Below are 57,671 nucleotides of genomic sequence, written 5' to 3' on the forward strand. Positions count from 1 at the left end.
TGTCATGAACAACAAGGGGGGAAGTCATGCCGGACCCGAAGGCCGGGGCCCCATTGCGGAGCCAGGAAAAAGGTAACGGGGGGGGAGTGGAGCCCACCGGATGGACGCCACCGAGGGGGGAGTGGAGTCCACTCGGTGGACGCCACCCGGTGGGGGAGTGCGGTACACCGTGGACAACTCATCGCGCGGTGCGCGCGCCTCTGCGCACCCACGCGCCGCCCGCCACAGCCAGCCGGTGCGCGTGGCGCGCGCCGCGTGCCGGACGCCGGGTTCTACGATCCGCGCGTGGGACAGACCCCGGCACAGAAGGCCGCGAAGGCGGCACGCGGGCAGCAGCCGAAGAAGTGGCCCGGCAAGGCCCAGCGCGAGGCGTCTCTGCGGGCGCAGGCAGCGACGGCGCCGCTTCCGCGCGGGTCGGTGCGGGCCGCGTACGGCGGCAGCTGCCCGGCCTGCTTCAAGGACTACGGCAAGGGCGAGGTCATCACGAAGGTGACCGAGGACGGGGGACACCCCGGCTGCGCGCCCCGGAAGTTGAGGCAGCCGAGCGGGAGTTCGCCCGGATCGAGGCCGGTGAGACGTTCCGAGGCCACAAGCCCTCGGACTGGCGGCTCGGCTCCTCGCCCTCCAGCACTCGCCCCGCTCGCTGAGCTCCGGCCGGACGGATGTGGGCCACGGACAACCCGCCCGGTCAAGGGGCAGTCAAGGCGAAAACGGACATCCGTCGGCGGGGGCCGTCAGACCGCGGTCAAGGGGTGGCTTCTCAGGGTGGCTCCGGCCCGTGCGCAGATCCGCGCGCGGGCCGGACGACTGCCGACCCGGCCCGCAGGCCGGAGGAAGCCAAGGACCACCGTGCCCGCCGACATCACGCCCGACCCCGCCCACGGGCACCGCGCCGCCCGCGACCGCCGGCCCTCAGACGACGTGGACCAAGTCCCGCAGGCCCCCTCCACGGGCCCCTCCATCGCCCCCTTCGCCCGCCCGGCGTGTTCGTGCAGGGCCCCGGCGGGCAAGGTCCCGCGACGCGTTCGACAACCCTCCTAGCCAGGAACCAAGGTCTGGAGGCCGACTGGAGTGCGAAGGAAGGAAGTGCTCAGGGCCCTGGGGATCTTCCACGGGGCTACCGCTGATCAGCTGTGGCGGATGCTGCGCCCCGGCGACCGACACGACCGGATCACCAGGGACACCCTGAACGCGTTGAAGGACTCGGGGCGTGTCCGGGTGGAGACGCGACTGGAGTTGGGCCACCAGCTGTGGGTGCTCACCGAGAAGGGCCACAAGGAAGCCAAACTGCTGCTGCCGAAGGACGTACGGAATTCCGCGCTGCGCCAGCTCGAGTACGACGACGAAGGCCGGCCGGTGGAAGCCGACGGCTACGACGAACTCGCCACCGCCGTCACCTCGACCGCCGCCGTGCTCACCGATGCCGGGTACGGCACCCCGCTGTCCTGGCAGACCGAGATCGCCCACAAGCTCCCCTACGGCTACACCCAATACACCGACCTGACGATGCGCGCCCCGGACGCCGGAGTGCCCGCGATGCTCCTGGAAGTCGACCGCGTCACCGAGCCCGTCGACGAGCTGCGCCGGTACACCGAGTGGTTCGAGCTCCTGGCGCCGAAGGCGGATGCGACCAAGGTGAAGGCGGCCCGGGGAGCGGCGGTGCACGACTTCCGGCTCTGGTCGCGGATCTATCCAGCGACCGGCCGGGAGGGCTACGTACCGGTGGCGTTCGTGTTCACCGGGAAGACGGCGGCGCAGCGTGAGAGCCGGATGCGGCGCCTGGAGCAGGCCGCCCGCGCGTACTCCGGCGGCACTCCGTACGCGGGCAGGAGCGCGGGCATCACGGCCGTCGATTACCACCAGGCGGTGCCCGTGGTCGTCACCGAGCTGGAGGGGATCACCGCCGACCCGGCCGGGGCCGCGGGCGCGGTGTGGCGGCGGCTGGGGCGGGATGAGTGGCAGACGCTGGGCGAGGCCCTGGACAACCCGGACGGCGACCGCCTGTACGCGGTGCAGTGGAGGGAAGCCAACCGCCGCCAAGCGGAGCGCGAGGCCGCCGAGTGGGAGGCACAGCGACCGGTGTGCACTGGCTGCGGGGAGAAGTTCACCGAAGACCGCTGGGCGCAGGTGCAAGGGCACCGGTCCTGGGGCAGCGAAAGCGACGGCCTGTGCGGGCCGTGCGCGGACGCGGCGAGCGCTCGGGCCGAAGTCGAACGGGTTGCGCGCCGCCAGGCGGAAGAGGCCGCTGCCCGCGCGCTGGCGGCCGACCCCCCGGCGGCCAGGAGCCGCGGCGTGTTCGGGCGGCGTCGGTAGCCGCTGGGCAAGCCCAAGGGGAGCCTGGGCAAGCCGTCCCCGGACGGCGGCTTGCCCACCGTCCTCAGGCGCGCTGGGGTGAACCACGTCGGCCGGACGCCCCGGCCGGGTAGGCGAGAGAGGGCGCGATGTGCACCTTCGAGACGGGCCAGACGGTCGTACGGCGCGACGTGCACCGTACGGGCCGGGTGTGGAGTGAGCACGCGCTGCGCGTCGTTGCCGACACGAGCGAGGCCATGGTGGCCGCCTGCTCGCCGGGAGCCGAGACCGGCTGGCCGGCCCTGTACGTCAGGGCCCGCGACGACGGCGACCGGTCGGTGCGCATAGAGGCGTTCGATGCGATGGCGACCGGCGTGTGGGAGCTCGCGGACGCGGTGTGGCAGGAGACCGAGCTGCTGCTGTGGAAGCCGCCGGCCGCGTGGTTCAGCGTCAACGCCTTCTACACGAGCGCCGGGCTGCGCAACTGGTAAGTGAACTTCGAGCACCCCACGCGGCGTACGACGGAGGGGTTCGACACCTTCGACCTCGCCGTGGACCTGGTCGTCGACCCCGACCTCACCCGCTGGGAGTGGAAGGACGAAGACGAGTACGCACGTACGGCGGCTCGGCATCGTCACCGACACCGAGCACCAGGCCGTGGACGCCGCCCTCGACGAGGTCCTCGCGAGCCGAGCGCACCGGGGTCTTCGCGCACTCGGAGCGGTGGGCGGCCTGGCGCTGGGAGCCGGTGTGGCCTACGCCGCGCCTGCCCCGGCCCCGAGCGGCCGCGAACAGGGTTGCACCGGAGTGAGGCTGAACCGTTGTCTGGACGGTTGCATGCGGCGGGGGACCGGAGGTATTGCCGGAGGTGGGAGCCTGGCAGATCGGACACCGTCTGTTGTTCCTGGCCAACCTGGGTGGGCAAGCCTCCCCGCGACGAGGACACCTCTAATTCGTTAGTAATTAGAGGTTCTGGATCTCTGATGGGCCCGGGGCGGCGTTGTCCAGCCCGGGGCAGGACGTGTGTGGTCCGGTCGGTGCCGTGGTGACCCCTACGACCCCTCCGACCGTGCGAGGTCTTTGAAAAGACTGGTGGCGCTGGGCGCCGGCCGGTCCTCGCACGTTCTGCCCCCACGGGCCCGTCTGGTTCGGGATCCTCGAAGGATGAGCTGCCGCACGGTGACGCGTTTCTCCTCACGAGCTCCGAGCTCTGGACACGGCGCGCGCCCGTGCGGCCTTGCGGCGCCGCGCACGGCTGATGAGGTGGCGGACCACAGAGTCCTGGAATTAGTGCGCCGTGCGGCCCCGCGTGCTCGCGTTCGAGAACAGCAGCGGAGAAGGGGCGGGATCCATGGACGTGTTCTGCGGGATCGACTGGGCGGAGGGACACCACGACGTCGCGCTCGTCGACGACACCGGCAAGCTGCTGGCCAAGTGCCGGATCAACGACGACCTGGACGGCTACCGGCTGCTGCTGGACCTGCTGGCGGAACACGGCGATTCCGCGGAGACGCCGATCCCAGTGGCGATCGAGACCAGTCGCGGCCTGCTGGTCGCCACGCTGCCGCAGGGCCCTCGGAAGATCTACGCGGTCAACCCGATGGCTGCCTCCCGCTACCGTGACCGCCACGGAGTCAGCCGCAAGAAGTCGGACCCGGGCGACGCCCTGGTGCTGGCGAACATCATCCGCACTGACGCGCCGATGCACCGGTCGCTGCCCACCGACACGGACCTGGCCCAGGCCGTCGCCGTCCTGGCCCGCGCACAGCAGGACGCGGTCTGGAACCGGCAGCAGGTCGCCAATCAGCTGCGGTCGCTGTTGCGGGAGTACTTCCCGGCGATGGTCGAGGCGTTCAGGGACAAGCCGGGAACCCTGACCCGGCCCGATGCCCGCCGCATCCTGGCCGTGGCGCCCACACCTGCCCTGGCCGCCAAGCTGCAAATGTGGAAGCTCACGGCCATGCTCCGGCGGGCCGGCCGCCGCCGGGGCATCGAAACGGACGCCGAACGAATCCAGCAGCTTTTCCGCCAGGATGCCCCTCGACAGCTGCCTCTCGTCGAGGACGCCATGGGCAAGCAGGCACTGGCCCTGCTGCTTCAACTGGACGCGGCCTGCGAGGCGGTCGGTGACCTGGCGCGGGCCACCGAGCAGGCGTTCCGCGCACACCCGGACGCGGCGATCATGCTGAGCTTCCCAGGGATCGGCCCCCAGGTCGGTGCCCGCATTCTGGGCGAGATCGGCGACGACAGGAGCCGGTTCGCCACGGCTGGAGGACTGAAGGCGTACGCCGGCTCCGCCCCGATCACGCGGGCCTCCGGCAAACGCCGCTACGTCGGACGCCGGTTCGTCAAGAACAACCGGCTTAACCACGTCGGCCACCTATGGGCCTTCGCCTCCCTCAGCGGTTCAACCGGCGCGGACGCCCACTACCGCCGCCGCCGGGCAGGAGGGGACTGGCACATGCAGGCTCTCCGGCACCTGTTCAACCGCATGATCGGCCAACTCCACCACTGCCTCCTGGCGCGCATTCCGTTCGATGAATCGATCGCCTTCCCCGCAGAGCCGCTACCAGCAGGAACAGCCGCTACGTGAACGGAACGGGACGGCTTGTCCAGGGGCGACAGGAGCGACGATCAGTCGGCCATGAGACCCGAAGTGCAGTCGATCGCTGCTCGTTCCATCACCCCGGGCCTCCGAGTGAGCGCGGTCCAGCCCACATGATGAGGCGATACCGAAAGGTGCGACCATCGTCGGATGCGAGGGATCGATGAGCTGGTCAATGTGGACGACCCGGCGTGGCCGGAGCTTCAGGGGATTCTCAAGGCGAGCTCCGTGCCGGTTCAAGTGCTGTCTGGAGACATCAACGAGGGCCGCCGGTGCCTTCTGCAGATGCAGGTCAGCGCGCGATCGGTGCTGGGTGCACTGGCGTTGAACACCGGCGGATTCCTCGTGGACAACGGGTGGGTGCGAGTGTTCGGCGGGGGTTCGGTGGCGGATGGGCGACTCCCAAGCCTGGCGCAGGTCAACCGTTTCCCCACGGACTTCGACCCTGGCTGGCATCCCGCGACAGGTCTTGTCGTCGGCCACGACATTGTCGGAGGGGTATTTGCGTTGAACGGTGGCGATCCCGCAGCTGCGGGCCGCCCTGGGGCACCTGGCCAGATGACGTACTTCGCTCCCGACACTCTGGCGTGGGAGGCGATGGAGATGGGCCACTCGGGGTGGGTCTCCTGGCTGCTCTCGGGCAGGCTGGAGACGTTCTATGACGGAATGCGCTGGCCTGGTTGGCGTGAGGAGACCGCGGCCCTGGCTTGTGGGCTGGTCTATCCGTGTATCCGTTCCTGTGGTCCGAGGAAGCTCACGCCGATCTCGCGGCCACGAGTCGGCGGCCTGTGCCGATGCGCGAGGTGCTCGGAGTCGCAGCGGACTTCGCCCGGCAGATGGGGCCGTCCGATCCTGGGTTCCTGGGCGACGTGTGACTGGCTTAGCTGTCGGTCCTGGTGTGTCAGTGAAGGTCCGGAGTCGGGGGACTGGGCCGAGGTTCTGCGGGCGCGATGGGGCGGCGAACACCCACGGCTTGACGGCTTAACCGCATGAGGTGTCTTCTCCACGCGATAGCCGTGGGAAAGAGGACAATGTCGAGCTCCTGACGGCCGGGTCGCCGAGAGAAACCCCTGGCCGCCGGTTGATCGGGATGGCAGGCTCTGCCTCCACCGGAACGAGGAGCTCCGCGATGACCGACAAGCCGGAGACGGAACGCATCGACTGCACCGACTGCTTCGCCCTGCCGGGCCCTGACAACACCCGCATCTCGTACGTGAAGACCGCAGCGGGATCAGCAAGACCTGGCACATCCCGGAGTGCCCCGCCCTCAGCATCATGTAGATCAACTGGGAGGAAGGAAGCAAGCGGGTCGAGGAACAGGAGGAGTGGGCGGAGGGCGTCTTCCCCGCCGCGCACGAGCGGCTCAAGCAGGCTGCCGCCGCGATACCCGCGGACACCGCAGCACATCCCTTCGTCGCCGCCCTGACCAAGCTGGTCCAGCCACAGGCCGACACCACCGGCTTCGTCGTCCTGCGCCGCTGGGCCGAAATCCTTGAGCGGCACTTCCCCCCCGGAGCTCCCTGACCCCGACCACACCACCGAGTAGATGCGCCCCCTTACCTCGGGGTGGAGGGGCGTCGGATGTCCGCGTACACCCGCGCCCGCACTCCGGGTTCGCCGGGGACGTGCCATACCGGGGTGATCCCAGAGGTCGCCCACTGCTGCTGGAGGCGGTGCATCACGGTGCGGACCGTGCTCTTGTCGGCGGCGGTGATGTCCAGGACCATGAGGCCGGGCTCGGCGATGTGCTGTTCATCAATGTGCATGTCCCAACCGACGGCTCTGCCCTGCCGGCCGGTTCGCCAGCCGCCGGGGAAGCATCCGTATGAGGGAGCCCGGTCACCGACTCGCCCGGCCCGGTCGCGCGGACCGTGCCTGGGCCGTAGACATGAAGGGGCAGCCGCGTTCCGCTGACAGGACCGGAGCGGGCTGCGACCCCCTTTGTCGGGAGCGAGGACCTGGTGGTGTTGCGTCCGCCTGTGGAGCCAATGCTCGCCCAGGCCCGGGAGCCCCTCCCCGGCCCAGGCGTCCTGTCCGGTGGCCTCGCGTTCGAGGCCAAGTTCGACGGCTACAGGTGCCTGCTGTTCTCCCCGGCCCAGCCGGGCGGTCCGGTGTTCCTGCAGTTCCGACGCGGCAGCCTGATCCAGAGACACTTCCCCGACCTCGTCCGCGCCGCCGCGCGCCTTCCGCCCGGCCTGGTCCTCGACGGCGAGCTCGTCGTATGGCACGAAGGCCGGTTCAGCTTCGAGGCACTGCAGCGCCGTGCGGTCTCGGGCGGTCGCACCGTCGACCGGCTCGCTGCCACCTACCCCGCGCACTACATCGCTTTCGATGTCCTCCAGACGGGTGGCGAGGAACTGCTGGCCGAGCCGTACGAGCGGCGACGCGCGCTCTTGGAGGCGCTGTTCGCCGACCACGGCCTGACGGCGCCATGGACCCTCTGCCCGATGACCACCGACCCCGCCATCGCTCAGGAGTGGCTGACCTCCTGGACCGAGATCCAAGGCGTTGAGGGCCTCGTAATCAAGGGGCGTTCACAGCGCTACCTGCCGGGCGCGAGGGGCTGGTGTGTTAACTGCACCTTCTCTGGCTCGTTGGACAGGGCGATCCCGAGTGCGCGTTGCGCCGCAGGAGGAGGTCGAGTGGTGGGGGCGGCCCGTGTTCTGCACAGGCGTTGATCACGGCTGCTGCGGGGTGCTCGTTGCTTCCCCTCGCGGGTGTCCCCCGTCGGCTGCCGTCCGGGCTGGGCATCCTCTGGCAGCCCTCGCCTCGTTCAGTAGAATCCGAACTTGGCGGTGCCGACGGGGCTGATGCCGAAGGATCCGTTGGAGGCGGTGTAGTGGTCGTCGCCGTGGAAGACGGCGTAGCCGCCGGCCAGGATGTTGCTGACCGCTTGCGTGCCGATGTTCGCGGGGGCGGTGGTGTACACCTTGCCGTCCGCGTTGGTGCGGGCCATGGCCAGCAGGGTGCCGTCCTGGGCGTAGAACTGGATCAGTCGGCCGACGACGGGGTTGCCGTTGGCGTCATTGAGGCTGGCGTACAGACCGGAGATCTGCATCCCGCCGAGCGGGTCGATGTGGGCTTGACCCGTGTACAGGACGGTCGCCTCCCGGTGGTGCTGATGGGCTGGCGGATGCGCGACGGCGGCTGCTGCCGCGCTGGGTGCCGCAACACCGGCGAGCACGGCGGCCGCCGCACACAGTGCCGGCCCCTGAAGCCGGACCATAAGTCGTTTCATCATGTGCCTTCTTTCTTCTCTCGCTCATTTGCGGCGAGTCGGGCAATAGATTCCTTTCTGACCCAACGACCCATCGACCGCTAAGTCACAGGCAATGAGCCACCTCCGCACCGCCTGCAGCGACCAGACCCGGTCGTGTTTCCTCGAAAGCGCTGGCATGCCGACCCCGAGGCCATCCTGGACGACCCGCGGTGAGCGGTGGTCCGAGGGTGACCTGGCGGCGCCCGAACTCAGCAATGTGGCGGCCGGGTAGTGCAGAGAAGGTTCAAGATCCGGCGCCGCCACACCACCGAAGCGATCATCGGCGGCATCACCGGCACCCTCAGACGACCGCAGATCCTCGTCCTCGGCCGCTACGACGAAGACGACCGGCTGCGCCCCGTCGGCCGGACCGTGCCGCTGGGGCCGAACGTCGCCCGCCAGCTCGCCGGTCACCTTCAGCCACCAGGCCCGGACCATCCATGGACCGGCGCCCACTTCTCCTCCACCTGGGGTAGCCGCGAACCCTTGGACGTCACCCTGGTCGTCCCCGAGGTGGTCGCGGAAGTCGACGCCGACACCGCTATCGACCGCGGGGCCTGGCGCCACCCCACGCGATTCGTCCGGCCGCGCCTGGACGTCACGGTGGCCGACGTGCCCCATTTGGCGTGGGCACCGCCCCTGCGGCCGGCTGAAGCCGAACATGGCGAGGGCCGGCTGGCTGCTGTGTCGCTCGTCCGGGGTCGGAGCTTCCGAATACGCCCCGGCCTTGGAGCGGACCCTGGTGTGGCTGGCCAGGAGCGGACAAGGCGTGAGGGGGCCGAAATGGCCGTGGGAAGCGTGCAGGCGAAGGAATGGGAGGACTTCGACTGGGTCGTGTGGCAGGTCACTGTCGACGACCCGGAAAACCGCCTCGTGTCCTCGTGGGAACAGTACGATCAGCGGCCGGACCTGGCTGAACGCACCCGGCAGCCGATGACCGAGCTCGCCGCCTCGCTCGGCTGCGTCTACGAGGACTGCTGCGACGACGACACCTACGGCCGCGACGATGACCCGTACTACGCCTGGTGGATCCGCGCCCCCCAGGCCGAGCACAGTCGGCGCGGCAAGGATTGCTGCGCTTTGCTCGGGCCCTTTGCCGTACCAGGGGCCGCCTGGGCGGGAGCGGGCGCCTCAGCGGGCTGCACGCCCAGCTTGGACAGCCGTGCCTGCTGCTCGGTCGACAGCAGCTTCCACGTGGCTGGCTGGGCCTGCCGCTGGAGCCACCGTCCGATGTCGTCGCCGTCGAACTGCACGCCGGGCTGGATGTCGGGCAGGTGGCCGTCGGCGTCGACGAGGTCGGTGAGGACGCGGTAGTGGCGTTGCCAGTCCAGTGGCCATGGGCAGTTCCAGTCCGGGGCGATCGCGGTCAACTGCGCCGCGCGCTCTGCGGCCCGTCCCGGGTCCTTGCCCAGACCGTTCTTCTCTTCTGTCCCTTCCGCCGGAGGTTCGCCAGGTGCTGCCCGATGGGCACCGTCGCCTCGCCCTCGCCCCAGACCGCGTCCTGCCGGGGCGCGAGGTGCCCGGTGGCTCGCCGGTAGGAAGCGCAGCGCGGCGAGTTTGTTCTCCCAGGCTTCGTCGCCGGGTTCCCATACCATCCCGGTCTCGTCGAGGAGCTCTTTGCGGTGGGGGTCGAGTTCACCTGCGCGGTGCGCGCGGCGCTGCTGGTGCACCCACCTGCCCAGCGGGTAGTTCTTCGTCACGCCGACTGCGGTCTCGGTGTCGTACGGCGCGGCGTACTGATGATCTGCGGGTTTTTGTCGGTGGTGGTTCGGCATCGTGATGTCAGTGCAGTGAGTATCGGGCTTCTGCTGCTCAGCCCGTTGTGGGCGGGGAGTCGAGTGGTGACACAGACGCCGATCTGGGGCTGACGTTTTTGGTGATGGTGCGGGTCGGTTGGTTGCCGGTCGGTACAGCATGGGTGTGTTGTTGCTGGTCAAGGCCGTGCGAGTGCTCCAAGGAGAGTCGCGTGTTGAGGGTGGACAGCACCGCCCTTTTTACGGTGTGGGTTTCAGGTTGTCGCGGATGCTTGTTGCGGTGAGGCGGAGTTGTTCGCCGTTCTGGACGGTGATGAGCGGGAAGAGCGGGCTGTCCGGGGCACGGTCTTTGAGCTGGCCATGGATGCCTGCTGAAGTTGCCCCGTGATCTTGGACACTCGATCTCTATGCCGCGAGGGCGTGCTGGTGGCGTTGCCTGGTCTCGGCCGGGGTGAGGTAGCCGAAGGTCTTGTGTTTGCGCAGGCGGCGCCGGTTGTAGAACGTGTCGATGAAGGCGAAGACCTCGGCGCGGGCGGTGGCCCGGTCGGGCCGGGTGCGGGTACCGATCTCTTCCTTCAGCAGGGCCCAGAAGCTCTCCGCGGCCGCGTTATCGAAGCATGACCCAGTGCGGCCGCAGCTTTGTCGCAGGCCCAACTCGTCTATTTCGCGGCGGAATTCGGCTGACGTGTATTCGCTGCCGCGGTCCGAGTGTGTGATGCATCCAGGCTGCAGGCCGCCGCGGCCGTGGGCCATCTTCAGGGCGTCGACGACGAGGGAGGCGCGGTGGTGGTCGGCCATGGCGTATCCGACGACCTCGCGGGTGGCCAGGTCAAGCCAGCAGCCGAAGTAGAGCCAGCCCTCGGCTGTGGGGAGGAAGGTGATGTCCCCGACGAGCTTCGTGCCCGGCCGCTCGGCGTGAAGTCGCGGCCGATCAGGTCCGGGGCCGGTCTCGCCTTCTTGTCCGGCCGGGTCAGCGAGCGCCGTCGGCGGCGGTGCACGCCCTGGATACCGTGTTCGCGCATGACGCGGGCGACGCGTTTGCGGTTCACGGCCCGGCCCAGGCGGCGCAGTTCGGCGTGGATGCGTGGGACGCCGTATGTGTGGCGGGATGCGACGTGGATGACGGTGATTTCGTGGGCCAGGGCCTCGTCGGCCGCCTTCCGTGCGGCGCGGCTCTTCGCCGCCGCCTGCCAGGCGTAGAAGGATGAGCGGGCCATGTTCAGCAGCCGGCACAGGAAAGCGACGCCGTGGGTGGTCTTCTCCGCCTCGATGAACGCGTACGTCTCGTTCATCGATCGCTCTCCTTCGCAAAGAAGACCGCGGCTTTTCGCAGCACCTCGATCGTCTTGGCCTGCTCGGCATTCTGCTTCCGCAGTCGCTTGAGCTCCTCACGCTCGGCACTGGTCAGCTCGCCGGGACGCCCTTCGCCTCGGTCCACCTTCGCCTGGCGGTACCAGCTGCGCAAGGACTCCGGGCTCACCACGAGCTCCCGGGCGACTTCGGTGACCGTCCGGCCTGTGGAGTCGACAAGCGCGATCGCGTCCCGTTTCAACTCCGCCGTGTACCGCTTCGTGTACTTGCCTCCCACCTGGTGCTACTTCCTCTGGAACCTCATGTCCCAGTCTCCAGGCGTCCACGATCAAGGGGAAGCTTCAGAAAGTGCCGACGGCGGGCTGGCATCCGCTCGCACGGGCGACTGCTGGGGCGGATGATCCCCCTGAGGTGACCGGCCCGCCAGCCGGGGGCCTGGGGTCGGCGCCGCCCGGGTCCGATTTCACCCGTTCGGCCTACCATCATCCCCTTCGTCGCGGGTCGAAAGCCTTTACTCGAAACCAGGGCTCGGGCCTGTACGGACCCTGGCCCGAGGGGCGGTACGCGTCGCACGCCGACGCGGAGCAGGAACCACCTTATGTCTTTTGGTGAAGGAGCCGTACATGATCAGGAACCTCAGGCTGGCCCTTACCGCCGCGGTGAGCGGTGCTGCGCTGGTCGCCCAAGCCTTGACCGGCGCCGTCGCCGTCACGGCCGCTCCCAGTCCGAGCCCCTCGCCGGTGTTCAAGATCGGTGAAGGCATTCCGCCGTCGAGCCGGGCTCTTCCCGCGTGCGGTTCAGGGGTTGCCGGCACCTACGTCCTGCTGTCCCAGGGACGCGCGATCGTCGTCGCCGGCACCGGTCACTTCGTCCAGGCGATCCTGAACCCGGGCCAGTCCTACGAAATGGGCGAGGTGCAGGTGCGCTACAACCAGGACAAGAAGAGCGTCACATACAGCCCGCCGGACAAGGGGGGATACGTCACCGAGGTCTGCAAGCCCCACACGTGACAGGACAAACGGGCACAGGCCGCTGTCCCGATATCCAACCGCACTGAGAAGACACCCACGCGCCTGGAGGCCGAACATGGTGCACATCCACGCACGCTCGGCGGCCCTCGTCTCCGCCGGCATCCTGACACTCACGGCGACCCCCGCCTCGGCCGCCACTCAGCCCTCGGCTGTACAGCCGGCTCCCTGCCAAACCAGCAACCTGGCCCTGGACTGGACCGATTCCGGAACGGCCCAACCAGGCGGCAGGGACACCGCAGGACGCCAGGTGGACACCATTGTGTCGATGAAGAACACCGGATCACGTGCCTGCACGCTGCAGGGCTATCCGGGAGTGACCCTGAAGATGGGCACCGAAACCCAGGGCGTGATAACCGAGACGTTCTTCCCACAGAAGTCGGAAAAGCCAAAGGTCGTCAAGCTCAACCCGGGGGCCACCGCACGGTTCACAGTGACCTTCCTGTCCGGCAAGGAGACCGACGACAACATCATCGACCCCCCGATCGTGGCCATCACCCCGCCCGGTAACACCAAGGCCAAGGAGCTGCGCTGGTGGTGGGGACCGGTCCAACAGCAGGAAGCAGCCACCCATCCGGGCAACTACGTCAGCCCCGTCGTCCGCTGAGACATCCCGCAGGCTTCGTTCCAGGGAAGGGACGTCGCCGGAAGCGCTGTTCGGTGCGCAAGCGGCACCGCCGTACGCGGTCGCGTACGGCGGTGCCGGCGTCCTTGGCGCAGCCGCAGCGCGAGTGCCGGTCAGTGGAAGGGGGTGGTGTCGCCGTCGGCGCAGAGCACCTCGCCGGACGGCGTCTGGCCGTGCAGCAGATAGGCCTCACTTTTCGAGATGCTGCACTGGGTGGGCTCGCCGTGCCCGTGGCCGTGGATGACGACCAGGCCACGCTGCCCCATCGCCTCGCGCATGGTGCGTGCCCAGTTCAGAGGTGTGGCGTGGTCGAATCGCTGGTTGGTCAGCAGGATCGGCACCTGGGCACGGTTCCAGGGGCCGGTGTAGCGGGGGGCGGCGGCACGGAAGTCATCCGGCCAATCCCGGCAGTACTTGTTGTTGAGCGCTTCCCTCGGGCCGAAGAGAGGCGCTTGGGCACGGGCTCGGTGGAACCACTCCAGCCAGGGCCCGTTGTCCTTCGGAAGCGGAGGGGTGTCCAGGCAGTCCGTGGTCTTCAGCACGTCCACCTCGTTGTCCTTCGACGCTTGGGCGGTGCGCACGGTCGACTGCGAGGAGGCGAAGGTCTCCTCGTAGAGTTCCTGCAGCTCCCGCGCAACCTTCTGGGCCTCGCTCTCGTCCTCCGCTCGTCCGCCGAAACGCCAGGCAAGGTCGACGAAGCGATCCCACTCCTCCCGGGGTGCGGGGTCAGGTCGGCGGGTGTCGCGGAGGTGGGCCGCCAGCCTGTCGAACTTCGCGTTGGCGTCGCCGGCGAACGCGCAGTGCTGCGGATCCCTGTCACAGGCGTACAGGTGGGCCCTGAGGGCGTATTCCTGGCCCTTGGCGTCGCTGATGCTGTACGTCTCCGTGTCCCTCGCCTGGGTCTTGGCGTCGACGACGCCGTGCAGGATCATCGAGCGGACTCGGGCGGGGTAGAGGTTGGCGTAGACGGCGCCGATCGTGGTGCCGTAGGACACCCCGAGGTAGCTCAGCTTGCGGTCCCCCACCGCCTGGCGGAGCCGGTCGAGGTCACGGACGTTGTCGACCGTGGACATGTGGGGCACCAGCCAGCCCGCGTACTTCACACAATTGGCGCCGGACTGATCCTTTTCCTTCAGCTCCTCGAGCATCTCCCGGTGGTTGCGCGGGCTGGGATTGAAGCCGTCATCGTCGTCCTGTTGAGCACGAGGCGTGGTCGCCGAACAGTTCAGCGCGGGACGGCTGTGCGCCACACCCCTCGGGTCGTAGGCCACCAGGTCGAAGCGCTGCCTCACGGCTTCGGTGGCATGGCGTTCCCAGTAGCCGACGGCAGCTGCCTCGATGCCGGAGCCCCCAGGGCCGCCGGGGTTGGTCAGCAGGGAGCCGATACGCTCCTGGGCGTTCTTGGCCGGCAGTTTCGCCACCGCCAGCTCAAGCGTTTCCTTGCCCGGACGAGCGTGGTCCAGCGGGGTGACCATCGTGCCGCACTGCCAGCCCGGTCGCATCTTCCAGTCCTTGGGGCAGGCGTGCCAGCGAATACGCGGCGCCGGCCCTCCAGCGCCGCCGGCGAGGCCGGTCTGCTGCGCGCTCGTGCCGCTCCGCTTTTGCGGGGCGTCGTGCTGCGCCGCCGTGGCCGGTGCCGTCAGCGCCGCAGCGCACGACGCCGACACGGCAAGCGCCGCCGTCCACCACCATCCCCTACGAAGACGCGGTCTTCCCGCTCCCGTACGCGTCCCTACTCGTTGCTCCACGTGTCTCCTCGGCTCGCCGCTGATGTGACCGCGTACCACCCTGAGTGATCAGCCACTAGAGGAATCCCATGACACGACCGGCCAAGGACAAGACCACCCGGACAGGCCCGAGCGCCACCCCCCGACGCGACCACATCGTGCCGTCACGAACCCGCGCTCGCAGTCAACAGCGAGAATGATCGCCGCAGCGGCCATCCCGGCCGAGACAGCCCCGCAGAAAGCAAACGCGGTAGTCATCTGGCCCAGCCGAACCAGCCACGAAACGCCCGTCGTCAGGTCCGACGAGGATCCTGGCCCCGCAGCGCCGCTTCGCCACTCCAGGTGAAACGAGCAGGCACCGAAGCAGTTGACCGGTGTGGGAGCCGACCAGCCGCCCGCTCCCGTCCCGGCCAGACCAGCAGCGTTTGACGCATTACCGCATTCATGGCGGGCAGACACGAGTGGGGCCGCGGTGCCTGCCGCCGGTCCTCCTCGAGTTCATCGGCCTCGGTCGGCCAGATCTCGGCGCTCACGGCGGATACCCCCCAGCTTCGCCCCACGGCGCGCACGGCCCTGAACGCCACGCTCGCCCCCTGCTGGTTGGGGAGGAGGCCGGTGTGGCGCGGGGCACTGACATCGCATCAGGCCGCGGCGGGTCGGCTCGGGCTCCGGGCCCGTGCGGGGCGGGGGCGGCGAGCTGGAGGCGGCTGCCCTTGTTCAGCCGCACCTCGCCGTAGGCTGGATGTGCATCCAGAGCGGCGGGGCAGTCGTGCGATTCCACGGGCTTGAAGTCGTCGCTCACGATCGCCGACGGACAGCGCCGCACTTGCCGCTTTCGCCCGGCAGAAACTGAACTGGCATCCGTGCGACAAGGGCAAGGCCGGCGGGGAGAGGTCAGGGGCGAACCTGCCGCCGGGGTGGTAGATGTACTCCTGCTTCTTGTTCACATCTCCGGGGCGGCCGGCGGCTTAGCCGAGGGGTTCCCCGGACTATCCATGCTCGCCGTTGAGCTGGACGCCATCGGCTTCGAGGTAGGAGAGGGGTTCCTCTGCGTTGGTGACGTGGGGGATGGCGGTGCGGATGCGGTCTTCGAGTCGATCCTGGGCGGGCTGTTCCCCAGCCGAGGCGTTCGGCCTTGTGTATCTCGGTGGCACCCCGGATGTTCGGGGTGCCACCTCGTCGTGTCCGGTTGGTCCGGCCGCAGTAGTCCGAATGGCGGGGGTGGCGCGGGCGGGGTGAGGCTGAGGGGACCGACAAGGGGGGCGACCTCAGGGGACAGCCCATGTTTCGGAAACGCCATGCGGCCGTAGCGGCCGCGCTCGCCGTCACTCTCGTCTCCGCCGGGTGCTCCGCCTCGCAGGAACGTCAGCTGCAGCAGCGTGGCGTGGCCGCCCGGCGGCAGGGCGACTACACGTTCGTGCCCAGATACACCGAGCCCAGGAAGAACAGGGACCGGCCGGCCGAGCAGCTGCTGCGCGAGAATGGCGTGCTCGAGGAGCTGAGCGAGTACGGGACCAGCCTGCTGAAGCTGCCGAAGAACATTCCGGTGCTCGGGCAGAGCTGCGGCCAGGTCAACCTCTCCTGGGATGCCGACGGTCAGCGGATCGTGATGTGCTACGAGATGGTCACGTTCCTGGCGCAGATGTTCGAGGCCGCTGACAAGAAGCTCGACAAGCCCCAGGGCGTCACCCCGAAGCCGGAGCAGTACGAGAAGCAGGTCATCGGCGCGCTGAACGGCATGTTCTTCCACGAGATGGGCCATGGCGTGATCGACATCTACGACCTGCCCTCGACGGGCCGCGAAGAGGATGCGGTCGACCAGCTCGCAGCGGTGATCCTGATCGCTGACGGGGACACGGGGCAGGATTACCTGCGGGACATGGCGGCGGCCTTCGCCCTGCTGGGTGGCGTGGAAGAGGTGTCCATCCCCGCCGATGCGCGCTACTCGGACGAGCACTCCCTCAGCGAGCAGCGCTTCTACAACCTGCTCTGCTACCAGTACGGCGCCCACCCCGAGAAGTACAGCGACCTGGTTCCCGAGCCGCTCCCGAAGGAGCGCGCCGAGCAATGCCCGGAGGAGTACGACAAGGCGGCGTCCGCCTGGAGTCGGCTGCTGCAGCCGCACCTGAAGGGTTAGCCCGGTACACCAGCGCGACCGTGGCCGAGCAGACCACAAGCCCGGCCGCGGTCTGCGCCGTGAAGGGCTCGCCGAACCGCAGGGCAGACCGCTGGCCTTGTGCTGTTCAGGTGGTGTTTTGTGGTGCGCCGCGGGGGATGCCACGTCGCTGTGCCAGGAGGGGGACGACGATTGCGGCCACGGCCGGGATGGCGAGGTTGCGGATGGCGTCGACGACGTCCGGGGCGTCGGTGAACCATACGGCTGCGACCGAGTTCGACCAGTTCCACGCGCCGTGGAAGGCGCACGCCCCCCACAGGTTGCCCGCCATCAGGACGTAGCCGACCAGGAACAGCGCCACGAGGAAGTCGCTGATCAGCGCGATGGGGTCTTGCTGGACCAGGAAGTGGGCAGCAGAGAATGTCACGGCCTGGATGACGACCGCAGCACTCAGGCCCCAGCGCAGGCCGATGGACTGGGAGAGAAACCCGCGGAAGACGACCTCTTCGGAGCCGCCCTGCAGCGTCCACCCGAGGACCATCACCGCCAGCCCGCCGATGATGGAGGGCCAGGTGGCCGGAAGGTCTTCGGCCGTCGTGGCCCCCCAGCCGCAGATGCGGGCGACGGCGAGCGGAGCGAGGTTGAGCACCACGGCCAGCAGGAACCCAGCCGCGAACGTACGCACCGGCCGGGGCCCGAAGAACCCCACCGTCCACAAGGCACGCTGTTCGTATCGGCGCAGCCACAGCCACAGCAGCCCGACGATGCCAGCGACGATGACGCCCAGGTACAGGGCATGACGAGGGGCGCTGCTCAGTGTGGACACGCCGTCCCAGTCGAGCGGCGCCAGGGCATCGCCGACCGGGTCGCTGAGGACAACAAACGGCACGAGCCCGACCGACATCGCGACCACGATCGCCAACAGCGGATGTGTGATCCGCCTGCCGCGAGTGGCTGGCTCCCATGCCGTCGGCACCCTCGCTTCCGAAGGGCCACCCGCGCCGGCGTCACTCCCGTCCCGTTCCGTCATGGAGGGCATGCTAGCGATTCCGACCGCTCAGCGAGCTCCTGGACTCTGAGGTTCCCCCGCTGCGCGGGAGTGGCTGACTAGCTGGTCAGGGCGGGTTGGCGTGGTTTCAGGTTCACTGGTTCGGTGGCTGCCTGGCTGGCGTAGTGCTTCTCTTCGAACTCGATGGGGCTGAGGTGGCCGAGGCGCTTCTGGATACGGCGGGGGTTGTAGAAGCCGTCGATGTACTCGAAGAGCGCGAGGTTGGCCTCGGCTCTGGTGTCGAAGGTCCTTCCGCGGATGCACTCCGCCTTGATCAGCATCCACAGGTTCTCCGCCAGGGCATTGTCATAGGAGTCGCCGACCGAGCCCATGGACGCCTGGATACCCGCTCTGAGCAGGCGTGTTGTGAGCTTGATAGACGTGTATTGCGTGCCGTGGTCGGCGTGGTGGACGAGTTCGCCGGGGGCGACCTCGGGGCTGGCCAGCGCGCACTCCAGCGAGGTGAGGACCAGGTCGGCGTCCGCGCGGGCAGAGGTCTCCCAGGCCACGACTCTGCGGGAGAAGGCATCGCGGATCGCCGACAGCCACAGTGGTCCCTCCAGAGTGGGGATCATGGTCAGGTCGGTAACCCACAGCCGGTTCGGCGCGCGTGCCGTGAAGTCGCGTTGCACCAGGTCAGGGGCGAGTTCGGCGTCTGGATCGCGGCGGGTGAAGCCCTTGCTCCTACGGGGGCTGATCCCAGCGAGGCCGGCCTGGCGCATGAGCCGTTCGACCCGTTTGCGGCCGACGTGGACGCCCTCGCGTTTCAGGACGGCATGGATCCTGGGCGATCCGTAGATGCCGCCGGAGTCCTGGTGGATCTGCCGGATCTGTCCTGTCAGTTCGGTGTCCTGGCGGATCCGTTCGCAGGGGGCCTTCTCGGCCTGGCGCCAGCGGTAGTAGGTGGAGGACGGGATGTGCAGTTCCCGCAGGACGGGCTCGACCCCCAGGTGCGGGTGTTCGTCGAGGAGCGCGGTCACCTGGGCCGGGTCGGGTCGAGCTGCGCGGCGAAAAAAGCCGAGGCCGTCCGCAGGGCCTCGTTCGCCCGGCGCAGTTCCCGCACCTCGCGCCGCAGCTGGGCGAGCTCTTCCTTCTCCTCGGTGGTGAGCAGGTCATCACGCTCGCCGGCGTCGGCCTCGGCCTGCCGGATCCAGTTGCGCAGGGCTTCGTGATGCACGCCGAGATCCTCGGCCATGCGACGGATCACGGGCTTCGGCTCGGCAGTCCGGTACATCCGCACCGCACGCTCACGCAACTCCAGCGGGTACTTCCTCGGGGCAGGCATCGTCTGGGCTCCTCTCATGAGACCCATCTGTCCTGCTGTCACCTTTCCCCGCATCTCGGGGGAACCTCATTCGGCGGTCACGGGATGTCCCATGCGGACGTGTTCGTGAAGGCCGCAGCGTCGGGAAGCTCCGCGGTCCTCAGCGGCCGGACGAACCATGACCGTTCGATCGTCACGCTCATCACGCGTTCTGCCAGCAGGAATAGCCACAAGCCCCAGGATTCGGCAGGGTCGGTGACATCGATCAGATCTCCGCACCAGGCGGGATCCCAGCGGGCGTCGCCCTCCCTCAACGGTACACCCGGGTGCCGCCGCTGATCCCGAACTTGAGCCCGAAGCACCAGCTTCCACGAGACAGATCACGCAGAACCCCGGGCACCGCTCCGGTCGACCCGCCGAATTCCACCGCGAAGACCACGCCGCCGACAGTCCCGACACCCACGTGGCCGTGGCAACCGGAGCAGGGCTGGAGATAGTAGATCTCGCCAGCCCCGAGATCAGCATCGAGTGCGTCACCGGCCACGGCATCACCGCCCCCGTCGCCGTCACCCGGAAGATACTTGGCGACGAGCCGCGGTTCGACGAGATCGGCCACACCGTCCGCGCCGACGACCGCTTCTGCCCATCGTCGGCCCCGTTGCCGAAGCTGCCCTCGACGTCCTCGGCGTCAACACGGGCGCCTCCCACGTCGAGATGCGGCTCACCCCCACTGAGAACCGGGATCGAGGACAAACGGGACACACTTCGGGGCGGCTTGATCATTCGCAGAACTACTCGATTCTGCGGACCGGATCGTTCGCTGCGAGCCAGGCCCGGACGACCTCCGCCTCCCGCAGGTGCCCGAGGCTCCGGAGCAGGTCTGCCTGCAGGCTCACCACATTGCGAAGCGGCGAAATGAACCGTGCGGGCATGGCTGTCACGAGCTTGCTGTAGATCTCCACCGCGTCCACCGTCGCTCGCAGCGCCTCGGGCATGTCCTGTCGTGCTTCATAACGCACCGATGCCCATGCGGACAGTGAGAGGGCGAGATCGGGTTCGTAGGCGGCCGGGTTGTCCGTTGCCAGCCGACGCCGGATCTCCACCGCCTCCTCGGTGGCGGTCAGGGCTTCCTCCCACCGCCCCACCTCCGACAGCCGGTTGCCGAAGCGGTTCAGTGAGAGGGCGAGGTCGGGGTCGTGGGCGGCTGGGTTGGCCGCCGCCAGCCGACGCCGGATCCCCACCGCCTCCTCGGTGGCGGTCAGGGCTTCCTCCCCCCGCCCCGCCTCCGACAGCCGGTTGCCGAGATTGTTCAGTGAGAGGGCGAGGTCGGGTTCGTGGGCGGCCGGGTTGTCCGTTGCCAGCCGACGCTGGATCCCCACCGCCTCCTCGGTGGCGGTCAGGGCTTCCTCCCCCCGCCCCGCCTCCGACAGCCGGTTGCCGAGATTGTTCAGTGAGAGGGCGAGGTCGGGTTCGTGGGCGGCCGGGTTGTCCGTTGCCAGCCGACGCTGGATCTTGACCGCCTCCTGGGTGGCGGTCAGGGCTTCCTCCCGCCGCCCCACCCACGACAGATGGTTGCCGAGGTTGGACAGCGCGCCGGCGAGGTCGGGTCCGTGGACCGCCGGGTTGTCCGTTGCCAGCCGACGCTGGATCTTGACCGCCTCCTGGGCGGCGGTCAGGGCTTCCTCCCCCCGCCCTACCTCCGACAGGAAGATGCCGAGGTTGGTCAGCAAGTCAGCGAGGGAGGGTTCGTGGGCGGCCGGGTTGTCGGTTGCCAGCCGACGCCGGATCTCTACCGCCTTCTGGGTGGCGGTCAGGGCTTCCTTCCCCCGCCCCGCCTTCCACAGGGAAGCGCCGAGGTTGGTCAGTGAGAGGGCGAGGTCGGGTTCGTGGGCGGCTGGGTTGCCCGCCGTCAGCCGACGCCGGATCTCTACCGCCTCCTGGGCGGCGGTCAGGGCTTCCTCCTGCCGCCCCACCTCCGACAGGAAGACGCCGAGGTTGGTCAGCGAGTTGGCGAGCTCGGGTTCGCGGGCGGGGTCAGTGGAGGTGAGGTCCCGCCAGACCTGCAGGGCCTGTCTGCCGGAGGTGATGGCTTCGTTGCGAAGGCCGGCGTGGAGCTGGCGTGTCGCGAGGTACTGGAGGATGTGGGCGCGTGAGGCGGGGTCGTGGAGGGTGGGTAGGTGGTGGTGTACCAGGCGCGCGGTGATGGCGGCGATGCCGGCGTCGAGGTCGGTGTGCCGGTCTTTGGGGAAGTGGGAGTTGACAGCTCCCAGGACGGTGATGTCAAGGGTGGGCAGGTCGGTCAGGCGGGCCAGGGCGGCGCCGCCAGCGGCCAGGGCAAGGGTGGGGTGACGGCGCAGGAGCGGGTCGAGGTGCTGGGTGGTCAGGTGGGGCCAGCGGTGGGCCGCCTCGATCATGACCGTCAGGGCCTGGCGGGTGTAGGGGGCGGGTCTGCTGTCCTGGTGGTCGGGGGCGAGGAGTGCGGTGGGTGTGGTGATGGTCCAGGGGTCGGTGGCGTGGTATCCGAATTCCTCCTCGTGGCCGGGGAGGCTCAGGGCGAGGTAGTCCTCGCCGAGGCGGTCGGGGGCGAGTGGGTCGAGTACCAGGCCGGGGCCGGTGGGCGGGTAGCAGTAGGTGTGGTCTTCGACCAGTTGCCGGCCGGCGGCCGGGGTGTCGGCAGCACCGGTGCGGGTCAGGGCCGCTGTGGCGTCGGCGGGGGACAGGGCGCCGGTGAGGGTGGCCACATACACGGCCCGGCCCATGGTCTGCTCGGTAGTTTGCAGCGGGCCGCGGCCCTGGTCGTGGAAGGAGCGCCAGTGGTCGCGTTCGCGGTCCAGCAGGTAGGAGGACAGACTCGCCTGACTGCTGCCGGGTGGGGGTGTCTTTCCGCGGCTGGCGGCGTCCACGTCGACCAGAGCACGCATGTGGACGGTCAGGGTCAGGGCGAACACCGGGTCGTGGAGATTGCCGGGTATGCCGATCCTGGCGGGGTGGGTGTGGGCGAAGATCTCGGCGAACCGGTCGCGGGCCGCGACGTACATGCCAGCACGCGCCCCCGGGGTGTCCGGGATTCCTTCGAGCCGGAGGGCATCGACGTCCAGGATGTCGAGCTTCGTGAACTGGTGGGCCAGGCCCTGCCACCAGATACCGGCAGGGCGGGCCAGAAGCAGGATGCGCAGCCGGTCGCGGGCGGCGTCACGGTGCTGTCGTACCAGCGTGATCAGGTCTTCCAGAGGCCAGCGTTCGGCGTAGTCCACGATCATGACCAGGCCCGGGGCCCGCACGGCCAGGCTCTGGTCACCGCCCCCGGCCGAGGCGACCTCGCTGCGGTGACGGGCCAGCGCGACGGCCCATCCTGCCCTGGCTGAGCGTGCGGCGAACTCGGCGGCCAGCCGGGTCTTGCCCGACCCGCCCTCGGCGTGCACCAAGCGCACCGAAAGCCCCGGCGACTCGCCGTCACGCCAAGTCTCCAGTAGCGCTAGTTCCGGCCGGGAGAGGAAGGGAACGACCTGATGGCGGGCCATCAGCAGCCGACTGGGCACCCGTGCCAGCCCCGCGGGCACCGCGGCCGGCACCGTGAGCGGGAAGGGCTCCACCTGATACGGCGGGGTACCGCGGTAGATGTAGTTGTACTGGTCCCCCTGCTGCACGGCATTGACCCGGCCACCACCGGTGGCCGTGATGATCTGCGTGTACACCACGCCGTCGCGGGGGCCCACCGGCGCGTCCACGCTCAGTCCTCCCTCTCCTGACGCGCCGGACCCGCGGGCGGCACGGGGAGCCGGTGACCGGAGTCCATGGAGAAGTTGTACTGGTTCCCGTCCTGCACGGCGTTGACCGTGCCGTGGCCATGGGCGTTGTTGTGCTGGTTGTGCTGCTGCGGCGCCGCCGCCAGTGCTGCCCGCATCCGGTCCGTCTGCGCCGCCAGCTCCTCAGCCGCGTCGGGATACACGGCGAGGAACCTTTCCAGCTCCAGCTGCCACTGCCTGATCAGCAACCTGCGGGCAGCCTCGGCACCCTGACTCGGGACGACCAGAGCCGCACCGTCGTCCAGTTGCGCCTCGATACCGGCATGCAGCTCAGGGCTGCGGCGGCGGACGACCGCCAAGATTCCATCGCGGACGGTGGCCCAGGCGTCCGTGGCCATGGCGGCCACGATCGTCGTCGCACCGGACATGGCCAATGCCGCGATCTCCTGCTGTGTCACGAAAACCCTCCCCAATCCTCAAGACCCGAAATCGGCGGCAGGCAGGCAGGAGACGGATGCGAAGCCGGGACCCTCAGCAGCTGAGCGCACGTCCCCCGAAGAAGCGCCCCGCCGCACCGGCAGCGCGGCCCGCTTCGCGTTCCCGATGGCCCCCGGGCGCCGTCCGGTGCTCGACCAGCCCATCCATGCCTCCCGGCTGCCGCCCCAGCCCCACGGCAACGGATCCTGCCGGACCACGCCGGATCAGGATGGCCGAACCGGCAAACATCACCCATCCGATTGGGGGCCCCGTGACACATTCGTTGCAGTACCCCATGCAAGGGGGGGCGAAGCCGGGGCCGAAGTGACCGATCGTCCCGGGCCTACGACCTGGCCCGATGCTTCCACGACCTCATGACCAACCGCCTCGGCTCCCTCCTACACGACTGGATCGACCAGGCCGAACAGGACGCCCTCGCACCGATGCGCTCGTTCGCCGGATTCCTCCGCCAGGACCTCGACGTCACCGCCGGCCTCACCCTCGAATGGAGCTCCGGCAAGGTCGAAGGCAACGTGAACCGGGTTAAAAACACTCAAAAGAGCCATGTACGGCCGGGCCTCGTTCCGCCTCCTGCGGACCCGAATCCTCACCCGGCCATGAGCTTCACGGAACTCCGGTCACAGCCTTGAAAATTCGAGATCCGCATCAAGGCCGCGGATCTCAGGTTCGTCCGACGTCCGCGACCGCTTTCTCGTTGGTTCCGCCAAACGAGTTGGGCTGTTGTGCCTGAAGAAGTTCGGCTTCCAGGTCGGCGATGCGTTTGTTGCCGAAGCGGAGGTTGGTGCGGGCTCCCTCAAGTCGTTCTTGGAGCGTGCGGTGCTCCTGTGTCACCTGCTGAATGCGGCGCTTGAGGGTGGTGTTCTCGGTGGCGAGCTGCTGGATGGACTCGCCGGGGACCATCTGATCGATGTCGCGGAGTTGGCCCATGAGCTCGCCGATCCGCTGTCTCTGGATCAGGACCTCGTTCTGGGTCCGGGTGAGCTCGGCCTCGGCGTTCAGGGCCCGCTCGCGCCAGGACGCTTCGATCTGCTCGTGTTTTTCGCCGGTGCGCCGGTCGTGGCGGCTCTTGCTGTCAGCGACGGCCTGGTGGACGAGAGCGCGGGCGTCCGCGTTCTCGTAGAGGAACGTCGCGGACACGTCGGCCCGCTCGGCGATCGCCCGCACTGCGACCCGTCCGCGTTCGCGGCGGAGCTGACCGATCGCCTTCTCAACGCGGGTGATCTTGTCCTTGGCCTGTTGACGGCGGGCGGCGATGGCTGCCGCGGTCTGCCTGGGTCCGGAGGTCACTGCGTCCCCTTGTCCTCGCCGCAGGGGGCGAAGGTCTGCAGGTGACGGTCGGTAGTGGTCATGACAGGTCCTCGTGCTCGTCCGTGTCGTACTCGTCGAGGAAGTCGGTGTCGCCGTGGTCCTCGTGCTGGGCGAGTTGGCTGGCGCGGAAGGCGGTGGCCCAGACGCGGCCGAAGTAGTCCTGGGGCCGTCGCAGATCGAGGGCGAGGGCGTCATCGGGGAGGCCGACGGCGGCGAGGGCCTTCTCGAAGCCGTCGATCGCGCGGGCGGTGGGCTCGAAGACCTGGTGAAGGTAGTTGGCGACCTTGAGGTCGGGGGCGCGCTCGGCGAGCATCCGCCACTGCTCGCGCTTGCGGTGCCAGTAAAGGAGGTCGGCGCCGGACATCACGAACTTCTCGCAGTTGTGGCAGTCCATCTGCCAGGGACAGGCGGCGCCCTCGACTACGGCCTGGAAGGTGCAGAAGCCGCGTTCGGCCGGGGTGGATCTGCGGGTGAGGTCGATCATGATCGCCTCGGCCTGCTCGCGGGTCATAGGGTCGCCACCGGACAGGATGACGCCGGGTTCCGGGGCGCCTGGTCCGGTGACCCAGATCGCGTTGAGCGCGTCCTCGAGCCGCTGGTCGGTGTTGGCGAGGTGGACGTAGTGCTCGGCCATGGCCTCGGAGACTTGCCCGAGGTAGCGCTTGACGTGGGTGAGGTTCGCACCGTTCTTGAGCAGGTTCGTGGCCAAGGAGTGGCTTGTGTCCGCAGAGGCCGTGTGCGGGTGATCTCGTGTGGCGATTGAGCAGGCGTGTCGTTGCGGACTACTTTTGCGACGCAGGCAGCCGGCGGTGTTGCATTCCGAGACTGTTGATGTGATGCGGATCACTGTCTGGGCGCTTCGGGACGGGCATGCGTGATCATGACGGCATGGACGCTCGTTTCCTTGGTATCGCTGAGCTGGTCGAAGCCCCGTCCGTGGCGGTCGTAGTCGACGTCATGCGTGCTTTCACGGTGGCTGCCTGGGCCTTTGCCCAGGGGGCGGAAAAGATCGTTCTTGCTGAGTCGCTGGACGAAGCCTTGGCGCTCAAGGCTCGCCACCCGGATTGGGTGGCGCTCAAAGACGGTCCGCCCGCGCCCGGGTTCGACACCGTCAACTCGCCGGGCCTGCTGCGGTTTGTTGACCTTGGCGGACGGGCCGTTGTGCAGAAAACCACGGCAGGGACAGTCGGCGCTCTTGCGGTCAAGGAGGCGTCGCTGGTGCTGTGCGCCAGCTTCGTGGTGGCGGAGGCAACGGCTCGGCTCCTGCGGACACGCGAGTGTGACGGTGTCACGTTCGTGGTCACTGGCGAGGATGGGCAGGCCGATGAAGATCTGGCGTGTGCTCAATACATCGCGCGGAGGACCACTGAGGCGGGGACGGATGCTGCTGAGTTCCTCCGCCGCGCTGGCGAGTCGCGCGCCGCCGGCGAGCTGGCGGAGGGGGTGCGTCAAGGAGTCCATCCTGATGACGTCGCGCTCTGTCTTGAGCTCGACCGGTTCCCCTTTGCCATGGTGGCGACCTTGGAAGACTCGCTCATGGTTCTTCGTCCGTGTGCCGTGCCTTCCCTGACCTATGAGGCTTCGATCTGATCGCTGGTGAGGTCCAACTCTCGCCAGGTTGTAGACCGCGTCTTATGCGGTCCAGGTGGTCCATGTGAGGCGCGTATGCGCAGGTCAGGTCATTGTGGTCCAGGCTCGTCGACGCTGTTGGTGAGACGCCTGTGAGAGGCGACGAACCCCGCCGGCCGGTGCCGACGGGGGTTCTGCGTGTGGCGACGCGTCGCACCATGCGGTGCTCCATGACACGACGAAGCCCCGCCATGCTCGGCGGGGTTTCATCGTGCGAGGGCGAGGCAGCTTCAGCTGTTAGCCCCGTTGTACTCGGGCTCTCCACGGGAGGCATTGCTGACTAGCACGTCGGCGGCTGCTCGGCTCACGCGGCGGCTCGCTGGGGAGTGACGCAGCGTGACTGGGTGATCGACACAGATCCGCAGTGCCGATCCTGGGTGGCACCGTCAGGCTGAGGTGTCCGGGGCGCGGAGGATGACCTTGTTCCGCAGCACCTCACTGTGCCGAGCAGCGCTGTGATCCGACCGGCGTTCCACGTGGGTTGTCGTTGTGTAAGTGACGCGTCGATCTGTGCGGGCACTCCCTTCTTTCGGCTCGCCTTCATCGCCTCTGCCAGGGACCGGGTGTGAGCAGCCAGCACCTCGACGGCCTCGCGTATGTAGCGGTACACGGTCGCGATCCCGATGCCGAACCCGGCAGGGAGCCGGGCATAGGTGTCGCCATACCGCAGATGGGCCAGGGCCAGCAGGGCTTGGCGGCCGGCCGTCAGGGCTCGCCGACCGCAAGCGCCCGGGACGGCCCGCCGCCTTCACCCCGCTGCAGGCCGCGCCGGTCAAGGCGCCGGCCTGCCAGCTTCCCGTCGAGGCTGGCGCGCCGCTTTCGCGCTGGTCGTGCCGGGAACTGGCCCGCAAGGCCGTCGAGCGCGGCATCGTGCCCTTCCTGTCGGCCTCCACCGTGCGCCGCTGGCTCGACCAGGACGCGATCAAACCCTGGCAGCACCGTTCCTGGATTTCATCACCGACCCGGACTTCCGACCAAGGCCGCCCATGTCCTGTACCTGTACGCCCGCACCTGGACGGCGAGCCGCTCGGCGCGGACGAGTACGTGATCAGCGCGGACGAGAAAACCTCTATCCAGGCCCGATGCCGCTGCCACCCCACCCTCGCACCGGGACAGGCCAGGGCGATGCGGGTGAACCACACCTACGGACGCGGCGGCGCGCTGGCCTACCTGGCCGCCCTACGACGTCCACCAAGCCAAGGTGTTCGGCCGCTGCGCGCCAACCACCGGCATCGCCCCGTTCATGACCCTGGTCACCCAGGTCATGAGCCAGGAACCCTACGCGAGCGCGAAACGCGTGTTCTGGATCGTCGACAACGGCTCCTCCCACCGCGGCAAGGCCGCAGCGGACCGGCTGACGGCGGCGTTCCCGAACGCGGTACTGATCCACTCCGGTGCACGCCTCCTGGTTGAACCAGGTGGAGATCTTCTTCTCCGTCGTGCAGCGCAAGGTCGTGACGCCCAACGACTTCATCGACCTGACCCAGGCCAGGGACCGGCTCCGAGCCTTCGAAGACCGCTACAACGCCACGGCACAGCCGTTCCATTGGAAGTTGACCACCTCCGACCTGGACGATCTGCTGGCCAGGCTCGACCGGCACACCGCCGATCGCCCAGAAGAATCCTCGTCCCCGCCCGCCGCGTGATCAACCCCCGAAGGACTTCCGGAGCCGACCACTAAGTCGGACAGCCTGAGTGTGAGTCTGCTTGCCGGCGAGGGCCTGGCCAGCGGGCACAGCCACGGCTCACTGGGCAAGTACCTGAAGCCAAGGCGGATGATGCTGGTTCCGGGTCGTGACCACGTGCTGGGTCGTGACGCCTTCTGTTGCGGTCAGGAGGAGGACGGTCGCCATGGCCGTCATCGCGATGCGCCGGCCGGCCCCTCCAGTTCCGCCAGGTCTCCGTCCGGCACCTTCCCCTCGCTCTTCTCCGTGACTGCCGTGAGCTGCGGGCCGGGACGCCGTGGCCGGACCCAGAGGGCGTGGACGCCCGCGAGGAGTGCCAGCCACACGGCGCCGACGATCAGGGCGACCCGCGTGCTGTCGTGGAAGCCGAGCAGCACCATGATCGCGGCCATGAAGATGATGGCGGCGACCTGGCCGTAGGGCCAGAAGGGGACCGGGAACTTCAGGGACGCCGTCTCCTCGGCGGACATCGTCCTGCGCGCCTTCACGTGGGTGAGGAGGATCATCAGCCACACCCACACGGTGGCGAACGTCGCGATCGAGGAGATGATCAGGAAGATCTCGCCGGGCATGAGGGCATTCAGCAGTACGCCGAACAGCAGGGCCCCGATCATGACGGCGGTGGTCACCCAGGGCACGCCGTTGCGGGTCAGCCGCAGCATGACGGCGGGGCCCTGCCGCCGCTCAGCCAGGCCGAACATCGTGCGGCCCGCGGCGAAGATGTCGCTGTTGATCGCTGACAGAGCGGCGGTGAGCACAACGAGGTTCAGTACGGCCGCGGCGGACTTGAGCCCGATGCCGGTGAAGATCTCGACGAAGGGGCTGCCCGAGGCGTCGATGTCCTGCCACGGGGTGATCGACATGATCACAGCGAGCGTCAGGACGTAGAAGAGCATGATCCGCAGCGGGATGGAGTTGACCGCGCTCGGAATGGTCTTCTCCGGGCGCTCCGCCTCACCGGCTGTGACACCGATGATCTCTGTGCCGCCGAAGGCGAACATGACCACGGCGAAGGACATGATGAACCCGTCGGCGCCGCCTGCGAAGAAGCCGCCATTGCTCCAGAGGTTCGACAGGCCCACGTGGCCGTCGCCGCTGCCGAGGCCGAAGGCGATCACGGCGATGCCTACGAGGATCATCGCCACGATCGCGATGATCTTCACCAGAGAGAGCCAGAACTCGAGTTCGCCGAAGACCTTGACACTCACGAGGTTGAGCGCGCCGATGAGGAGAACGGCGGCCAGCACCCAGATCCACCGCGGCACGTCGGGGAACCAGAAGCCCATGTAGACGCCGACCGCGGTGATGTCCGCCACGCAGACGATGACCATCTCGAAGGCGTACGTCCAGCCGGTGGCGAATCCGGCGAGTGAGCCGAGATGCCTCGTCGCATACTCGCCGAAGGAGCCGGCGCTCGGAGAGGCCACGGCCATCTCGCCGAGGGAACGCAACACGAGGAAGACGGCTGCTCCGCCGATCAGATAGGCCAGGAGGACGGCGGGCCCGCCGGCCCTGATGGACTCGGAGGAGCCGTAGAAGAGCCCCGTTCCGATCGCGGAGCCGAGGGCGATGAAGCGGATGTGCCGGGACCGGAGCCCTCTGTTCAGGCCGGTGGTGTCGGTACGCAAGCGAGTGTCTCCCTCTTCGGGGTGTGCGCCGGGAGGCAGGGCGGAGCGTTGTCTGCCCCGGCCGCGCCGGTGTCGTCCGAGCTCCCGGCTGCGGATGGCAGTCTGTATATTCCTGTCTATACAGGAGCGTCAAGAGGTGGTCCGATGAGTGAACGCGGGTCGACGCCGGGCACGTCGTCGTCATCGAACGCGTCGTCGAGCGCGTCACCGGCCGTCGGCCGGGCCCTGGACATGCTGGTGTACCTTGCCGGGCGCCCCGGACTGGTGCAGGCTGCGACGCTGGCCCGTGACCTGGGGATTCCGCGGTCGTCGGCGTACCACATCCTCGCCGTTCTGGCCGAGCGCGGTTTCGTCACCTACGTACCGGCGGAGCAGGCGTACGGGCTGGGCGTCACATCGTTCGAAGTGGGCTCCGCCTATCTGCGACAGGAGCCACTGGAGCGGCTCGCTCAGCCCATCCTGCGCACCCTCGCGAGCCGCCTCGGTCAGACGGTGCACCTGGGGATCCTGCACGGTGCGGAGACGGTCTACCTGCTCAAGGAACGGCCGCCCGCGGGCCGGACGGGTGACATCGACATCGCCCTCGTCACCGACATCGGCGTCCGTCTGCCGGCCCACCTCACGGCCAATGGGCGTGCCATCCTCGCCCACAGCTCCGAGACGCAGCTTCGGGCGCTGTTTTCCCGGCCGGGCGACTTGACCACCCGCACGGGCAAGGGGCCGCGGACGCTGCCGGGACTGGTCGGCGAGCTGGCCCAGGAGCGTGAACGCGGCTGGTCCCAGGAGGTCGAACTGGTCACCCAGGGGTTCCGTTCGATGGGTGTGGCGGCGTTCGACCACCATGGGCGGCCCGTCGCGGCGATCAGCAGCACCTGGCGCCGCCATCACTGCAAGCATGACGTGGACCAGGTGTGGGACGTCCTGCGGCATGGCGCCGCACGCCTCACCGCGGCCGTTTCGGGCCAAGCGCCCACCACAGGGGCGGGGGCGACGGCCGCCGCGTGAACGTCAGTGTGTGGCGAACGCGCCCTCGAGACGGTAACGGGAGCCGGGGTGCAGCAGCCGGGCGATGCTGACGAGCGCGTCCCGTGACCAGGTGCGGCGGTGGATGAGCAGGCATGGCTCGGTCGGTGCGACGCCGAGGATCGCGCACTCCTCCGGCGACGCCAGCACCGCCTCCACGATGTGCTCGCCCTTGCCCAGCGGCGCCACCTTGGAGAGGAACGTGAACGGCGTCCGCCGGGTGAAGTCCTCCTCCAGATAGCCGGGCGCGAAGGCGGGGTTGACGTAGCGGTCCTCGAGCTGGATCGCCACCCCGTCCTCGTAGTGCACCACCCGCGAGTGGAAGACGGGCTGCCCCTCCCCGAGACCGAGGTGCGCGCCGGTCTTCTCGTCGGCCCTCTCCTCGCGTACGGACAGCACCCGGGCCTCGTAACGGTGGCCGCGGCGGTGTACCTCGTCGGCGATGTTGTGCACCGCGAGCAGCGCGGAGCTGGCCTTCCTCGGGGTGACGAAGCTGCCCACGCCCATGACCCGCCGGATGACGCCCTCGGTGGCCAGCTCACGCAGGGCACGATTGATCGTCATACGGGACAGACCGAGCGCCTCGACGAACTGGCTCTCCGACGGCAGGGCGTCGTCCTCACGCCAGTGGCCGTCCGCGATCTGCTGGGAGACGAGATCCTTGACGCGCTGGTACGCGGGAGCGGGACCGGCCGTCCGCTGCTCGTACAACCGGCCCAGCTCCGCCGGATCCACGGTCAAGCCGCCCACCGTCCTCGTCCTCCGCCCCGCCGCTGCCTCGTACCCGACTCGAATACTAGAGGAGCGGTCCTCCTCACGAAGGGTCCGATGCCACGGACGCAAGGAAGGGTCTCGGATCCGAGAACCACGGATGGTGCCGCTGGCTCCGGGGCCGCCGCTCGCGTGTCATGGCGGGGTAACGGCTCGATCCCCCTGTGAGGAGTGCACATGACCAGCGTTTCCCCCGAAGCACCGGGCGCCGTCCGCGCGCCGCGCGGCACCGAACTGAACTGCCTGGGCTGGCAGCAGGAAGGCGCCCTGCGGATGCTCATGAACAACCTCGACCCCGAGGTCGCCGAGCACCCCGAGAACCTCGTCGTCTACGGCGGCACCGGAAAGGCCGCCCGCAACCGGGAGGCGTACGACGCCATCGTCCGTACGCTGAAGACGCTGAAGGACGACGAGACGCTGCTGGTGCAGTCCGGCAAGCCCGTCGGCGTGATGCGCACCAGCGAGTGGGCACCACGCGTGCTGCTGGCCAACTCCAACCTGGTCGGCGACTGGGCCAACTGGGAGGAGTTCCGGTCGCTGGAGGCCCGGGGGCTCATGATGTACGGGCAGATGACGGCCGGTTCGTGGATCTACATCGGCAGCCAGGGCATCCTGCAGGGCACGTACGAGACCTTCGGCGCCGTCGCCCGCAAGAAGTTCGGCGGCAGCCTGGCCGGCACCATCACCCTCACCGCCGGCCTCGGCGGGATGGGGGGCGCCCAGCCGCTGGCCGTCACCATGAACGACGGCGTGGCCATCTGCGTCGACTGCGACCCGACCCGCATCGAGCGCCGGATCGCCCACCGCTACCTCGACGTCGCCGCCGACGACCTGGACCACGCCCTGCGTCTCGCCGTCGAGGCACGCGACAACCGCAGGCCGCTCTCCATCGGTCTGGCCGGCAACGCCGCCGAGGTCTTCCCCGAGCTGCTGGAGCGGGGCGCGCCCATCGACATCGTCACCGACCAGACGAGCGCCCACGACCCGCTGTCCTACCTTCCCGTCGGCGTGAGCCTGGAGGAGTGGCACGAGCAGGCCCGCAAGGATCCCGCCGACTTCACCGAGCGCGCCCGCGCGTCCATGGCCCGGCACGTCGAGGCGATGGTCGGTTTCCTCGACGCCGGCGCCGAGGTCTTCGACTACGGCAACTCGATCCGCGACGAGGCCCGCAAGGCCGGCTACCAGCGGGCGTTCGACTTCCCCGGCTTCGTGCCGGCTCACATCCGGCCGCTGTTCGAGGAGGGCCTCGGCCCGTTCCGCTGGGCCGCCCTGTCCGGTGACCCCAAGGACATCGAGGCCACCGACAAGGCCATCATGGAGCTCTTCCCGGAGAACGAGCACCTGCACCGCTGGCTGAAGATGGCCGGCGAGCGCGTGGCGTTCGAGGGCCTGCCCGCCCGTATCTGCTGGCTGGGTTACGGCGAGCGGCACCGCGCGGGTCTGCGCTTCAACGAGATGGTCGCCTCCGGCGAGCTGTCCGCCCCCGTCGCCATCGGCCGCGACCACCTCGACTCCGGATCGGTGGCCTCGCCCTACCGCGAGACGGAGTCGATGCTCGACGGCTCCGACGCCATCGCCGACTGGCCGCTGCTCAACGCCCTGGTGAACACCTCCTCCGGGGCCTCCTGGGTCTCCATCCACCACGGCGGCGGTGTCGGCATGGGGCGCTCCATCCACGCCGGCCAGGTCTGCATCGCCGACGGCACCGAGCTCGCGGCCCAAAAGCTCGCCCGCGTCCTGACCAACGACCCGGGCATGGGCGTCATCCGGCACGTCGACGCCGGTTACGAGCACGCCACCTCGGTGGCCAAGGAGCGCGGCGTGCGCATCCCGATGACGGAGACCGAGGGCGACGCAGCGTGAGTGCCGTGAACACGACCCAGGAAGCCCGGCACATCCGCGCAGACGTGCCGGCCGCACCCTGGACCGGACGGGACGACGGCCCCGGCGCCGACAACCTGCGCTGGCACCACGCCGTCCGCCTCGACCCGGCGGAGGCGGCACCGGGGGACGTCGCCTTCGTCGGCTTCCGCAGCGACGAGGGCGTACGCCGGAACAAGGGCCGTCAGGGCGCCGCGAACGGCCCGGACGCCCTGCGCCGCGCCCTGGCTTCGATGGCGCTGCCGAAGCCGCTGCGGGCGCTCGACGCCGGCGACATCGAGGTCGCCGGGGACGGCGAGGACGTCCTGGAAGCGGGGCAGCAGCGCCTGGGACGTGCAGTCGCGGCGCTCGTCGACCGCGGCCACCTCGTGATGGTGCTGGGCGGCGGCCACGAGGTCGCGTACGGCAGCTACAGCGGGCTGGAGCAGACGCGGGCACTGCGCGAGGGCGGCCGTCTGGGGGTGCTGAACCTCGACGCGCACTTCGATCTGCGCGACGACATCCAGCCCAGCTCCGGTACGCCCTTCCTGCAGATGGCGCAGAGCGAAAAGCGGCACGGCAGGGCGCTCAACTACTGGGTGCTGGGCGTCAGTCAGCCGAGCAACACGGAGCGGCTGTTCCGTGCCGCGGACACGCTCGGCGTGCGCTATCTGCCGGACACCGAGTGCGGCCTGCTCGAACTGGCACGCACCGAGAGGTTCGTCGACGAGTTCCTCGCGAGCTGCGACGTCGTGCACCTGAGCATCGATCTCGACGTGCTCCCGGCCGCGGTCGCACCAGGAGTCAGCGCCCCCGCCGCGTACGGCGTGCCCATGGACGTCATCGAGCGCGTCTGCGCGCAGGTGGCGGCGAGCGGCAAGCTCGCGGTCTGTGACATCGCCGAGCTGAACCCGGAGTTCGACGTGGACCAGCGCACGGCACGCGCCGGCGCCCGCCTGATCCACCGCATAGCGACCGCCCGGGCATAACCCCCGCGGGCATGCACCCGGCCCCCCGAACAGGTCGCCAGGCCGTGATGAGCGACGAAAGCCACGGCCTGGCGACCGCGGCTTTCATGACGAGTACGGGCGCCCGGCCCGGCCTGAATGGTCAGCGGCCGGGCCGGTCGGCTCGCTCGGAGAGGGTGACGACGGCCAGGACCCCGTCGACGCTGAAAGAGGCGTAGTCCTCGTCGGAGAGCAGGACGGCGTCGAACCGGCCGAGAGGTACGAAAGCCTGGTGAAGCACGCCCCATCCCTCCAGGACGACTGCGAGGACCCGGGTTCCGGGGGAAGCGCGCACGGATGTGGCCGCGCGTTCGAACCGGACATGTGCCTTCATCCGAGAGCGCCGGACCATCACGTTGAAGTCGACGATCGGCCCGTCGAGCAGTTCGCACCCCGTGGCAGCGTCACCGGAGAAGGAGAACGGCTCGTATGCGGCGTCCATCACGTGCGACACCCCGTCGACCGTCAGGGCCATGCCTGGCCCTTCGACAACGGTGATGATCCTTTCGACGCCCTCGAACGCGGAGAACGGTCCGCCGTGAGCGACATCGGCGACGCTGACCCGCCATGCGAAATCATCCAGCGCTGCCCCCTCCGGGTGGGCGGCAACCTCCGACGTCACGCCCCCGCCGTTCTTCCACGGCGCGGGCGTTCTCTCCTCAGCACGCAGAATCCGCGGTGCCATGTGCTTCCCTTCTGTTCGAATGCCACAAGACCCGTCTCCTGGACCGCCAAGGCCCAGGAGACGGGTCCTCTGTTCCCGTCGCACGCCTAGCGCGCACCGGCGAGTCGTGCCTTCAGCGCCGCGGCGGTGAAGACCCGGTATCCGCTCTCCGGGGCGTATCCGTGGATCTCGCGGGTGTCCAGAGCCGCCATGTAGGCCAGGACGCCCTTGCTGACCACCTGACCCGGCACGAGCACCGGGAAGCCCGGAGGGTAGGGGGTGACGAACGTGGCGGAGACGACCGACCGGCCCTCGGCCATCGCGTCGGTGATCTCCTGAGCGGAGAGGTACTCGCACTCGGTGTCTTCGTAGGCGAGGAAGAACGCCGTGCGCATGTCCCCTTCGGGCGTACGGTCGCTCGGGCGGAAGGCCGGATGGAACTCGCTGAAGTCCGGCAGAGCGGCCGAGCCGCTGCCGAGATCGCTCACCACCCGGTGGTGCGCGGCGCGTTCGAGGGGGCTCATCTCCCCGACGCGCTCCTCCAGATCCTCGGCGATCTTGACGAGCACCTCGATGAGATAGGCGACCGCGCTGCGCGTCGTACCGATGTTGGTCATGAAAAGCAGCGTGTTGCGGGTGGACTTGTTGACCTGTACGCCGTACCTGTCCATCAGGAGCTCGTGCTTGAAGGTGTCTCCGTCCACACCGGTGAGCCCGATGTGCATGGTCGCCCGGGTGGGGTCCAGGACGAACTCGTCCTCCTCCCACGCCCGAGCCATCCGCGCCAGGCCCGTACGCAGCGGCTGCTCGACGCCGGAGGAGCGGAAGCGCCGTGGGATGAGCTCCGGGGTGGTGAGAAAGCGCAGGTACCGACTGAGCAGCGGATGCTGCGCGATGGCGTCCCTGAGCACGCCCGCCTGCTCGAGCTGCTTCTGCACCAGCTCGAAGCCCTCCAGCACCGCCTGTCGGCGGCCGAGGTCCATGGACGCGAGGATCTGGTAGTTGGGCGACGTCGACGTGTGCGTCATGTACGCCTCGTGGAAGGTCTCCGCCGTCTTGTGGCGGAATTCCTGGTCGAAGACGTGAACCATGGAGCCCTGACGCAGGGACGTCAGCGTCTTGTGGGTCGACTGGGTGGCGTACACCCGCACCCGGACCCGCGCCGGGTCGGGCATCAACCGCTGGCCGATGAGCGCCTCGTCGTCCGGGTCGTCGCCGAGTCGCTCCCGGTGCGCAGCGTACTCCTCGGCGTACCGGGCTCCGCGGTAGCGGTCGGCCAGCTCGCGGGCCGCGGCCATCGCGGTGCGGCGGCGGTAGACGGGGTGGAAACGGGCGAAGGCGAACCACGCCTCGTCCCACAGGAATGCCAGGTCCGGCTTGAGGGCCAGACACTCCTCCATCACCCGGGAGGGGTTGTAAACGATTCCGTCGAACGTGCAGTTGGTGAGCATGAGCAGCTTGACGCGGTGGAGTACGCCCTCCCTCTTCAGCATCAGCAGCTTCCGCTTGATCTCTTCCACCGGCACGGCTCCGTACATGCCGTACTCGTCCAGGGGGTAGGCGTCGAGGTAGACGACGTGGGCGCCGGCCAGCACCAGTCCGTAGTGGTGGGACTTGTGGCAGTTGCGGTCCACGAGCACGATGTCGCCGGGCCGCACAAGGGCCTGCACGACGATCTTGTTGGCGGTGGACGTTCCGTTGGTGACGAAGTACGTCTGCCGGGCGCCGAACGCCTTGGCCGCCAGGTCCTGGGACTCCCGCAGCGGGCCGGTGGGCGCCAGGAGGGAGTCCAGACCGCCGGAGGTGGCGGAGGTCTCGGCGAGAAGGATGTTCAGCCCGTAGAAACGGGCCATCTCGGGTATCCAGCGGGAGTTGACCACGGAGGTACCCCGGGAGATGGGCAGCGCGTGAAAGACGCCGGTCGGCCGCCGGCTGTGGGCGCGCAGCGCGGTGAAGAACGGCGCGCGGAAGCGTTCGGCGATGCCGTGCAGGATGGACAGGTGCAGTTCGAGAAGTCCTTCACGGGCGTGGAAGACCCGCTGGAAGCACCGGCTGAGCCGGCCGGCGGTCGTCTCCAGGGACGCCTCGGACACCAGGTAAAGATCCAGCTCGGGACGGAGCGCGAGCAACCGGTCGCCCAGGGCCTGCGCCCGCTCCTCGCTGTGCTGCCCGTTCTCCCCGGGGATGTCGGCGTAGGCGGGGGTTGCGGCGGCGCCTTCGAAGAAGCGCCTCACTACTCGCAGGTCGTGCCGGGACCGGTCGGCGAACCGGTGGCGGATCACGACGGCCTGGAGACTGGAGTTCACGAGTGACGCGATGACCGCGTCCTCGAAACTCGGAGCAACGACGATCTCGTAGACGAACTCGTCCTCTGCGCGACGCAGACGGTGCAGCTGCTTGCGGAGCGCCTCCTCCGCGGCCGCGGTCAGGTCACCGACGACGAGGACCTCGAAGTACGGCCTTGTCGTCGGCCGCAGGGCGGCCGGGTCTCCTGTCGCCTCGTCGTCGAACTCTCCGGGGGCCCCGGGGGGCGCCGGGTGGGCCGTGGAGGCAGCTGCGGGGGATGCGCTGTCGCGGTGACTGTCCTCGCCCAGTGCGCGGTTGAGGTCCTCGGTGCGCCTGGCCAGCCGCTGGTATTCCCCGTTCTCGTACAGCCGGAGAAGCTCCTCGAGGCCGGCCGTACCGGGGAAGGCCCAGCAGTTCTCGATCGGCGCTAGCAGCCGTGACAACTCCTCGAATCGCGCGGCGGCTCGCGGGTACGCGTCCGCGGTTTGGTCCGAGAGCAGGTGGGTGAGGTCCGCCAGGGAGCTCCAGGCGTCGGCGCGCAACTGCCCGACGCTGTTGTGCACACTGGCTGTCGGCAGGTCATGCACCGGAACGAAGCCCTTCGCACGAGCGACCCGCTCTCCGGACCGCCGACACCAGCGGCACACCCGGGCGGTAGGCCAGATGCACGTGGGAGGGTGCGTCCAGGACGACGAGGTCGGCCCGTGCGCCCGGGGAGAGACGGCCGACGTCCGTACGGCGCAGGGCACGCGCACCACCAGCCGTCGCCGCCCACAGTGCCTCGTCGGGCGTCATGCGCATCTCCCGGACGGCCAGTGCGATGCAGAAGGCCATGGAACTCGTGTAGGACGAGCCCGGATTGCAGTTGGGAGAGAGCGCCACAGTGGCGCCCGCATCGAGGAGACGGCGCGCGTCGGGGTAGGGCGACCGGGTGGAGAAGTCCGACCCCGGCAGCAGGGTGGCGACAGTGCCGCCCTGGGCCAGGGCGTCCACGTCGGCGTCGGTGAGGTACGTGCAATGGTCGGCCGAGGCCGCCCCCAGTTCGACGGCGAGTTGGACGCCCGGCCCGTAGGTGAGCTGGTTGGCGTGAACCCGGGGTACGAGGCCGCGGGCCGCGGCCGCGGTGAGGACCGCCCGCGCCTGGTCACCGTCGAAGGCGCCCTGCTCACAGAAGACGTCCGCCCAGCGGGCGTACGGCGCGCACGCGTCCAGCATGGGCCCCGTGACGAGGTCGACGTAGCCGCCCGGATCGTCGGCGAACTCCGACGGCACCAGGTGGGCGCCGAGGTAGGTGACCTCGTCGGTGTAGGCGGCGGCCACGGACACGGCGCGCGCCTCGTCCACCACCGTCAGGCCGTAACCGGACTTGGTCTCCAGGGTCGTGGTGCCCTGCCGGAGCGCCTCACGCACATGACGCTCGACCATCGCGTGCAGATGGTCGTCGCCGGCGGCACGGGTGGCGTCCACGGTGGTCTGGATCCCGCTGGCCGAGTACGGGCGTCCAGACATGCGGGCATTGAACTCTGCCGTGCGATCCCCGGCGAAGACGAGGTGGGAGTGTGAGTCGACGAAGCCGGGGATGACGGCCCGGCCGTCGGCGTCCACGTGCCGGTCGGCGGCCGGGGCGTGGGCCGCGGGGCCGACCCAGGCGATGTCGGGGCCGTCGATGAGGACCGCGGCGCCGGTGAGAAGCCCGAGCGGGCCCTCACCGAGAGCGGGGTCGTTGGTGACCAGCGAGCCGATGTTGGTGACGAGGGTGCTTGGGGGGTGGTGCGGATCCATGCGGATACTCCTGGGTCAGCGTGCAGTCGGCCGTTCCGGCGCGCGCCGGTCCGCCGCAACGGGGAGGACCGCGTGCCGACGCATCCGGCGGAGGGCGGCGGCCCTCCCGGGCCCGCAGGCCCGGGAGGTGTGCGGGACAACGGCTTGGTCAGACCAGCGTGCCGGTGACCGACTCCGCGGCGGCCAACGCGCGGCCGGAAATGACGTACTGGACGGTCGCCTCGATCTCGGGGGCGAGCCAGCGGTCCGTGCCGGGGCCGTCGACCGTCTCGCGCAGCCCGTCGCGTACCGCCGCCGTGGCCGGCGCCGGGGCCAGCGGCGCCCGCAGGTCGAGGGCGCGGGCGGCGGTGTAGAGCTCCACCGCCAGGACGCGGCCGAGTCCGTCGACGGCGCGGCGCAGCTTGCGGGCGGCCGACCAGCCCATCGATACATGGTCCTCCTGCATGGCGCTGGAGGGGATCGAGTCGGTGGAGGCCGGTACGGCGAGCCGCTTGAGCTCGGAGACGATCGCGGCCTGCGTGTACTGCGCGATCATGTGCCCGGAGTCGACACCGGGGTCGTCGGCCAGGAAGGCGGTGAGGCCGCGGTTGCGGGCGGGGTCGAGGAACCGGTCCGTGCGGCGCTCGGAGATCGAGGCGAGGTCGGCGACCGAGATGGCCAGGAAGTCGAGGACGGCGGCGACCGGGGCGCCGTGGAAGTTGCCGTTGCTCTCCACCCGGCCGTCGAGGGTGACGACGGGGTTGTCGACGGCGCTGGCCAGCTCGCGGGAGGCCACCAGCTGCGCGTGGGCGAGGGTGTCGCGGGCCGTGCCGTGGACCTGTGGCGTGCAGCGCAGTGAGTACGCGTCCTGGACGCGGGTGCACTCGGGCCCCTTGTGGCTGGCGACGATCGCCGAGTCGGCGAGCAGCAGGCGCAGGTTGCCGGCGCTGTCTCCCTGGCCCGGGTGCGGGCGCAGCGCCTGCAGGTCGGCGGCGAACACGGCGTCGGTGCCGAGCTGGCCCTCGACGCTCATCGCGGCGGCGATGTCGGCCGTACGCAGCAGACGGCGCAGGTCGTGGGCGGCGAGGACGAGCATGCCGAGCATGCCGTCGGTACCGTTGATGAGGGCGAGGCCCTCCTTCTCCTCCAGAACGACGGGGGTGATGCCCGCGTCGGTGAGCGCCTCGGCGGCGGGCTTGCGCACGCCGTCGGCGGTGCGGACCTCGCCCTCTCCCATGACGGCGAGCGCGCAGTGCGCGAGAGGAGCGAGGTCGCCGGAGCAGCCGAGCGAGCCGTATTCGTGCACGACCGGAGTGATGCCGGCGTTCAGCAGCGCGGCGTACGCCTCCGCGGTCTGCGTCCGTACGCCCGTTCGGCCCGTGGCGAGGGTGGACAGGCGCAGCAGCATCAGCGCGCGGACCACCTCCCGCTCGACCTCGGGACCCGAGCCCGCAGCGTGCGAACGAACCAGACTGCGCTGGAGCTGGGCACGCAGTTCGGTGGGGATGTGGCGGGTGGCCAGGGCGCCGAAGCCGGTGGAAACACCGTAGTGGGGCTTGGCGTCGTCGGCGAGGGCCTGGACGACCTCACGACTACGGGCGATTTCCTTGAGCGCCTCAGGGGCGATGGCCACCGGGGTCCCGATACGGGCAACGGACACGACTTCGTCGGCGGAGAGTGCGCCGACACCAACAACAACGGTCATGCCCCTATGAAGCCGCAGGTCGGTGTGGGTCTGCGAGAGGAGATGGACCGGTACTGTCTGGTATCTCAGACATTATTGTCTGAGATACCAGACAGTTGGTTTACGACTTCACTGGTCTACGCTCAGACCATGAGTATCGTTCCGGCCGCTGCCCAGGTGCTGGCCGTGCTGCGCTATCTGGCGCGGCAGGCCGCACCCGTGCCCGCAGCTGCCATCAGCCGTGACGTGGGGCTGCCCCGCTCGACGACGTACCACCTGCTCGACACGCTGGCCGCGGACGGTTTCGTCGTCCACCTGCCCGAGGAACGGCGCTACGGCCTGGGAGTCAGCGCCTTCGAACTGGCCTCCGGGTACGAGCGGCAGGCGCCGTTCCAGCGGCTGGCCCGGGCGCCGCTGGCCAGCCTCGTGGACCGTACCGGGTACAACGCGAACCTCGCCGTACTGCACGGTCGTGAGGTCATCTACGTCATCGAGGAGCGCGCCCCGGGCCGGTCACCGCTCGTCAGCGAGGTGGGCGTGCGACTGCCGGCGCACCTGACTGCCAGTGGCCGGGCGGTGCTGGCACTGCTGCCGCCCGCGCAGGTGCGGGCCATCTTTCCGGACCGGTCGGCGTTCGTGCAGCGACACGGCGTCGGTCCCGCGTCGCTGACGGCACTGCGAGCCCTGCTGACCCAGGTGCGCCGCCGAGGCTACGCGACGGAGGAGGGGGAGGTCACTCCTGGCCTCTCCTCCGTCGCCGCGCCCGTGCTGGACCACCACGCCCACCCGATCGCCGGGGTGTCCGTCACCTTCCCCGGTGAGTCGTCCAACGAGATGGATCGCCACCGGATCGCGGGTCATGTGGCGCAAACGGCGCTGGAGCTGACCCGCCGGGTGGGAGGCGTCACCTCGGCGCGGCACTGACGAATCCCCCTGGGACGCCCCGTTGTGGCGCGTGCGTTCGACATCGTGTCCTTCAACCGGTTCGCCGCCACCCTCTACTCGTCCATCCGCGCCACTGATCGGTGAGGCGGCGTGGAGTGACCTGAACGTCACGGTGCACCGGCCCGCCGGGGCACTGCGGGCCGCGGCGCCCCGCAGTTGTGCGGCCCGGACGTCAACCGCGTACGTGAGCACGGCGGCTGAGCGCCACTTCTCGCGCAAGCCCGAGCCGTTCCGGATTATCCGGCCGATATCAACCAGACTGGAGGGATGAAGCAAGGCACCGCGCACACCGAGGATGACGAGGACCTCAAGGCCAAGGGCCTCAGCCGGAACAGCGTCGGCCTACTCGGTGGCACGGTGATCGGTATCTCCACCGTCGCTCCCGCCTACAGCCTCACCGCCACCCTCGGACCGACCGTCAGCGAGGCCGGGCTGCGGATGCCCGGCATCTTCCTGGCCGGGTTCGTGCCGATGCTGCTGGTGGCCTTCGCCTACCGCGAGCTCAACAAGGTGCTGCCCGACTGCGGCACCTCCTTCGCCTGGTCGGTCAAGGCATTCGGGCCGATGACCGGCTGGATGTGCGGCTGGGGCCTCCTGATGGCGTCCATCGTGGTGCTCTCCAACCTGGCCGGGGTGGCCACGGAGTTCTTCTACCTCTTCCTTGGGGAGGTGGCCGGCAGCCCCGATGTCACCGAACTCAACGACAACAAGGCCGTCCACATCCTCACCACCCTCGCCTTCATCACCATCGCCACCTGGATCAGCTACCGCGGCATCACCCTCACCGAGTGGCTGCAGTCCGTACTGGTCGGCTTGCAACTGGTCGTACTCGCCCTGTTCATCGTCATGGCGATCTCCACATCCGGCGAGGCCGAGGGATCGCTCAACTTCTCCTGGTCGTGGCTTGACCCGTTCGGCGTCGAGTCCTTCACCGCCTTCACCGCCGGCGTCACCCTGTCGATCTTCATCTACTGGGGCTGGGACACCTGTCTCACCGTCAACGAGGAGAGCATCGGCAGTGAGCGGACGCCCGGCCACGCCGCACTGCTCTCCATCGTCGTCATCGTCTGCACCTACCTGCTCGTCGCTATCGCCGCCCAGATGTACGCGGGCATCGGGACCAAGGGCACCGGCCTGGGCAATCCGGACACCGCCGACAACGTCTTCGCCGCGCTCGCCTATCCGGTCATGGGCTCCGGCCTCGGCGTGCTGCTCTTCGTCGCGGTCCTGACCAGCGCCGCCGCCAGCCTGCAGACCACCTTCATCCCGGTGGCCCGCACCGCCCTGGCGATGAGCGCCTACAAGGCCCTGCCGACCAGGTTCGCCGCCGTCCATCCGCGCTTCAAAACCCCCGCCCGCGCCACCGTTGCGGCGGCCGCCGTCACCGCCGGAGAGCTCTTACCTGGACCCTCGGGGGTTCCGGCAGCGCCCGACGTGTCGTGGCGAGAGTGACAGGAGCCGCAGGGTTCGCCCCGGCGATGTGAGATTTCGTGATACATGAGAGGGTCTGGCGGGTGAGTGAGACACCGACGAAAACCCTGCAATACCGCTTTGACGGGCCAGAAGACGCCCCAGTCCTGATCCTGGGTCCCTCACTGGGTACCACATGGCATAGGTCGTAGGATCCCTCCACGACCGTCCACACAGTCCATACAGTGCGGATACTGCACGGTGCGCGGCGCTCGGTCTGCCTCGCTCCGCAGAGACTGTGACACCTCGTGACACGACGAAGCCCCGGCCGGGAGGCACCATCGAGCCGGGGCTTCGTCGTGTTTGCGCACTACCGAGGCTTCGCCAAGTCGTGCCAGTTGCGGGGTACTCCCGGGCCACTGCCGGCACAACTACACGGCGCCGTCCTGATCAAGGCCGCCAAGTGTCCTCGGTGGAGGCGCTGACCGGCCCGGTGCTGTACTCGGGCTCCCCGCTTTCGAGCACACGAAGCAGGGAGGACGACATGACGCCTGAGCAGGCGTTGCGGTCCTCGGCCGCCCCGGAGGGCGACCGCCTCGGGCGTCCTGCTCGTCTTCGTCGAGGCGGGCGCGGAGGTTGCGACCCTCGGCCACCCTGAAGGGCGACCGCCATGCCGAGCACGATGCGCCGCAGGTGCGGCAGCTCGGTGCTGCGATTCTCGGCCGCCCCGGAGGGCGACCGCCATTGGTGCATGGTGCGTGGAACGCCCGTCCTCACTCGTTGCGATCCTCGACCGTCCCAAGGGCGACCGCCATAGGATGCGCCGAAACTAGCCGCGGTGGTGCTGTACGCGTTGCGATCCTCGGCCGCCCCGAAGGGCGACGCCATCCGGGGCGGCGCCCAGCGGAAGATGGTCAAGACGTGGTTACGATCCTCGGTTGCCCCGAAGGGCGACCGCCACCGTCGACCTTCTTCGGTGACTCGCGGGACTCCTTGCCGTTACGATCCTCCGCCGCCCCAAAAGCGACCGCCGTTTACCGCCGCCGACCCGATCGACACGCTGCTGAAGGCGCGATCCTCGGCTGCCCGGAAGGGCGACTGCCTCGGGCGTCCTGCTCGTCTTCGTCGAGGCGGGAGCGGAGGTTGCGATCCTCGGTCGCCCCGAAGGGTGGCCGCCATCCGAACCCCCGAGCGTGGATGCCGGCGAGGTAGAGGTTGCGATCCCCGGTCGCCCCGAAGGGTGACCGCCATAAAGGCCCGGATAACCGGCAGTACGTCGCTGAATGGTTGCGATCCTCGGCCACCCCGATGGGCGACCGCCATCATGCACCAACCCGCATATCGGCCGCTGGAGCTGCCTTGCGATCCTTGGCCACCCCGAAGGGCGACCGTCATGGGGGGTTCTTCACGTTTACCCCGGCCCCCGCCCGGTTGTGATCCCTCGGTCGCCCCGAAGGACGACCCCCATGGGAGCATCCCGGACTCGACGTCCCAGAAGTAGCCGACGTTGCGATTCTCGGCCGCCCCGAAGGGCGACCGCCATTGCCAACGATCCCGCCGGGCCGACCGTCGTTGTCGATGTTGCGATCCTCGGCCGCCCAGAAGAGCGACCGCCAGTTGCCCGGTCCGTCGTCGCCACCGCCGACGTGTGGTTGCGATCCTCGGTCGCCCCGAAGGGCGACCGCCATGCGGCACTTGTCGGCGACTGCGAGCTTGTAGACGCCGTTGCGATCCTCGACCCGCCCCGAAAGGTGACCGCCATTCGAGGGTCGCCTGCGGGGTTATGCCGTCGAAGCTGGCAGTCAGCATGCCGCCGACCCCGCACGAGTTCCGATCCTCGGCCGCTCCAAAGAACGACCGCCGTCAGCCTGCTGGCCGGGATCTACGGTACGCCCAGCAGGCGCGGTCTTCGGCCGGCCCCGAAGGACGACCGCCATTGCGCTGGTTCGCCGGCCTCGTCACGTGGCTGATGTTGCGATCCTCGGCTACCCCGAAGGGTGGCCGCTATGTAGACGTCGACGCTGACCAGGGCCCGGTCGAGGCGGTTGCGATCCTCGGCCGCCTCCAAGGGCAACCGCCATGCGATCGCCTCGGTGCTGGCGGCCCTGTCCGTGGTGTTGCGATCCTCCGCCGCCTCGAGGGGCGACCGTCACCTTGACCTGCTTGACGGCCGGTCCGTCCTTGCAGGAGTTGCCATCCTCGGCCGCCCTAAGGGACGACCGCCATGCGTCGTCGGCGGCCCACTTGCCATACGGCCAGTTGTTGCGATCCTCGGTCGCCCCGAAGGGCGACCTCCATGTCCTGCGCCGACTGGTGCACATCGACCTGGTCGACGTGTTGCGATCCTCGGTTGCCCTGAAAGGCGACCGCCATGGCGACCTCGACGCGGTCGACCACGTCGAAGCTGATGTTGCGATCCTCGGCCACACCGAAGAGCGACCGCCATTTTGGCGAGCCAGATGGTGTTGCCGGTGCGGTCTCGGCCGTTGTGATCCTTGGTCGCCCCGAGGGGCGACCACCATTCCCGCCGCGCGGCGGACCCCAGCGTCAGCGCGTCGTTGCGATCCTCGGCCGCCCAGAAGGGCGACCGGTATTGGAGAGCGCGCGGCCGACTCGGGCGATGTATTCGATGTTGCGAGCCTCGGCCGTTCCGAAGGGCGACCGCCATCTGATCGGCTCAGCCTTGAGCGCGGACTGGTTGGCGTAGTTGCGATCTTCGGCCGTTCCGAAGGGCGACCGCCGTTCAGCTTCTGCTGAGCAAGAAGGGCGTCTTCATCGAGTTGCGATTCTCGGCCGTCCTGAAGGGTGACCGCCATGCTATTCGCGTCATACGACCGCGTCTTGTCTTCCTGGAGTTGCGATCCTTGGCCGCCCTGAAGGGTGACCGCCATCCTGCGCGACGAGATCACGGCCCTGGAGGAGCAGCTGTTGCGATCCTCGGCCGCCTCAAAGGGCAACCGCCATTTGAGACGGGCATTGCCGCCGAGCGGGATCCGCTCGTTGCTATCTTCGGTCGCCCTGAAGGGCGACCGCCATATCGAGCCGGCCACCGGATCACCTCCCGGACATGCGTTGCGATTTTCGGCCGCCCGAGGGACGACCGCCATCCGCGCTACGGACCTCACGATGCCGCAGACGGTTAAGTTGCGATCCTCGGTCGTTCCGAAGGACTACCGCCGCATCATGTCCTCGTCCATCACGTTGCAGTGCCCGGTGTCTCAGTCGCCCCAAAGGGCGACCGCCATTGCACACCTGATGAGGACGCCCCTCGGCGCCTCCACCCGGTTGCGATCCTCGGCCGCCTCAAAGGACGACCGCCATCGGGCGACGATGACGCACGAGGTCTGCGGCGCGTCGTTGCGATCCTCGGTCGCCCCGAAGGGCGACCGCCATCACTCGGATCGGCCCAGACGACCACGGAGGAACCCCGTGTTGCGATCCTCGGCCGCCCCGAAGGACGACCGCCATTCGGTGCCGAAGTACCGGACCGACACCCGGAAGGGGTTGCGATTCTCGGTCGCCTCGAAGGACGACCGCCATCCGGTGCGATCGTGGCATACCCGACCCGACAGGGGTTGCGATCCTCGGCCACCTGGAAGGGCAACCGCCATCCCGGACCCGGCCGAGGAGGAGTACCTCGCCCTGTACGAGGTGCGATTCTCGACCGCCCCGAAGGGCGACCGCCATCGTTGGTTTCGTTGCCGTCGATGAGGACCATGCAGTGGTTGCGATCCTCGGTCGCCCCGAGGGGTGACCGCCATGTGGAAGCCCAGACGGTAACGCGTCCGAGGCGATGGCGTTGCGATTCTCGGCCGCCCCGAAGGGCGACCGCCATGGGGTTGGTCAGGTGCCAGGTCGGTGTGCCGTCGGAGTTGCGATTCTCGGCTGTCCTGCGGACGACCGCCATGCTCGCCCAGGCGCCCTCCATCATCGAGATGCGCGAGTTGGCATCCTCGGCCGTCCCGTCCCGAAAGGCGACCGCCATGCCTTGATCTCCTGCGCCTGGCCAGAGACCTTCTTGTTGCGATCCTCGGCCTCCCCAAGGGACGACCGCCATCTGGGGCGGCACCGTGGAGGAGACTGCCTACGCGGTGTTGCGATCCTCGACCACCCCGAAGGACGACCGCCATCAGCACCGAGGAGGACGACATAACCTCCGAGGAGCGGTTGCGCCCCTCGGTCGCCCCGAAGGGCGACCGCCATGACCTCGAAGAGGCCGCCGTCCTCGACCTCGGCGTAGTTGCGATCCTCGGCCTCGAAGGGCGACCGCCATTCTCCAGCTCCTTGAGCTGCGTACGTACGGTCTCCCAGTTGCGATCCTCGGTCGCCCCGAAGGGCAACCGTCATGCTGCGCCTCGATCGCCTTGTCGGCGACCGATCGGTTGTTGCGATCCTCTGCCACCCCGAAGGGCGACCGCCATCCTGTGGGGGCCTCGGCTGTGTCAGTGGGCCATCTTAGGGTGCCGGTTCCAGGGAAGTCGGTGGTTCGGCGGTCAGGGGGACAGGTGTCAGAGCGTGGGTTGTTCGCCCATAGTCGTAGTCCGCGGTCGGGGTGCAGGCATCGGCTGGAGGATCATCTGCGTGGCTCGGCTGCTTTGGCCAGGGCTTTCGCCGAGAGTTTCGGTGCTGGGGATGTGGCCGAGTACCTGGCGTTGGTGCATGACGTCGGGAAGGGGTGTGGTGCCTGGCAGGATCGCTTGATTTTTCATGCCGAGCCGACGGGTAAGCCGGTGGGGATTCCTCATAAGGAAGCGGGCACGGTGCTTGCCGCGCGGACGGTGGGGCGTCAGCTCGCTGCTGTGGTGCAGGGGCATCACGGAGGGCTTCCGGATCAGAACCAGATCAAGGATGTTCTGGCCGAGCTCCGGGGGACCGGTGTGGATGCGGAGCGTGCTCGGGAGGCGACGGAGGCTGTGGCCCGGGTGGTGCCGGAGATTCTTCGGGAAGGCCGCATTCCGCCGCCGGCCTGGCTTGCGGGGCTCGGATCGCCGCAGAGGCAGGCACTGGCGGTGGATGTGTTCACACGCATGGTGTTCAGCTGTGTGGTCGATGCGGATTATCTCGATACCGAGGCTCACTTCGCCGGCGGGGAGCCTCGTGTTGCCGCGCGTGCGGATATGGGGGTGCTGCTGAAGCGTTTCGAGGAGCGCAGGCTGCGGCTGCTTGCCCGGCGTGCGGCTTCGCCGGTGGATGAGCTGCGTGAGCGGGTGTACGCGCAGGCGCTGGCGGCGGCCGCGGGTGCGCCGGGCATGTATGTGCTGCATGTGCCGACGGGTGGGGCAAAGACGATTGCGGCGGGTGGGTTCGCGCTGCGGCATGCGGTTGAGCATGGTCTGGGCCGGGTAGTGTTCGCTGTTCCGTACATCAGCATTACGCAGCAGAACGCCGAGGTGTACCGGGAACTTCTCGACCCCGCCCCGGACAGCGGCGAGCGGCCTGTGGTGCTGGAGCACCACAGTTCGGTGGAGCTGGACGAGGAGGGGGCGGGGGCCTGGGCGCGTATGGCGGCGGAGAACTGGGACGCGCCTGTTGTGGTCACGACGACAGTGCAGCTGTTTCAGTCGTTGTTCGCGCGTAAGCCTTCCGTGATGCGCAAGCTGCATCGGTTGGCCGGCTCGGTGATCGTGTTGGACGAGGTGCAGGCTCTTCCTGACCGGTTGCTGATCCCGATCCTGAGTGTGCTGCGCGACCTGGTGGAGCATTTCGGGGCTTCGGTGGTGCTGACGTCTGCGACCCAGCCTTCTTTCTGGTCTCTCGCGCAGCTGCCGCGGTACGGCGTGATCGAGGATGTGTCCGGGCTGTTCGAAGAGCTGCGGCGGGTGGACTACGACTGGCGTCTGGGGCCTGAGGTCACGTGGGAGTCAATCGCACAGGACATCGCCTCCGAAGGCGGCGAGCAGGTCTTGACGATCGTGAACACCACACGGGACTCGGCGCGACTGCACCGCCTCTTGAACAGTGCGGAGGGCGAGGCGCGGGTGACGGCGCCGGTGTGGCACTTGTCGACGAGGATGACGGCCGAGCACCGGCGCGAAGTGATCAGGCACGTGCGCGGCGAGCTTGCGGCCAACCGTCCTGTGCATGTGGTGTCCACGTCGCTGATCGAGGCGGGTGTGGACGTGGACTTCCCGCGGGTGTACCGGGCATGGGCGCCGGCCGAGGCGCTGCAGCAGGCGGCGGGCCGCTGCAACAGGGACGGCCGACTGGACAGGGGGACGGTGGTGGTGTTCCGGCCGGTCGACGGCGGCGTGCCGAAGGACTTGTCGTACAGGGCGGCCCTGGAGGCAACGGGGGAGTTCTTCGGCCCCGGTGACGCTTCGGCTCCGGACGATCTGGAGGCCCTGGAGTGCTACTACGAGAAGCGCTGGGCGCTGCAGGGCACTGACGGCCGGTCGATGGGCGAGAGCATTCAGGAGCTGCGCCGGCTCTGGGACTTTCCCGCCGTCGCGGAGGCGTTCCAGATGATCGACAGCAGGTATGCGCAGTCCGTTGTCGTGATCCGTGCGGAGAAGACCGACGAGGAGCGCGATGCCATCGAGTCGGACATCGCCCTCCTGCGCTCTTCCTACCCGGCAGGTCCGGAGCCGTTGCGCCGCTTGCAGCCGCATATGGCGACCTTGCCGCGGCATGAGGTCGCCGAGGGACTGCGGGTGGGTCTGGCGGAGCCGGTGATCGGTGACCTTGTCGTGTGGCGGGGGCATTACGACCCGGTGCGCGGTCTGGATGCGGATGATCCTGAGGACCGGGGCGGCTACGTCCTTTGACGCCGGGGCCGGCATGGTTCCGGGGCGGTTGGTGAGGCGCCGGGACGTCTGTGAGCAGCGGTTTTTCCGGTTCCGGGGTGCATTGTCAGTGCCTCCGCCTACAGTGCGGAATCGCTAGGGGGCAGAGGGTGACCTGATGCCCCGTTGGTTCTGCATGCCCTCGTCGGGCCCGTCTCCGGACGGGACCGACGAGGGCGGCTGTCAGGAGTGGGGTGCGAGGCGATGAGGACGACGGTGTCCTCCAGCAGGATGCGACGGGGGAACGAGGGGTGGGTCTATCCCGATCTGGTGGTGGAGGTGTGGGGCGAGGCGGCGTGCTTCACCCGTCCGGAGCTGAAGACGGAGCGGGTCAGCTACCAGGTGATGACGCCGTCGGCGGCCCGCGGAGTGCTGGAAGCGATTTTCTGGCGCCCGCAGTTCCGCTACGTGGTGCGGAAGATCGAGGTGTTGCGGCCGGTGACCTGGCTGCGGGTGCGCCGCAACGAGGTGAAGTCGGTGATCACCGCCCAGGAGGTGAAGAAGCTCCAGACGGACCGGCATCACCGCTATGACGTGGAGGGGGACCGGGACCAGCGCAGCACGCTGGCGTTGCGGGACGTCAGGTACCGGATTCACGCGCAGATCGTGGTGAGTCCTGAGGCTCTGGCCGGTTCGGAGAAGTATCCGCCGGTGTCGGAGGAGAAGTACCGCGAGCAGCTGCGCCGCAGGGTGGAGCGCGGTGCGTGTTTCTCGCAGCCGTTCCTGGGGTGCCGGGAGTTCACCGCCTCGTTCGGGAAGGCCGATCCGCGGCAGCAGCGGGTGCCTTTCGACGAGGAGCTCGGGGTGATGCTGCACTCGATCGAGTACGGGCCGCAGGGGGAGCGTTACCGGTGGTTCCGTGCGTCGGTGGTTGACGGTGTGCTGGAGGTGCCGGAAGAGCCGCTGCCGGATGAGGCGGTCGCCATGCCGCTGACGGCCTGGCGTGCTGATGCGGCGGAGGGCTGATCGGTGCTGCTGCAGCGTTTGGTCGAGTACGGCGACCGGATCGCCGATGAGCTGCCCGCCGAGTTCTACCGCGAGAAGCAGATCCACTGGGTGCTGGACATCGCCGCGGACGGTTCGGGCATGAAGCTCCGCAGCCACAAGGTGTCGGGCCGGCAGCGGGACCAAGTGGTGAGTATGCCGGTCCCCTACGTGCAGCGGTCCGGCACGAAGGTCCCTCCCTACCTTCTGGTGGACACGGCCGAGTTCGTGCTCGGTGTGCCGAAGAAGGCCAAGGACGGCAGTGTCACGGAGAAGGACCGGGACGAGGCGTGGCGGCGGCATGACGCCTACCGCGACTTCGTACGGCGCTGGGCGTCATCGGCCGGCGAGCCGGAGGCGAAGGCGGCAGAGGTGTTCTTCTCGGCTGGCCGGGCCGAGCTGGCGCTGCCCGATGAGGTCGAGGCCAAGGACACGGTCGCGGTCATGGTCGGTACCCGTTGGCTGCACGAGCTGGACTCGGTGAAGCAGCTGTGGGCCGAGGAGGTACGGGCGCGTAAGGGCGGTGCCGCAGAGCGCACAGGACTGTGCCTGGTGTGCGGGGAGCACCAGGCCCTGCTGGCCACGATCCCCGAACCGGTGAAGAAGGGCGCCGTCCCGACAGCGGGCGGCAGCAACGAAGGCCAGCTCATCAGCATCAACGCCCCCGCCCATGGACGCGAGGCAATGACGCAGCTGGTGAACACACCGGTCTGTCACCGGTGCGGCGGCCGAGCCATGGCGGTCCTGAACCACTTGGTGGCCTCTGAGCGTCACCGGCGCCGTTTCCGGGACGACGGAGTACTGCTGTGGTGGACCAGGAAGCCCGATCCGGATTCCGTCCTGGCCATGTTCTTCGACGACCAGCCGGAAGCGTCCGACATCGAGCACCTCATCGACTCGATGAACAAAACCCCGAGCCCAGCGGCCGCGCAGCGGACCGACGCGGATGCTTTCTACAGCCTGTCCCTCGGGTTGAACAACGCCCGCCTGGTCGTCCGGGACTGGATCGAGGTCCCCGTGGCCGAGGCGAAGAAGAACCTGGCCGCCTGGTATGCCGACCACGGCGTCTGGGACGGATGGACAAGGCGCACCCGCTATTTCCCCCTGTGGCAGATGGCGCTGTCCTGCGGCCGCTGGCAAGGCGAGCGCTACGCACCCGACAGCGCCCCCCACGGCCTGGAGGCCGAACTGCTCCACAGCGCCCTGCACCATCTGAGCCCACCCGCCCGCGCCCTGCCGCTCCTCCTGCAGCGCATCCACGCCGACCGGCGCGTCGACGCTCCGCGTCTGGCGCTGCTGAAGCTGCTCCTAACCCGTTCCTCCAACCCCCAGGACCGTCCGATGCCCCAGCTCGACAAGGACAGCGACGACCCCGCCTACCTGTGCGGCCGGCTCTTCGCCGTCCTCGAATCCGTACAGGAAGCCGCCCTCCCCGACATCAACACCACGCTGCGCGACAAGTACTTCAGCGCCGCCGTCGCCGCCCCCGGCATCACCCTGCGCCGGCTGTTCACCGATTCGGGAGCGCACTTCAAACGGCTGCGCCGAGACAGGCCGGCCGCGCACAAGGCGCTGGAGAAGCGGCTCTTCGAGATCTACAGCAAGGTCAGCGACGACCTGCCCGGACATCTCACCGACGTCCAGCAGGGCCGCTTCATCATCGGCTACGCCCACCAGCGCCACGACGACATCCTCCAGAGGCAGGCCGCCAAGGAACGCAAACAGGCCGCCATCCCCGCACAGCAGGACGCGCCCGCCCACGAACCCGCAGCCGTCTGAGAACCCGCACGCCACCTCCGACCGTACTCAATCCATTCGAGGAGTTACTCCGACCATGACCGCTGCCCACCTGGACCCCGCGCGTAAGCACGACTTCATCTTCCTCATCGAAGCCGTCGACTCCAACGCCAACGGCGACCCCGACAACGGCGGCCTGCCCCGCACCGACCCCGTCAGCGGACACGGCCTGATCACCGACGTCGCCATCAAGCGGAAGATCCGCAACACCGTCGCCCTCATCAACACCCTCGAACCCCGAGAAGGCCGAGAGATCTACGTCGAGGCCGGCACCGCCCTCAACACCCAGCACGAACGCGCCTACACCACCGGCTCCGCACACGACCAGAAGTCCGCGCAGGAATGGATGTGCCGCAACTTCTTCGACGTGCGCATGTTCGGAGCCGTCATGACCACCGGCAAGCGCGACAAGCAGGCCGGCCGCGTCCAGGGCCCCGTCCAGATCGGGTTCTCCCGCTCCATCGACCGCATCACCCCCCTCGACATCGGCATCACCCGCGTCACCCCCACCAAGGAAGAAGACCTCAAGGCGTGGCTCGAACGCGGCGAGAACACCGACGGCAAGAACAAGGGCAAGGAGACCGAGATGGGCTCCAAGCACGTCGTGCCCTACGCCCTGTACCGGGGCACCGGACACTTCAGCGCCCCCCTCGCCAAGCGGACCGGAGTCACCACCGACGACCTCGCCCTGTTCTGGCGCGCCTTCGAGATCATGCTCGAACACGACCGCGCCGCCGCTCGCGCCAACCTCGCCCTGCGAGGTCTGTACGTCTTCACCCACGACGACGCCTTCGGCCGCGCCCCCGCCCACGAACTGTTCGAACGGATCACCGTCAAAGCCCGCAACGACGTCAACGCACGCAGCTTCTCCGACTACGGCACCGTCGAAATCCGTGACACCGACCTCCCGCCCGGCGTCACCCTGACCGCCCTCGCCCCACGCCCCCTGGGATGACACCACCCGACCCCGCACATGACGGAGAGGGAGACCTCCTGCAGATCTCCCTCTCCGCCTTGAAGCACTACGCCTACTGCCCCCGCCAATGCGGCCTCATCCTCCTGGAAGACACCTTCACCGATGATGCCGCCACCATCTGCGGCACCCACCTGCACCAACGTGTCGAGACCACTCTGGGGGACCTGCTCACCGCGTGCGGGACTTACGTGGCGGTCTTCTTCTACAGCGACCGAGGATCGCAACACCGCCATCGAGCTCAAGACGAGCACGATGACATTTGTGGCGGTCGTTTTCTATGGCGACCGAGGATCGCAACATCGCTGGAACCGGAATCCCCCGGCGCCAGGTCGAGGTGGCGGTTGTCTTCTACGGCGACCGAGGATCGCAACTACGTGCCGGACGGAGAGATCTCCGAGCGAGGCGGGCGGCGGTCGTCTTCGGGAGGTGATGGATCGCACGTTTCGAATGTGCACACCCGCGACGGCTATTGCAGTACGGTGTCCCTCCGTTCGTACGCCCCAAGGAGTTAACTGCCTTGAGTCTTCCGGACTTTGCTGCCGAGGTTCTCAACGGAACAGCCATCACGCTGGCGTCCGGAGCCGTCGCCTATGGGGTGGCGAAGATCGTCGTGCCAGTACGCTCGATCATGAGTCGTGCAACGGCTGCCGAGCAGGACGCCGTCATCGCCGTGCTCGACGACCAGAACGCCACGCCGGAGGAACTCGCGACCCGCGTGAGGCCGGTGCTTGAGGCGCACCTGGCTGCTTACCCGGGCGCCGTCAGTGAATTCAAGGCTCTGACCATCACCGGGCCCACTACCTACACCCAGACCAACAGCGGCAACGGCGTCTTCCTCAACGGCGACAATCACGGCGGCCTCATGATCAACCACAACGGATCCGCCGCGTGACCGAGCAGTCCCCCAAGGGGCCGAAGAAGACCGTCAACCAGACGAACACCGGGCCCGGCACCTTTGTGAACGGGAACGTCTTTGGCAACATCTTGAATATCTTCGCCACGTCCCACCGGCGGCGCCCCTCAGCGCCAGCGCCGGGTGACAGGGACCTCATCCCGGATGACGACTACGACGACGTCGGCTTCTGGCTGCTGGTCTCCGCCTTCCTAGTCGCCGGCTTCGCCGTGGGGTGCGTTCGCGTCGTGATTCAGGGCGAGCGCATCGGCGGTGACCGCGGTGGCGAATGGTGGGAGCGAGCCGCAGAGGGCTGCCTCGTCGTGGCCCTGCTCCTCGCGGCGGTCGCAGCGTGTCTGGCGCGGGCCGCGCAGGGGCTCGAGCTGTGGGCCGGTCAATGCGCCGACCTCGCGGTGGAGACCCGTGCTCGCGTGTTTGCATACCCCCCCGCAGGGATGGCCCGGCTCCTGGCATCGGCGTGCTCCGCGACGGCATCCATCGCCGCCTTCGTCGCCGTGTTCTTCGGTTGGAGTACGTTCGGTGCCATCATCCAGGAACGGGCCCACATCGCCCGCGACAACGCGGCCGTGAACGCCGCTCGGGCGCGGGCGGCAGCACGGGGGAGCGCGTAGCGTCGGAGGCAGTCGTCCCCGCCTCTCGCGGTCTCCCGTACGCATCCCAGCAGGGTGGCGACCCGCCGGGCTTCCTCGGACTCCCCCGACTCAGCGTGGCCGCTTCATAAAAGTTGAACCCGAGTCCAAGATCTGGATCCGGATGTCCTTGAGGGTGTACTCCCCGCCATCGGTGAAGGCTCTGCTGTCTCTTTATTTCGCGCACTTGCTGTCGTCAGTGGGCGTCAGTTGTCGAATGGCCCTGGCTGACGATCGGGTTTGAGCACAGGGGCTCATGCGAGGTGAGGAACGGGAGAATGGGTGCATGCTGTCCCGGGCCCGGGGTCTGACTCATGACATTTCTGACCGAGGTGTCCTGGTGTCACAGTGTCGGCCCTTGGCCAGGGATGGTGCGTTGGCGGTACCGGGCCGGCGGGGTGTGTCCCGATAGGGGCCTGCCGATTGTTGTGGCGTCCTCACGATTCTGACCGCCCGACGCGGCTTGGTGCCGGCAACACGACAGCCATCGGACCGGAAGGGAAACGGGCATGTCTAGTACGTCGCCTGCTCCGAAGACCCGCCGTCGTCTCCCTGCGGGGGAGGCGGTGCTGGGAGTGGACACGCACCGCGATACGCATCCGGTCTTCACCAGGCGCAGGACCTCCAGGTAGTCGGCCTGCGGGAACAAGCACATCGCCAGCACGAAGTAGACCGTGAACCGGGCGGACAGCAGACGCCGACGTTTCTCCGAGCGGCCGGCGTCACCGACCACCCGGTCCACCAGCTCGGGCGGGCACGACCGGGTCAGGACTCCCAGCCCCAACCGCTCCAGACGGGATATCAGCACACCAGCTCAACCGGCCGACAGCCACAAAAGCAACGGCATTGCGACGGAACGCCTAGGGAGACGGACGTGCCCGAGGCGAAGGCGGAGTCCCTGAGGTCCCGTGTTACAGGCTGATCTCCAAGGTCATTGGCTGGCGGACGTCTCACATGAATCGACGATGCGAATTGCCGTTGCCTTTCCGAGATTCACAGTCGTCTGGCCGGTCGAAGTCTTGATCGTAAGGACATCGTTGGCGAGACCCACGATGGCGCCACACGTCGACGTATCGCCGACCGTGACACTCAGCTGAGGTTTCACGGCCGCCGGCCCATACCAGGTGACTGCCACGGCCACCACTAGGCAGGCGACGCATCCGAAGAAGTATCGGACGCCACGCCGCAACGCGCGCACGGACGCGACTGCCTCGGAGTGCGCCCATGCCGGCCCTGGCTCGGCGCTTCGCAGTTTCCGCATAGCTGGAACACCGTGCGCCGCCCGGAGTAGCAGGAGCGCTGCGACCGCTCCGCACGCGAGTGACACGAACAACAGGCTGCCGGCCACGGTATTCCAGGGCGACGCCACTTGGCTGATGTCCGATCTTCCCTTGATGAGGCCGAAGCCGACCACCGCAGCCAACAGGGCACCCAGCCCGTTCCGCCAAGCGGTGGCGGATGTGCGGACCGCCGGCAGTTCCTGCTCCAATGCCAGCTCTCGCTCCTGCGCCTGAATGAGGTCCGACACCTTCGCCGGCGGGCCCTGCCGCACCTGGAGACTCACGACTGGGCCTCGACGATCAGCTTCCAGTAGGCGCCGCAGCCCTTGCGATCCTGTGGCCTTCCGGGATGGGCCGCAGAGCAAAGGCAGCTCATCGGTACCTCCTCTTGGCTAGGGGACGTTGTGCTGTCGGTCCGCCAGGGCCTACGTCGAAGGAGCGTCCGGCTGGCGAGGAACATCTCGCCGGGGATGACCACCTCCATGCTGGCCCTGCACCGAGGGCAGCGCCCAACAAGGGAATAGGTGCCGTCGGCTGCTCTCGTTGCGTCGAATGTTGTGGCAGCCTGATGCCCGAACGCATGCTCGGTGATCTCTTCGTAGGGCATGCGCTCGCACGCAGACGCGGTGTCATCGTTCGTGTCGGGCTGCTCGTGCGCCATCGGTCCTCCTTGTGCGGTTGTCGCGAATCAGATGCCGAGGTGCACGAACGGAGACCATCGGCTGGGCCGGTCGGGGTTCTCTGCGCGGACGCTCACGAGTGCGCGGTGTAGGGCGCGAGCGGCGGAGCCTGGGGCGAAGCGGCCGTCCTCGGCCAGCTGCCCGTAGACCAGGTCGGCGACCTGGGCCGCGATCACATCTTCCACGGACCACAAGGTCGCGATGACACGGTGGAAGCCGGCGACATGCAGTGCTGCGGCCATGCTCACTGACTCTTCGGCTAGCGCAAGGCCACCGGTAGCGGTCTTGCATGCCGACAGGTAGGCGAAGTCTCCGTCGAAGTGCGATCGACCGAGATCAAGGACGGTAAGGCGGCCGTCGTGCAGGACTAGCGCGCCGTTTGACGGATCGATCAGGTCCTGCTCGGCGTGGCAGCCGAGGTGGACCGAGCGATGGGCGGTGAGACCGTCTCGCACCCGCTGCCTGGTCGCATTCTCGTTGTCCAGCGTCGTCACCTGATGGGGCGGAAGTCGGCTGAGGATCGAATCGGCTTCGGCCACGACATGGGGCAGAGGCCGTTCGCCGGGGGTGGCCGACAGTGACAGTACTAGGAACGTGCCCGGTTCGACGGTCGAGGGCTCGCGTGCGGCCGCTCTTCGTGCGGACAGCAGGGCGGAGATTGTCGGTGTGTACGACGAAACGGCCCAGTCCAAGACG

General features: G+C 68.6%; 48 protein-coding genes and 5 pseudogenes (1 of these 53 running past the window's edge). 24 read left to right on the forward strand and 29 right to left on the reverse strand.

Going from position 1 to position 57,671, the window contains the following annotated elements; all coding sequences use genetic code 11:
• Positions 1-1,086: 1,086 nt before the first annotated feature.
• The 4 genes from J7E93_RS08050 (at position 1,087) to J7E93_RS08065 (ending at position 5,890) form a co-directional block, all read left to right on the forward strand.
• Positions 1,087-2,313, forward strand: coding sequence for a replication-relaxation family protein (locus J7E93_RS08050; protein ID WP_308368056.1), 1,227 nt, complete (start codon positions 1,087-1,089; stop codon positions 2,311-2,313).
• A 128-nt stretch (positions 2,314-2,441) separates the two neighbouring features.
• The gene (locus tag J7E93_RS36855; protein WP_251066228.1) at positions 2,442-2,783 is read left to right on the forward strand and encodes a hypothetical protein; all 342 of its coding nucleotides are present in this window, start codon (positions 2,442-2,444) and stop codon (positions 2,781-2,783) included.
• A gap of 860 nt (positions 2,784-3,643) precedes the next feature.
• Positions 3,644-4,885, forward strand: coding sequence for an IS110 family transposase (locus J7E93_RS08060; protein ID WP_215066867.1), 1,242 nt, complete (start codon positions 3,644-3,646; stop codon positions 4,883-4,885).
• Between the two features lie 162 nt (positions 4,886-5,047).
• Positions 5,048-5,890 (forward strand): DUF2625 family protein, encoded by an 843-nt coding sequence (locus J7E93_RS08065; protein WP_251066229.1) that lies wholly within the window; start codon positions 5,048-5,050, stop codon positions 5,888-5,890.
• Here J7E93_RS08065 and J7E93_RS08070 read toward each other — a convergent pair.
• Both J7E93_RS08070 and J7E93_RS08075 read right to left on the reverse strand, forming a co-directional pair.
• Positions 5,879-6,400, reverse strand: coding sequence for a hypothetical protein (locus tag J7E93_RS08070; protein ID WP_215066869.1), 522 nt, complete (start codon positions 6,398-6,400; stop codon positions 5,879-5,881). The two genes, J7E93_RS08065 and J7E93_RS08070, sit on opposite strands and share 12 nt — an antisense overlap.
• A 53-nt stretch (positions 6,401-6,453) precedes the next feature.
• Positions 6,454-6,663, reverse strand: coding sequence for a DUF6207 family protein (locus J7E93_RS08075; RefSeq protein WP_215066871.1), 210 nt, complete (start codon positions 6,661-6,663; stop codon positions 6,454-6,456).
• 222 nt (positions 6,664-6,885) lie between these two features.
• Between J7E93_RS08075 and J7E93_RS08080 the strand changes: the two genes are divergently transcribed.
• The gene (locus tag J7E93_RS08080; RefSeq protein ID WP_215066873.1) at positions 6,886-7,575 is read left to right on the forward strand and encodes a hypothetical protein; all 690 of its coding nucleotides are present in this window, start codon (positions 6,886-6,888) and stop codon (positions 7,573-7,575) included.
• A 95-nt stretch (positions 7,576-7,670) separates the two neighbouring features.
• On the opposite strand, the gene J7E93_RS08085 is transcribed toward J7E93_RS08080, so the two are convergent.
• The 6 genes and pseudogenes from J7E93_RS08085 to J7E93_RS08110 form a co-directional block, all read right to left on the reverse strand.
• The gene (locus J7E93_RS08085) at positions 7,671-8,138 is read right to left on the reverse strand and encodes an Ig-like domain-containing protein (RefSeq protein ID WP_215066875.1); all 468 of its coding nucleotides are present in this window, start codon (positions 8,136-8,138) and stop codon (positions 7,671-7,673) included.
• Between the two features lie 21 nt (positions 8,139-8,159).
• Positions 8,160-8,570 carry a hypothetical protein gene (locus J7E93_RS08090; RefSeq protein ID WP_215066877.1) on the reverse strand — a complete coding sequence of 137 codons (411 nt, stop codon included), beginning with the start codon at positions 8,568-8,570 and terminating at the stop codon, positions 8,160-8,162.
• Positions 8,571-9,202: 632 nt separating this feature from the next.
• Positions 9,203-9,892: pseudogene (locus tag J7E93_RS08095) on the reverse strand (helicase associated domain-containing protein); the annotation flags it as partial.
• Positions 9,893-10,315: 423 nt separating this feature from the next.
• Positions 10,316-11,020, reverse strand: a complete 705-nt coding sequence (locus tag J7E93_RS08100; protein WP_308368077.1) for an IS3 family transposase — start codon at positions 11,018-11,020, stop codon at positions 10,316-10,318.
• A pseudogene (locus J7E93_RS38005) lies at positions 10,903-11,202 on the reverse strand (IS3 family transposase); the annotation flags it as partial. The pseudogene J7E93_RS38005 and the gene J7E93_RS08100, both read right to left, overlap by 118 nt.
• Complete coding sequence (locus J7E93_RS08110; protein WP_215066881.1) at positions 11,199-11,498, reverse strand: transposase; 300 nt, start codon at positions 11,496-11,498, stop codon at positions 11,199-11,201. The gene J7E93_RS08110 and the pseudogene J7E93_RS38005, both read right to left, overlap by 4 nt.
• 346 nt (positions 11,499-11,844) lie before the next feature.
• Between J7E93_RS08110 and J7E93_RS08115 the strand changes: the two genes are divergently transcribed.
• Both J7E93_RS08115 and J7E93_RS08120 read left to right on the forward strand, forming a co-directional pair.
• Positions 11,845-12,231, forward strand: a complete 387-nt coding sequence (locus J7E93_RS08115) for a hypothetical protein (RefSeq protein ID WP_215066883.1) — start codon at positions 11,845-11,847, stop codon at positions 12,229-12,231.
• 76 nt (positions 12,232-12,307) lie between these two features.
• Positions 12,308-12,856 carry a DUF4232 domain-containing protein gene (locus tag J7E93_RS08120; RefSeq protein WP_215066885.1) on the forward strand — a complete coding sequence of 183 codons (549 nt, stop codon included), beginning with the start codon at positions 12,308-12,310 and terminating at the stop codon, positions 12,854-12,856.
• 131 nt (positions 12,857-12,987) lie between these two features.
• On the opposite strand, the gene J7E93_RS08125 is transcribed toward J7E93_RS08120, so the two are convergent.
• The gene (locus tag J7E93_RS08125) at positions 12,988-14,376 is read right to left on the reverse strand and encodes an alpha/beta fold hydrolase (protein WP_215066887.1); all 1,389 of its coding nucleotides are present in this window, start codon (positions 14,374-14,376) and stop codon (positions 12,988-12,990) included.
• A 1,507-nt stretch (positions 14,377-15,883) separates the two neighbouring features.
• Here J7E93_RS08125 and J7E93_RS08130 point away from each other — a divergent pair.
• Positions 15,884-16,738: a DUF4344 domain-containing metallopeptidase gene (locus J7E93_RS08130; RefSeq protein ID WP_215066889.1), complete on the forward strand. Its 855-nt coding sequence runs from the start codon at positions 15,884-15,886 to the stop codon at positions 16,736-16,738.
• A gap of 106 nt (positions 16,739-16,844) precedes the next feature.
• Here J7E93_RS08130 and J7E93_RS08135 read toward each other — a convergent pair whose 3' ends face one another.
• The 7 genes from J7E93_RS08135 to J7E93_RS08165 form a co-directional block, all read right to left on the reverse strand.
• Positions 16,845-17,630: a type II CAAX endopeptidase family protein gene (locus tag J7E93_RS08135; protein ID WP_308368078.1), complete on the reverse strand. Its 786-nt coding sequence runs from the start codon at positions 17,628-17,630 to the stop codon at positions 16,845-16,847.
• 194 nt (positions 17,631-17,824) lie between these two features.
• Positions 17,825-18,745 (reverse strand): IS3 family transposase, encoded by a 921-nt coding sequence (locus tag J7E93_RS08140; RefSeq protein ID WP_215066891.1) that lies wholly within the window; start codon positions 18,743-18,745, stop codon positions 17,825-17,827.
• Complete coding sequence (locus J7E93_RS08145) at positions 18,742-19,050, reverse strand: transposase (protein WP_215066892.1); 309 nt, start codon at positions 19,048-19,050, stop codon at positions 18,742-18,744. Before J7E93_RS08145 ends, J7E93_RS08140 begins: the two co-directional genes overlap by 4 nt.
• A gap of 77 nt (positions 19,051-19,127) precedes the next feature.
• The gene (locus J7E93_RS08150) at positions 19,128-19,343 is read right to left on the reverse strand and encodes a hypothetical protein (protein ID WP_215066894.1); all 216 of its coding nucleotides are present in this window, start codon (positions 19,341-19,343) and stop codon (positions 19,128-19,130) included.
• Positions 19,340-19,645 carry a hypothetical protein gene (locus J7E93_RS08155; RefSeq protein WP_215066896.1) on the reverse strand — a complete coding sequence of 102 codons (306 nt, stop codon included), beginning with the start codon at positions 19,643-19,645 and terminating at the stop codon, positions 19,340-19,342. The genes J7E93_RS08150 and J7E93_RS08155 overlap by 4 nt, the downstream gene beginning before the upstream one ends.
• 175 nt (positions 19,646-19,820) lie before the next feature.
• On the reverse strand, positions 19,821-22,757 hold the full coding sequence (locus tag J7E93_RS38010) for a tetratricopeptide repeat protein (protein WP_215066898.1): 2,937 nt from the start codon (positions 22,755-22,757) through the stop codon (positions 19,821-19,823).
• Positions 22,758-22,759: 2 nt separating this feature from the next.
• A complete protein-coding gene (locus tag J7E93_RS08165; RefSeq protein WP_215066900.1) occupies positions 22,760-23,233 on the reverse strand; it encodes a hypothetical protein in 474 nt (157 codons plus the stop codon).
• A gap of 393 nt (positions 23,234-23,626) precedes the next feature.
• Here J7E93_RS08165 and J7E93_RS36865 point away from each other — a divergent pair, with 393 nt between their 5' ends.
• Complete coding sequence (locus tag J7E93_RS36865) at positions 23,627-23,902, forward strand: hypothetical protein (RefSeq protein WP_374105362.1); 276 nt, start codon at positions 23,627-23,629, stop codon at positions 23,900-23,902.
• Positions 23,903-23,933: 31 nt separating this feature from the next.
• Here J7E93_RS36865 and J7E93_RS08175 read toward each other — a convergent pair whose 3' ends face one another.
• Both J7E93_RS08175 and J7E93_RS08180 read right to left on the reverse strand, forming a co-directional pair.
• Entirely contained in the window at positions 23,934-24,560 is a 627-nt protein-coding gene (locus tag J7E93_RS08175; protein WP_215066902.1) for a DUF6262 family protein, read from the reverse strand.
• A 58-nt stretch (positions 24,561-24,618) separates the two neighbouring features.
• On the reverse strand, positions 24,619-25,290 hold the full coding sequence (locus J7E93_RS08180; protein ID WP_215066904.1) for a hypothetical protein: 672 nt from the start codon (positions 25,288-25,290) through the stop codon (positions 24,619-24,621).
• Positions 25,291-25,469: 179 nt separating this feature from the next.
• Between J7E93_RS08180 and J7E93_RS08185 the strand changes: the two genes are divergently transcribed.
• Positions 25,470-26,171, forward strand: a complete 702-nt coding sequence (locus tag J7E93_RS08185; protein WP_215066906.1) for a 2-phosphosulfolactate phosphatase — start codon at positions 25,470-25,472, stop codon at positions 26,169-26,171.
• A gap of 562 nt (positions 26,172-26,733) precedes the next feature.
• Here J7E93_RS08185 and J7E93_RS08190 read toward each other — a convergent pair.
• Positions 26,734-26,925: pseudogene (locus tag J7E93_RS08190) on the reverse strand (transposase family protein); the annotation flags it as partial.
• A gap of 41 nt (positions 26,926-26,966) precedes the next feature.
• On the opposite strand from J7E93_RS08190, the gene J7E93_RS08195 reads away from it, so the two are divergent.
• Together J7E93_RS08195 and J7E93_RS36870 are read left to right on the forward strand one after the other, a co-directional pair.
• Entirely contained in the window at positions 26,967-27,623 is a 657-nt protein-coding gene (locus J7E93_RS08195; RefSeq protein WP_251066238.1) for a hypothetical protein, read from the forward strand.
• A complete protein-coding gene (locus J7E93_RS36870; protein WP_251066230.1) occupies positions 27,620-27,856 on the forward strand; it encodes a hypothetical protein in 237 nt (78 codons plus the stop codon). The genes J7E93_RS08195 and J7E93_RS36870 overlap by 4 nt, the downstream gene beginning before the upstream one ends.
• 212 nt (positions 27,857-28,068) lie before the next feature.
• On the opposite strand, the gene J7E93_RS08200 is transcribed toward J7E93_RS36870, so the two are convergent.
• Positions 28,069-29,523: an amino acid permease gene (locus J7E93_RS08200; RefSeq protein WP_215066908.1), complete on the reverse strand. Its 1,455-nt coding sequence runs from the start codon at positions 29,521-29,523 to the stop codon at positions 28,069-28,071.
• A 144-nt stretch (positions 29,524-29,667) separates the two neighbouring features.
• On the opposite strand from J7E93_RS08200, the gene J7E93_RS08205 reads away from it, so the two are divergent.
• Positions 29,668-30,528 (forward strand): IclR family transcriptional regulator, encoded by an 861-nt coding sequence (locus tag J7E93_RS08205; protein ID WP_215066910.1) that lies wholly within the window; start codon positions 29,668-29,670, stop codon positions 30,526-30,528.
• 3 nt (positions 30,529-30,531) lie between these two features.
• Here the strand turns inward: J7E93_RS08205 and hutC are convergent, their stop codons facing one another.
• Positions 30,532-31,281, reverse strand: a complete 750-nt coding sequence (gene hutC / locus J7E93_RS08210) for a histidine utilization repressor (protein ID WP_308368081.1) — start codon at positions 31,279-31,281, stop codon at positions 30,532-30,534.
• Positions 31,282-31,494: 213 nt separating this feature from the next.
• Here hutC and hutU point away from each other — a divergent pair, with 213 nt between their 5' ends.
• Positions 31,495-33,180, forward strand: coding sequence for a urocanate hydratase (gene hutU, locus J7E93_RS08215; RefSeq protein ID WP_215066914.1), 1,686 nt, complete (start codon positions 31,495-31,497; stop codon positions 33,178-33,180).
• 5 nt (positions 33,181-33,185) lie between these two features.
• Positions 33,186-34,166, forward strand: coding sequence for a formimidoylglutamase (gene hutG / locus J7E93_RS08220; protein WP_308368067.1), 981 nt, complete (start codon positions 33,186-33,188; stop codon positions 34,164-34,166).
• A gap of 121 nt (positions 34,167-34,287) precedes the next feature.
• On the opposite strand, the gene J7E93_RS08225 is transcribed toward hutG, so the two are convergent.
• The 4 genes from J7E93_RS08225 to hutH form a co-directional block, all read right to left on the reverse strand.
• Positions 34,288-34,869, reverse strand: coding sequence for a HutD family protein (locus J7E93_RS08225; protein ID WP_215066916.1), 582 nt, complete (start codon positions 34,867-34,869; stop codon positions 34,288-34,290).
• Positions 34,870-34,955: 86 nt separating this feature from the next.
• Positions 34,956-37,721, reverse strand: coding sequence for an aminotransferase class I/II-fold pyridoxal phosphate-dependent enzyme (locus tag J7E93_RS08230; RefSeq protein WP_215066918.1), 2,766 nt, complete (start codon positions 37,719-37,721; stop codon positions 34,956-34,958).
• The gene (hutI, locus tag J7E93_RS08235; RefSeq protein ID WP_215066920.1) at positions 37,714-38,916 is read right to left on the reverse strand and encodes an imidazolonepropionase; all 1,203 of its coding nucleotides are present in this window, start codon (positions 38,914-38,916) and stop codon (positions 37,714-37,716) included. Before hutI ends, J7E93_RS08230 begins: the two co-directional genes overlap by 8 nt.
• Positions 38,917-39,064: 148 nt before the next feature.
• Entirely contained in the window at positions 39,065-40,600 is a 1,536-nt protein-coding gene (hutH, locus tag J7E93_RS08240) for a histidine ammonia-lyase (protein WP_215066922.1), read from the reverse strand.
• A 129-nt stretch (positions 40,601-40,729) separates the two neighbouring features.
• Here hutH and J7E93_RS08245 point away from each other — a divergent pair, with 129 nt between their 5' ends.
• The 3 genes and pseudogenes from J7E93_RS08245 to J7E93_RS36875 all read left to right on the forward strand — a co-directional run.
• On the forward strand, positions 40,730-41,503 hold the full coding sequence (locus J7E93_RS08245) for an IclR family transcriptional regulator (protein WP_215066924.1): 774 nt from the start codon (positions 40,730-40,732) through the stop codon (positions 41,501-41,503).
• A gap of 288 nt (positions 41,504-41,791) precedes the next feature.
• Positions 41,792-42,910 (forward strand): annotated as a pseudogene (locus tag J7E93_RS08250) (APC family permease); the annotation flags it as partial.
• A gap of 128 nt (positions 42,911-43,038) precedes the next feature.
• Positions 43,039-43,137, forward strand: a pseudogene (locus tag J7E93_RS36875) (3-oxoadipate enol-lactone hydrolase); the annotation flags it as partial.
• 2,005 nt (positions 43,138-45,142) lie between these two features.
• Here J7E93_RS36875 and J7E93_RS08255 read toward each other — a convergent pair.
• Positions 45,143-45,361, reverse strand: coding sequence for a hypothetical protein (locus J7E93_RS08255; RefSeq protein ID WP_215066928.1), 219 nt, complete (start codon positions 45,359-45,361; stop codon positions 45,143-45,145).
• A 2,078-nt stretch (positions 45,362-47,439) separates the two neighbouring features.
• Here J7E93_RS08255 and J7E93_RS08260 point away from each other — a divergent pair.
• The 6 genes from J7E93_RS08260 (at position 47,440) to J7E93_RS08285 (ending at position 54,997) form a co-directional block, all read left to right on the forward strand.
• Complete coding sequence (locus tag J7E93_RS08260) at positions 47,440-49,698, forward strand: CRISPR-associated endonuclease Cas3'' (RefSeq protein ID WP_308368069.1); 2,259 nt, start codon at positions 47,440-47,442, stop codon at positions 49,696-49,698.
• Between the two features lie 222 nt (positions 49,699-49,920).
• Positions 49,921-50,682, forward strand: a complete 762-nt coding sequence (cas5c, locus tag J7E93_RS08265; RefSeq protein ID WP_215066930.1) for a type I-C CRISPR-associated protein Cas5c — start codon at positions 49,921-49,923, stop codon at positions 50,680-50,682.
• A gap of 3 nt (positions 50,683-50,685) precedes the next feature.
• A complete protein-coding gene (gene cas8c, locus J7E93_RS08270; protein ID WP_215066932.1) occupies positions 50,686-52,479 on the forward strand; it encodes a type I-C CRISPR-associated protein Cas8c/Csd1 in 1,794 nt (597 codons plus the stop codon).
• 55 nt (positions 52,480-52,534) lie between these two features.
• Positions 52,535-53,452: a type I-C CRISPR-associated protein Cas7/Csd2 gene (cas7c, locus tag J7E93_RS08275; RefSeq protein ID WP_215066934.1), complete on the forward strand. Its 918-nt coding sequence runs from the start codon at positions 52,535-52,537 to the stop codon at positions 53,450-53,452.
• Positions 53,453-53,990: 538 nt separating this feature from the next.
• The gene (locus J7E93_RS08280; RefSeq protein WP_215066936.1) at positions 53,991-54,365 is read left to right on the forward strand and encodes a hypothetical protein; all 375 of its coding nucleotides are present in this window, start codon (positions 53,991-53,993) and stop codon (positions 54,363-54,365) included.
• On the forward strand, positions 54,362-54,997 hold the full coding sequence (locus J7E93_RS08285; protein WP_215066938.1) for a hypothetical protein: 636 nt from the start codon (positions 54,362-54,364) through the stop codon (positions 54,995-54,997). The genes J7E93_RS08280 and J7E93_RS08285 overlap by 4 nt, the downstream gene beginning before the upstream one ends.
• Before the next feature lie 361 nt (positions 54,998-55,358).
• Here J7E93_RS08285 and J7E93_RS36880 read toward each other — a convergent pair whose 3' ends face one another.
• The 3 genes from J7E93_RS36880 to J7E93_RS08300 all read right to left on the reverse strand — a co-directional run.
• The gene (locus J7E93_RS36880; protein WP_308368072.1) at positions 55,359-55,823 is read right to left on the reverse strand and encodes a transposase domain-containing protein; all 465 of its coding nucleotides are present in this window, start codon (positions 55,821-55,823) and stop codon (positions 55,359-55,361) included.
• Positions 55,824-55,946: 123 nt separating this feature from the next.
• Positions 55,947-56,579, reverse strand: a complete 633-nt coding sequence (locus tag J7E93_RS08295; protein WP_215066940.1) for a hypothetical protein — start codon at positions 56,577-56,579, stop codon at positions 55,947-55,949.
• Positions 56,580-56,983: 404 nt separating this feature from the next.
• Positions 56,984-57,671, reverse strand: the 3' portion of a protein-coding gene (locus J7E93_RS08300) for a CHAT domain-containing protein (protein ID WP_215066942.1). The gene runs 638 nt beyond the window's last position; only the last 688 of its 1,326 coding nucleotides appear in the window; its start codon lies off the right edge, out of view; its stop codon occupies positions 56,984-56,986.

This window comes from Streptomyces sp. ISL-36, from assembly GCF_018614205.1.
Lineage (GTDB): Bacteria > Actinomycetota > Actinomycetes > Streptomycetales > Streptomycetaceae > Streptomyces.

Coding starts and splice junctions, on each gene's coding strand:
- J7E93_RS08130 (WP_215066889.1), top strand. CDS start 15,884: ATGTTTCGGAAACGCCATGCGGCCGTAGCGGCCGCGCTCGCCGTCACT.
- J7E93_RS08120 (WP_215066885.1), top strand. CDS start 12,308: ATGGTGCACATCCACGCACGCTCGGCGGCCCTCGTCTCCGCCGGCATC.
- J7E93_RS08115 (WP_215066883.1), top strand. CDS start 11,845: ATGATCAGGAACCTCAGGCTGGCCCTTACCGCCGCGGTGAGCGGTGCT.
- J7E93_RS08075 (WP_215066871.1), bottom strand. CDS start 6,663: ATGCACATTGATGAACAGCACATCGCCGAGCCCGGCCTCATGGTCCTG.
- cas5c (WP_215066930.1), top strand. CDS start 49,921: ATGAGGACGACGGTGTCCTCCAGCAGGATGCGACGGGGGAACGAGGGG.
- J7E93_RS08060 (WP_215066867.1), top strand. CDS start 3,644: ATGGACGTGTTCTGCGGGATCGACTGGGCGGAGGGACACCACGACGTC.
- J7E93_RS08185 (WP_215066906.1), top strand. CDS start 25,470: ATGGACGCTCGTTTCCTTGGTATCGCTGAGCTGGTCGAAGCCCCGTCC.
- cas7c (WP_215066934.1), top strand. CDS start 52,535: ATGACCGCTGCCCACCTGGACCCCGCGCGTAAGCACGACTTCATCTTC.
- J7E93_RS08245 (WP_215066924.1), top strand. CDS start 40,730: ATGAGTATCGTTCCGGCCGCTGCCCAGGTGCTGGCCGTGCTGCGCTAT.
- J7E93_RS08080 (WP_215066873.1), top strand. CDS start 6,886: ATGCTCGCCCAGGCCCGGGAGCCCCTCCCCGGCCCAGGCGTCCTGTCC.
- J7E93_RS36855 (WP_251066228.1), top strand. CDS start 2,442: ATGTGCACCTTCGAGACGGGCCAGACGGTCGTACGGCGCGACGTGCAC.
- J7E93_RS08205 (WP_215066910.1), top strand. CDS start 29,668: ATGAGTGAACGCGGGTCGACGCCGGGCACGTCGTCGTCATCGAACGCG.
- J7E93_RS08225 (WP_215066916.1), bottom strand. CDS start 34,869: ATGGCACCGCGGATTCTGCGTGCTGAGGAGAGAACGCCCGCGCCGTGG.
- J7E93_RS08145 (WP_215066892.1), bottom strand. CDS start 19,050: ATGCCTGCCCCGAGGAAGTACCCGCTGGAGTTGCGTGAGCGTGCGGTG.
- J7E93_RS08065 (WP_251066229.1), top strand. CDS start 5,048: ATGCGAGGGATCGATGAGCTGGTCAATGTGGACGACCCGGCGTGGCCG.
- hutH (WP_215066922.1), bottom strand. CDS start 40,600: ATGACCGTTGTTGTTGGTGTCGGCGCACTCTCCGCCGACGAAGTCGTG.
- hutI (WP_215066920.1), bottom strand. CDS start 38,916: ATGGATCCGCACCACCCCCCAAGCACCCTCGTCACCAACATCGGCTCG.
- J7E93_RS08125 (WP_215066887.1), bottom strand. CDS start 14,376: ATGCGACCGGGCTGGCAGTGCGGCACGATGGTCACCCCGCTGGACCAC.
- J7E93_RS36865 (WP_374105362.1), top strand. CDS start 23,627: ATGACCAACCGCCTCGGCTCCCTCCTACACGACTGGATCGACCAGGCC.
- hutU (WP_215066914.1), top strand. CDS start 31,495: ATGACCAGCGTTTCCCCCGAAGCACCGGGCGCCGTCCGCGCGCCGCGC.
- J7E93_RS08085 (WP_215066875.1), bottom strand. CDS start 8,138: ATGATGAAACGACTTATGGTCCGGCTTCAGGGGCCGGCACTGTGTGCG.